The 57,671-nt window shown below is 41.9% G+C and carries 48 protein-coding genes and 2 tRNA genes (1 of these 50 running past the window's edge); 43 read left to right on the forward strand and 7 right to left on the reverse strand.

The window, feature by feature from the left end; translation table 11 throughout:
- Nucleotides 1-657, forward strand: a 657-nt coding sequence (locus AC5GD6_RS02405; protein WP_491846150.1) for a thiamine pyrophosphate-dependent enzyme, incomplete at its 5' end; no start/stop codon positions are given.
- Nucleotides 658-778: 121 nt separating this feature from the next.
- Here AC5GD6_RS02405 and AC5GD6_RS02410 read toward each other — a convergent pair.
- The 3 genes from AC5GD6_RS02410 to AC5GD6_RS02420 form a co-directional block, all read right to left on the reverse strand.
- Complete coding sequence (locus AC5GD6_RS02410; protein ID WP_491846151.1) at nucleotides 779-3,052, reverse strand: HelD family protein; 2,274 nt, start codon at nucleotides 3,050-3,052, stop codon at nucleotides 779-781.
- 77 nt (nucleotides 3,053-3,129) lie between these two features.
- Nucleotides 3,130-3,717, reverse strand: coding sequence for a ribosome biogenesis GTP-binding protein YihA/YsxC (yihA, locus tag AC5GD6_RS02415; RefSeq protein WP_416447442.1), 588 nt, complete (start codon nucleotides 3,715-3,717; stop codon nucleotides 3,130-3,132).
- Between the two features lie 319 nt (nucleotides 3,718-4,036).
- Nucleotides 4,037-6,280, reverse strand: a complete 2,244-nt coding sequence (locus AC5GD6_RS02420; RefSeq protein WP_491846152.1) for a BspA family leucine-rich repeat surface protein — start codon at nucleotides 6,278-6,280, stop codon at nucleotides 4,037-4,039.
- A 392-nt stretch (nucleotides 6,281-6,672) separates the two neighbouring features.
- Between AC5GD6_RS02420 and AC5GD6_RS02425 the strand changes: the two genes are divergently transcribed.
- The 20 genes from AC5GD6_RS02425 (at nucleotide 6,673) to AC5GD6_RS02520 (ending at nucleotide 27,454) form a co-directional block, all read left to right on the forward strand.
- Nucleotides 6,673-6,748: transfer RNA gene (locus AC5GD6_RS02425), tRNA-Ala, on the forward strand.
- Between the two features lie 341 nt (nucleotides 6,749-7,089).
- Nucleotides 7,090-7,854, forward strand: coding sequence for a YebC/PmpR family DNA-binding transcriptional regulator (locus AC5GD6_RS02430; protein WP_006302658.1), 765 nt, complete (start codon nucleotides 7,090-7,092; stop codon nucleotides 7,852-7,854).
- A gap of 166 nt (nucleotides 7,855-8,020) precedes the next feature.
- Nucleotides 8,021-8,953, forward strand: coding sequence for an Asp23/Gls24 family envelope stress response protein (locus AC5GD6_RS02435; RefSeq protein ID WP_491846153.1), 933 nt, complete (start codon nucleotides 8,021-8,023; stop codon nucleotides 8,951-8,953).
- 3 nt (nucleotides 8,954-8,956) lie between these two features.
- Nucleotides 8,957-9,373 (forward strand): DUF2273 domain-containing protein, encoded by a 417-nt coding sequence (locus tag AC5GD6_RS02440; RefSeq protein WP_491846154.1) that lies wholly within the window; start codon nucleotides 8,957-8,959, stop codon nucleotides 9,371-9,373.
- Nucleotides 9,374-9,412: 39 nt separating this feature from the next.
- The gene (locus AC5GD6_RS02445) at nucleotides 9,413-10,153 is read left to right on the forward strand and encodes an Asp23/Gls24 family envelope stress response protein (RefSeq protein WP_311444195.1); all 741 of its coding nucleotides are present in this window, start codon (nucleotides 9,413-9,415) and stop codon (nucleotides 10,151-10,153) included.
- Between the two features lie 131 nt (nucleotides 10,154-10,284).
- Nucleotides 10,285-11,625 (forward strand): MurT ligase domain-containing protein, encoded by a 1,341-nt coding sequence (locus AC5GD6_RS02450; RefSeq protein ID WP_276790588.1) that lies wholly within the window; start codon nucleotides 10,285-10,287, stop codon nucleotides 11,623-11,625.
- Nucleotides 11,626-11,690: 65 nt separating this feature from the next.
- Nucleotides 11,691-12,428: a type 1 glutamine amidotransferase gene (locus AC5GD6_RS02455; protein ID WP_491846155.1), complete on the forward strand. Its 738-nt coding sequence runs from the start codon at nucleotides 11,691-11,693 to the stop codon at nucleotides 12,426-12,428.
- Nucleotides 12,429-12,585: 157 nt separating this feature from the next.
- Nucleotides 12,586-13,506, forward strand: coding sequence for a ribokinase (locus tag AC5GD6_RS02460; protein WP_303870673.1), 921 nt, complete (start codon nucleotides 12,586-12,588; stop codon nucleotides 13,504-13,506).
- Between the two features lie 11 nt (nucleotides 13,507-13,517).
- Nucleotides 13,518-14,663: an acyltransferase gene (locus AC5GD6_RS02465; RefSeq protein ID WP_464359993.1), complete on the forward strand. Its 1,146-nt coding sequence runs from the start codon at nucleotides 13,518-13,520 to the stop codon at nucleotides 14,661-14,663.
- 96 nt (nucleotides 14,664-14,759) lie between these two features.
- Nucleotides 14,760-14,847, forward strand: a tRNA-Leu gene (locus AC5GD6_RS02470).
- 58 nt (nucleotides 14,848-14,905) lie between these two features.
- Entirely contained in the window at nucleotides 14,906-16,309 is a 1,404-nt protein-coding gene (gene tig, locus AC5GD6_RS02475; RefSeq protein WP_061102618.1) for a trigger factor, read from the forward strand.
- Between the two features lie 166 nt (nucleotides 16,310-16,475).
- Nucleotides 16,476-17,090 carry an ATP-dependent Clp protease proteolytic subunit gene (locus tag AC5GD6_RS02480; protein WP_061102619.1) on the forward strand — a complete coding sequence of 205 codons (615 nt, stop codon included), beginning with the start codon at nucleotides 16,476-16,478 and terminating at the stop codon, nucleotides 17,088-17,090.
- A 103-nt stretch (nucleotides 17,091-17,193) separates the two neighbouring features.
- Nucleotides 17,194-18,570, forward strand: a complete 1,377-nt coding sequence (clpX, locus tag AC5GD6_RS02485; RefSeq protein WP_491846156.1) for an ATP-dependent Clp protease ATP-binding subunit ClpX — start codon at nucleotides 17,194-17,196, stop codon at nucleotides 18,568-18,570.
- Between the two features lie 339 nt (nucleotides 18,571-18,909).
- Complete coding sequence (locus AC5GD6_RS02490; RefSeq protein ID WP_491846157.1) at nucleotides 18,910-21,597, forward strand: valine--tRNA ligase; 2,688 nt, start codon at nucleotides 18,910-18,912, stop codon at nucleotides 21,595-21,597.
- A 5-nt stretch (nucleotides 21,598-21,602) separates the two neighbouring features.
- Entirely contained in the window at nucleotides 21,603-22,235 is a 633-nt protein-coding gene (locus AC5GD6_RS02495) for a 5-formyltetrahydrofolate cyclo-ligase (protein WP_416432098.1), read from the forward strand.
- Nucleotides 22,236-22,264: 29 nt separating this feature from the next.
- The gene (locus AC5GD6_RS02500; protein WP_491846158.1) at nucleotides 22,265-23,953 is read left to right on the forward strand and encodes a formate--tetrahydrofolate ligase; all 1,689 of its coding nucleotides are present in this window, start codon (nucleotides 22,265-22,267) and stop codon (nucleotides 23,951-23,953) included.
- A gap of 45 nt (nucleotides 23,954-23,998) precedes the next feature.
- Nucleotides 23,999-24,643: a cyclodeaminase/cyclohydrolase family protein gene (locus AC5GD6_RS02505; RefSeq protein ID WP_416447454.1), complete on the forward strand. Its 645-nt coding sequence runs from the start codon at nucleotides 23,999-24,001 to the stop codon at nucleotides 24,641-24,643.
- Nucleotides 24,644-24,649: 6 nt separating this feature from the next.
- Nucleotides 24,650-25,513 carry a bifunctional 5,10-methylenetetrahydrofolate dehydrogenase/5,10-methenyltetrahydrofolate cyclohydrolase gene (locus tag AC5GD6_RS02510; protein WP_464359997.1) on the forward strand — a complete coding sequence of 288 codons (864 nt, stop codon included), beginning with the start codon at nucleotides 24,650-24,652 and terminating at the stop codon, nucleotides 25,511-25,513.
- A gap of 4 nt (nucleotides 25,514-25,517) precedes the next feature.
- Complete coding sequence (locus AC5GD6_RS02515) at nucleotides 25,518-26,939, forward strand: bifunctional folylpolyglutamate synthase/dihydrofolate synthase (protein WP_464359998.1); 1,422 nt, start codon at nucleotides 25,518-25,520, stop codon at nucleotides 26,937-26,939.
- Between the two features lie 80 nt (nucleotides 26,940-27,019).
- Entirely contained in the window at nucleotides 27,020-27,454 is a 435-nt protein-coding gene (locus AC5GD6_RS02520) for a zinc ribbon domain-containing protein (protein WP_006302679.1), read from the forward strand.
- A 165-nt stretch (nucleotides 27,455-27,619) separates the two neighbouring features.
- On the opposite strand, the gene asnA is transcribed toward AC5GD6_RS02520, so the two are convergent.
- Nucleotides 27,620-28,618 carry an aspartate--ammonia ligase gene (asnA, locus tag AC5GD6_RS02525; RefSeq protein WP_491846159.1) on the reverse strand — a complete coding sequence of 333 codons (999 nt, stop codon included), beginning with the start codon at nucleotides 28,616-28,618 and terminating at the stop codon, nucleotides 27,620-27,622.
- Nucleotides 28,619-29,011: 393 nt separating this feature from the next.
- Between asnA and AC5GD6_RS02530 the strand changes: the two genes are divergently transcribed.
- Nucleotides 29,012-30,328 carry a 4Fe-4S binding protein gene (locus tag AC5GD6_RS02530; protein ID WP_491846160.1) on the forward strand — a complete coding sequence of 439 codons (1,317 nt, stop codon included), beginning with the start codon at nucleotides 29,012-29,014 and terminating at the stop codon, nucleotides 30,326-30,328.
- 170 nt (nucleotides 30,329-30,498) lie between these two features.
- Nucleotides 30,499-31,560: a redox-regulated ATPase YchF gene (gene ychF, locus AC5GD6_RS02535; RefSeq protein WP_061102628.1), complete on the forward strand. Its 1,062-nt coding sequence runs from the start codon at nucleotides 30,499-30,501 to the stop codon at nucleotides 31,558-31,560.
- A gap of 158 nt (nucleotides 31,561-31,718) precedes the next feature.
- Here the strand turns inward: ychF and AC5GD6_RS02540 are convergent, their stop codons facing one another.
- On the reverse strand, nucleotides 31,719-33,380 hold the full coding sequence (locus AC5GD6_RS02540) for an LCP family protein (RefSeq protein ID WP_491846161.1): 1,662 nt from the start codon (nucleotides 33,378-33,380) through the stop codon (nucleotides 31,719-31,721).
- A gap of 506 nt (nucleotides 33,381-33,886) precedes the next feature.
- Between AC5GD6_RS02540 and guaA the strand changes: the two genes are divergently transcribed.
- Entirely contained in the window at nucleotides 33,887-35,476 is a 1,590-nt protein-coding gene (gene guaA, locus AC5GD6_RS02545; RefSeq protein ID WP_491846173.1) for a glutamine-hydrolyzing GMP synthase, read from the forward strand.
- Between the two features lie 205 nt (nucleotides 35,477-35,681).
- Here guaA and abc-f read toward each other — a convergent pair whose 3' ends face one another.
- Both abc-f and AC5GD6_RS02555 read right to left on the reverse strand, forming a co-directional pair.
- Nucleotides 35,682-37,151, reverse strand: a complete 1,470-nt coding sequence (gene abc-f, locus AC5GD6_RS02550; protein WP_005987409.1) for a ribosomal protection-like ABC-F family protein — start codon at nucleotides 37,149-37,151, stop codon at nucleotides 35,682-35,684.
- A gap of 262 nt (nucleotides 37,152-37,413) precedes the next feature.
- Nucleotides 37,414-38,700 carry an MFS transporter gene (locus tag AC5GD6_RS02555; RefSeq protein ID WP_005987410.1) on the reverse strand — a complete coding sequence of 429 codons (1,287 nt, stop codon included), beginning with the start codon at nucleotides 38,698-38,700 and terminating at the stop codon, nucleotides 37,414-37,416.
- A gap of 837 nt (nucleotides 38,701-39,537) precedes the next feature.
- Here AC5GD6_RS02555 and AC5GD6_RS02560 point away from each other — a divergent pair.
- The 19 genes from AC5GD6_RS02560 to casA all read left to right on the forward strand — a co-directional run.
- Nucleotides 39,538-39,705: a hypothetical protein gene (locus AC5GD6_RS02560; RefSeq protein WP_157966984.1), complete on the forward strand. Its 168-nt coding sequence runs from the start codon at nucleotides 39,538-39,540 to the stop codon at nucleotides 39,703-39,705.
- An 807-nt stretch (nucleotides 39,706-40,512) separates the two neighbouring features.
- Complete coding sequence (locus tag AC5GD6_RS02565) at nucleotides 40,513-41,844, forward strand: RNA-binding domain-containing protein (RefSeq protein ID WP_276790621.1); 1,332 nt, start codon at nucleotides 40,513-40,515, stop codon at nucleotides 41,842-41,844.
- 158 nt (nucleotides 41,845-42,002) lie between these two features.
- On the forward strand, nucleotides 42,003-42,620 hold the full coding sequence (locus AC5GD6_RS02570; protein WP_061102439.1) for a hypothetical protein: 618 nt from the start codon (nucleotides 42,003-42,005) through the stop codon (nucleotides 42,618-42,620).
- 607 nt (nucleotides 42,621-43,227) lie between these two features.
- On the forward strand, nucleotides 43,228-43,989 hold the full coding sequence (locus tag AC5GD6_RS02575; protein WP_491846162.1) for a DeoR/GlpR family DNA-binding transcription regulator: 762 nt from the start codon (nucleotides 43,228-43,230) through the stop codon (nucleotides 43,987-43,989).
- Nucleotides 43,990-43,998: 9 nt separating this feature from the next.
- Nucleotides 43,999-44,475 carry a PTS sugar transporter subunit IIA gene (locus tag AC5GD6_RS02580; protein ID WP_491846163.1) on the forward strand — a complete coding sequence of 159 codons (477 nt, stop codon included), beginning with the start codon at nucleotides 43,999-44,001 and terminating at the stop codon, nucleotides 44,473-44,475.
- Nucleotides 44,476-44,646: 171 nt separating this feature from the next.
- Nucleotides 44,647-44,925 carry a PTS sugar transporter subunit IIB gene (locus AC5GD6_RS02585; protein WP_006302689.1) on the forward strand — a complete coding sequence of 93 codons (279 nt, stop codon included), beginning with the start codon at nucleotides 44,647-44,649 and terminating at the stop codon, nucleotides 44,923-44,925.
- 106 nt (nucleotides 44,926-45,031) lie between these two features.
- A complete protein-coding gene (locus AC5GD6_RS02590; RefSeq protein WP_276769817.1) occupies nucleotides 45,032-46,384 on the forward strand; it encodes a PTS galactitol transporter subunit IIC in 1,353 nt (450 codons plus the stop codon).
- Between the two features lie 68 nt (nucleotides 46,385-46,452).
- On the forward strand, nucleotides 46,453-46,704 hold the full coding sequence (locus tag AC5GD6_RS02595; protein WP_416429425.1) for a hypothetical protein: 252 nt from the start codon (nucleotides 46,453-46,455) through the stop codon (nucleotides 46,702-46,704).
- Nucleotides 46,682-47,518 (forward strand): rhamnulose-1-phosphate aldolase, encoded by an 837-nt coding sequence (rhaD, locus tag AC5GD6_RS02600; RefSeq protein ID WP_491846164.1) that lies wholly within the window; start codon nucleotides 46,682-46,684, stop codon nucleotides 47,516-47,518. The genes AC5GD6_RS02595 and rhaD overlap by 23 nt, the downstream gene beginning before the upstream one ends.
- Before the next feature lie 491 nt (nucleotides 47,519-48,009).
- Nucleotides 48,010-48,852 (forward strand): class II fructose-bisphosphate aldolase, encoded by an 843-nt coding sequence (locus tag AC5GD6_RS02605; protein ID WP_491846165.1) that lies wholly within the window; start codon nucleotides 48,010-48,012, stop codon nucleotides 48,850-48,852.
- A 47-nt stretch (nucleotides 48,853-48,899) separates the two neighbouring features.
- Nucleotides 48,900-49,856, forward strand: a complete 957-nt coding sequence (locus AC5GD6_RS02610; RefSeq protein ID WP_491846166.1) for a PfkB family carbohydrate kinase — start codon at nucleotides 48,900-48,902, stop codon at nucleotides 49,854-49,856.
- Between the two features lie 20 nt (nucleotides 49,857-49,876).
- Nucleotides 49,877-50,347, forward strand: a complete 471-nt coding sequence (locus AC5GD6_RS02615; RefSeq protein WP_006302695.1) for a PTS sugar transporter subunit IIA — start codon at nucleotides 49,877-49,879, stop codon at nucleotides 50,345-50,347.
- A 19-nt stretch (nucleotides 50,348-50,366) separates the two neighbouring features.
- Nucleotides 50,367-50,666 (forward strand): PTS sugar transporter subunit IIB, encoded by a 300-nt coding sequence (locus AC5GD6_RS02620; RefSeq protein WP_006302696.1) that lies wholly within the window; start codon nucleotides 50,367-50,369, stop codon nucleotides 50,664-50,666.
- Between the two features lie 43 nt (nucleotides 50,667-50,709).
- A complete protein-coding gene (gene ulaA / locus AC5GD6_RS02625; RefSeq protein WP_006302697.1) occupies nucleotides 50,710-52,020 on the forward strand; it encodes a PTS ascorbate transporter subunit IIC in 1,311 nt (436 codons plus the stop codon).
- A 143-nt stretch (nucleotides 52,021-52,163) separates the two neighbouring features.
- Nucleotides 52,164-52,598: a hypothetical protein gene (locus AC5GD6_RS02630; RefSeq protein ID WP_491846167.1), complete on the forward strand. Its 435-nt coding sequence runs from the start codon at nucleotides 52,164-52,166 to the stop codon at nucleotides 52,596-52,598.
- A 5-nt stretch (nucleotides 52,599-52,603) separates the two neighbouring features.
- Nucleotides 52,604-53,242: an AAA family ATPase gene (locus AC5GD6_RS02635; protein WP_487317580.1), complete on the forward strand. Its 639-nt coding sequence runs from the start codon at nucleotides 52,604-52,606 to the stop codon at nucleotides 53,240-53,242.
- A 189-nt stretch (nucleotides 53,243-53,431) separates the two neighbouring features.
- On the forward strand, nucleotides 53,432-54,181 hold the full coding sequence (locus AC5GD6_RS02640) for a GntR family transcriptional regulator (protein WP_006302700.1): 750 nt from the start codon (nucleotides 53,432-53,434) through the stop codon (nucleotides 54,179-54,181).
- A 239-nt stretch (nucleotides 54,182-54,420) separates the two neighbouring features.
- Entirely contained in the window at nucleotides 54,421-57,213 is a 2,793-nt protein-coding gene (gene cas3, locus AC5GD6_RS02645; RefSeq protein WP_491846168.1) for a CRISPR-associated helicase Cas3', read from the forward strand.
- Nucleotides 57,206-57,671 carry the 5' end (the start) of a type I-E CRISPR-associated protein Cse1/CasA gene (casA, locus tag AC5GD6_RS02650; RefSeq protein WP_491846169.1) on the forward strand. It continues 1,211 nt past the right edge of the window, so 466 of the gene's 1,677 nt are visible here — the first part of the coding sequence; its start codon is at nucleotides 57,206-57,208; its stop codon lies off the right edge, out of view. Before cas3 ends, casA begins: the two co-directional genes overlap by 8 nt.

Raw genomic sequence — 57,671 nt, forward strand, 5'->3', positions numbered from 1 at the left:
AAGAAATCGTTCTGGATCTTTGGTGGCGATGGCTGGGCATACGATATTGGCTTTGGCGGTCTTGACCATGTTCTTGCATCGGGTCACAACATAAACGTTTTTGTCTTTGACACCGAGCTGTACTCCAATACAGGTGGTCAGGCATCTAAAGCATCTAATCTTGGTCAGGTAGCACAATTTGCTGCAAGTGGTAAAAAAGTTTCCAAAAAGCCTTTAGGTGAGCTTGCAATGAACTATGGGTATGTCTATGTTGCTCAAGTTGCAATGGGTGCAAATCCTGCCCAAACACTTAAGGTTGTTGCAGAAGCCGAGGCCTACGATGGTCCATCGTTGATTATTGGATACTCTCCTTGCGAAATGCATTCTATTAAGGGTGGCATGGCTAACTGCCAAAACGAAATGAAACGTGCGGTTGATTGTGGATATTGGAACTTGTTCCGCTTTAATCCTGCGGCTCCTAAGGGTCGTAAGTTTACGTTGGATTCAAGAGAGCCTAAGGGTGGGTATCGAGAGTTCCTTATGAACGAATCTCGTTATGCACGCCTGACGCGCGAGTTCCCCGATCAAGCAGATGAGTTGTTTGAGAAAAACGAAGAGTCTGCAATGCAGCGCTGGGAACATCTTGTTCGCCTGAAGGAACTGTATAAAAACGAGTAACACGCAAAAACTGCCGGTAAACTTTTACCGGCAGTTTGCATATACATTATGATGTTTACGATTTTATACGCACACTAAGCTCGTTCTCTTTGGGAAAAGTATGCGATGCTATATAAAAAACTTACTTGGTTTCCTGGTCATTTTTGCACAAAAGAGGCGTGAGCATTCCCTGTGATACGATATCCACACGATGTGTTGCGCGCGATAGGGCGGTGTATAAGCACCTGCGCGACACGTCTTCTTTTTCCTCTGTATCACAAGGATAGTTGGCGCTTTGTGCGTCAGCTAAAATGACATGATCAAATTCAAGGCCCTTGGCAAGTTTTAAGTTCATGATAACTATGCCATGCTGTGGCAAAATGCTGTTTGCGGTGATGCGTGTAATCGCGTGAGCTCCGTCGTGCAAGCGCTGTGCAAGCCATTTTGCGCCGCGTTCTTCACGGGTAATGATGGCGCATAATTCCTGTGGATCTCGTGCATCTACCAAATTTTGTAAGCTTTCAACATAGGCTTTGGTATCACGTTCATCACAGCTTATAAAATGCGGTTTTTCGCCTTCCATCTGCACCGATACTATGTCGGTACCTTCGCGCGCCGAAAAAATACTCCAAAACAAATCTGTAATTTCTTTACTGGAGCGATAACTTGTTGACAAGAACATGTGTTTGTATGTAATATTAGTGTGTGCTAAGACGCGCTCGATATCGGAAAAGCTACTGCGATTGATAGTAAGCGCTTGTCGCTCGTCACCTGCAAAAATAAAATGCGCACCGTGGAACGTTTGTGTGAGCACATAGAGTTGCGCTGGCGTGTAATCTTGCACCTCATCGATAACTACAAACCGCGCGCCCTTAAACGTACTATCACATAACAGCAGGTGAAGATAATATATTTCAACTGATGTAGGGTGCTCATGGGTAAGATTGTGTTGTGCAATATGAGCAAAATTAAGCCAACTCACACATTCGATTGCCTCATGTGCCTCGTCATACAAATAATGAGCGTAGATACGCGCGTATTTTAAGGTGTCTTCTGCGGTTTGCGGAGCAATGATTGCATTAAAAATCTGCATTTGCTGCTCTACGTCAAGTTCACAAAGCGCGTCTTGAAAATCTTCTGTTTGAGCCAGTGCAGTAATACGTCTGTCAAGTCGCGCATGTAGTTCGTCTTTGACAAGGGCAATACGCTTGCGATTCCATCCGATAGCGCCAAATTTTTCGAGTGCCGATTTAATGCTTGCCACTTTAAGCAGTACGGTGTCGCGGCACTTTATTTCTTGAATATCTTTATCATTAATTTGTATATGCGAAAGCATGTGCTCAAGATCATGCAGGTCTTCGATGGTGGTTGCCACACCGCTTCCATAGGTAGAAAGACCAAGACGTGCTATAAATGATTTCCACGTAAACGTTTGTGGATTCTGTTCTCCTAGCTGAGGTAAAACCATATTAATATATTGAGCAAAAACATCATTGGGCGCAAAAAAGTAAATATCCTTACTGCTGAGTGTATCCTTTTGCTGGTACAGCAGATACGCTATGCGCTGCAGCAACACCGAAGTTTTACCCGATCCTGCAATACCATCAATAAGCAGAGCCTCTACATCTTTGTAGCGAATAATTTTGTTTTGTTCACGCTGAATCGTGGCGGTAATTGCTTGAAGTTTTTCTGAGTGCCGACGAGCAAGTGCTTGCTTCAAAAGAGCGTCCTCAATAGCGATGTCCGAATCAAAATATGCGCGCAAACAATCGCGCACAATATCAAATTGTCGGCGCAAACTAAGTGTCACTTGGCGTTTTTTACCATTAACTTCGTATGTAATCAGCCCATTTTCTTGATTGTAGTAGGTTTGCGCGATGGGACTTCGCCAATCAACAACCAAAGGAATACGGTGCTCATCGGTAATACCAGCGGCTCCAATATACACGCTTTGCGGCGGACGACCAGCGCGCATTTGCAAAACAACTTTGGCAAAATACGGCTGCAACAAAAGGGTGTCAATGCGTTTAAGACGATCCGCGTCAAAATCGTGTTTTTGATTGTAAACGTCTATAACAGCGTTAAGCGTTTCAATTGCAGCATAGGTTTCCATTGCTTCGTCATCTGAGCCAAAGTTTTGGCGAACTTCGCTTGACATTTCTTTAAGATCTTTTTGCGCGCGCTCGTGCGCTTTAGTCATCTGTGTTTCTAAGGTCTTTTTCTCTTGGACGAGTTTGGCATACACGTCGTGCAGATGCTTTTCTTCTGTGCGAAAAACTTCATCTGATCGCGTATCACTGGCGCTATTTTCATGTGTATTCATAGCCTGCGCATCATACGTGCTGTGTTGCATGTTTTGCCCGTTGTCAGCTTTGCCTTCGTTGCCTGCTTTGTCGTCTTTGTTTATTGTTGACATGGTATTCATCGTGTCCTTACTTATAATCTCTTGCGCATCTAGTTTGCATGGTTTGTCTGATTTGCATAACCCGTTTATCAGCTCAGCGCATGTTCTTCGATACAGCGTCTAAGATCTGCCATACCTTCTCCTGTTTCTGCCGAGGTAATGATGGTTTTATCTTGAGGAACTTCTAGTGCCTTGCAGAGCTTTGTTCGAGCAGCTAAAGCCTTAGAGTGTGTAAGCTTGTCTGCTTTGGTAAAAGCCACAACGTAGGGGAGTTCTTCGTGTATAACATAGCTAAGCATGTCTTTATCAAGCTGCTGCGCATCGATTCGTATATCTACCAAACATATGACTAAATTAAAGCTTCGATTATCCTCAAAATAGCCGCTGATCAGGCTTGACCAACGCTCACGTTCTGCTTTTGAAACCTTTGCAAACCCGTATCCGGGCAAATCTACAAAACGAATGCCATCAACATTAAAAAAGTTAATATTTGCCGTTTTACCAGGCTGACTGCTGGTGCGTGCAAGCGCTTTGCGTTTGAGCAATTTATTGATGAGCGACGACTTGCCAACATTTGACCTCCCGCAAAAAATGATTTCGGGCGTTGTGGAGGCAGGTAATTGTTGAGCTGTTCCATATGCCGCTTCAAAATGTGCTTGTTCGTATTGAATTGCCATTGATATTCCTTTATTTTCATTCATTCTTATGGAGCTTAAAAAACATAATATATAAGCTTACCACGTACGGAGCATCAGTATCATCTGAACAAAGTTTTTATATGTCTGCGTGCGCGTTTGGTGTGGCTGGTGCATGCATAAGCTGGTACATGCGTAAGCGTTTTACAAAAGCAATGCGCCGAGTGTGCGCTGTCGGCGTTTCTGATCCATACTACCTGCTTGTGTATAAATAAACCCACTTCGTACCTTTTACAGTTGAAGTGGGTTTAGTATTTAGCTATGCATGAGGCATAGATAAGTCTTGTCTATGAGCGTGAGCTTACCTTTGCTGGTATGCGCGAACTGCGGATGATACGCCAAATGCTCCAAGTACCAGCGATAACAGCACATATCCTGCCCAAGGAGCTGTTCCAAACAGATTGTCACCTGTTGAGGGGAGATCTTTTTGGCCGATTTGCGCGCCTTTGTCAGTATTTGTATTGTCGTTCTTATAATCGGTGTTTCCGTCATTTGTCGGATTGTGAGAGTTATCGTTGTTAGTCGCGTTATGGTTGTCGGTGTCCGTACCAGTCCCTTCAGTTTGTGTACCAGTATCGGTTCCTGTGCCAGTATTATCAGTTTGTGTACCCGTGTCAGTACCAGTTGAAGTATCGGTTTGGGTACCTGAATCGCTTGTAGTAGGGTTATCTGTGCCTGTTCCCTCGTCTTTATTCCATTGTGCTGTAAGTTCAAGATCCCCATTCATTACACTTGCTGCATCTGCCGCATCGGCAAATTTCCATGTAAGATCATATGAGCTGAGCACGGGGTTCTCGGCATTGCTCAGACGAGCTTTCCAACCCGCAAATGTATGACCATCTTTTACTGGGTTTGTGGGCTTTGCAATTGTTGTACCTTCAGGAACTAACCACTCTAGTTTTTGTGTTTCGTGCTTAAACGTGTTTTCAGCACAAGGTTTATATGAATCCACATCTGCAAGTGTTCCACCGTCTAAATTAAAGGTCATTTTCCGTAGGTTGGGAGTAGTAACTATAGTACCAGGCATTACGACATTTTCTCCATCGGCTGTTGCATTTGGAGCATAGATACTTGCTACATTATCATGACCAACAAGTTGCTTTGAAGTCCAAGTAAAGCTACCAAGAGGAGCGCCTTTACGCGTCCATTTTGCTTTACCAAAGTTTGGCTCGGGGAGCGCACAGTCATATTTGAATTCAAATGGTTTACCAACGGTTAATTCTTTAAGAGCTGTATCGCCTGCAAACGTATCTTTCATTGCTTGACGCTCACCATTTGTGGCAAAGTTGTCGCCAAGTTTAAGCGTTTCAAGTGCACGCAGACCCGAGAACATATTATTAAAGTTTTCGCAGTTAGTTGTATCAAAGTTTGATACATCAAGTTCTTTGAGTACAAAATTTCCTGCGTTGGGAGCACTGGGGCTTTCATCCATAACGCCAGAAAACATGCTTTCCATAGTTTTGACCTTGCTGGTGTTAAATTTCTTTGAGAGAATAATTTTCTCAAGACAATTTGAATGCTGGAAAATGCCTGCCATATCGGTAACGTTAGAGGTATCAAAGCTTGATAAGTCAAGTTCTTTTGTAGTGCCACAGTGGAAGAACGTCCATTTCATACATGTGCATTTTGCTGTATTGAACGATGAGAGATCAAAAGTGGGAACTTGGCTGCAATTCGCAAACATTGCTTCCATGTCTGTTGAGTTTTCGCAGGTAACACCTGTAAGTTTAAGTTCTGTCAGCCCGATACAATCCTTAAACATATAATACGTATAGATGGGCGACTTTAATTTATTGGGGAAAAGCGACGCATTAAATGAGGTAAGCGATGTACAATTCATAAACATATATTCCGTGCTTAATGCATTAGTATCATTGAGGTATTTTACACCGCTGGTGTCTTCTGATTTGTCGATCGTCCATGAATTGCTTTGTTTATCGTAAGTAGCACCATAGATGTGCTTAAGGTTGTTACAATCTGCAAAGAGTTTTTGAAAATTTTTCTTGTGATCATTTCCAAACGTATTATTGCTTAAAATAACTTCTTCGAGTTTATGGCAACGACCAAAAAATCTTCCGTAATCTAATAGAACGTCAGCTGGCATATTTGAAACATCGCACTTAAGTGCGGTAAGATCAGCTGTTTTAAGATTTACAGCTCTGCAATAGTTTTCGGTACGTTTGTTTTCATCATTTTTAGCGTCACCAAAAAACTTTTGGAATTCTGTTTGATTGTTATTTGTTACTTTAACAGTAACAGGAGTACCTTGTGCATTTTGTACAAATTTGATGTGTTCAGCTTCGGGAAGATGATAGACGCGCCATCCATAATCAAGCGATGAAGAATTAGAAAAACCACCAGCTTTAAGACGCACTGGGTAACTCTTTTTAGTCATCACACCATCAGTGCCATCTTTAGCGGTAACGGTAATTGTTTTAGTGGTTTCGTCCCATGCCCAATGTGCGTTGCCGTCGTCTCCTTCGTTAGGAATAACTTGGTCTGCGAGTGCTGATTGTGTAAAAAATACCGAAATCGGCAGACTCACAAATGCGCTCAGTGCAATAAAGAGAGCACCTATTATCCACAGGGGGGGGTGATTCTATGTTTCATAGATCTATCCTTTCAACGTTAAAATCTGAAACATTTGTATAAAAAATATAGTAGCGTATTTTTGAAAATAAACTGAATAAATGAGAATTGTTATAGGGAATGTAACAATTTTATTTATTTAATTACGCTGTGTATGTACAAAGTGCTGATTTCATCATAGATTTTGTTTTATTACGACTTATGTTGATTATGGTTCTTTTTGGCATATGCGTACAATTATTGACAGAGTCGTTTGTTCCTGTAAGAATATACACCGTACTAAGCTCCAATGGGGTTTGTGCACATTCAAACGCGCGCAAACATGTTTGTGCTCAGTGTATGCGGCATGGGGATGTAGCTCAGTTGGGAGAGCGCTGCCTCCGCAAGGCAGAGGCCGAGGGTTCGACTCCCTTCATCTCCACCATTTTTTTCTTGCTTTTTACCCTAGTTTACCTGCAGAAATACAAACATTTTAATACGTAAAAATTCATCAATGGCGCTCAGTGTGAAAAAGTGTGAATTACCGTGTTTAACTGGTGTGACAGGTTGTGACCGATACACCAACAAATTCTCATGTGACAAAAAAGTGACAGGTTTTGTAAAGAAACAAAACCTTACGATTGCCATAACCAAATTTCATAAAATCTTGTTTAATAATGAAATCTAGATTGAATACTTTTCATGTTTTCAACTTAGGTCTATTATGTATAAGTACGTCAAACACGTACACACTGATTTCTATGCAATTTATTAAAGGAGACGTGCATGTCTGGACATTCAAAGTGGGCTACCACTAAGCATAAAAAAGCAGCTATCGACGCAAAACGCTCGGCGCTTTTCTCCAAGCACTCGCGTAATATTACCGTTGCTGCAAGAAATGGTGGAGATCCAAATCCTGAGAATAACGCAGCTCTTGCTGCCGCTGTTGCACGTGCTCGTATGGTTTCTATGCCTAATGCTCGTATTCAGGCTGCTATTGATAAAGCGTTTGGTACTGGTGCCGATGCTGTAGTTTATAAAGAAGTCACCTACGAAGGCTATGGTCCTGCAGGTGTTGCACTTTATGTTGAGTGCCTTACCGATAACCTTAATCGTACAGCTGCTGATGTTCGTTCTGCGTTTACTCATGCTGGCGGCAATCTTGGTACCTCAGGTTCTGTTGCATTCCAATTTGAGCGCAAAGGTTCTATCGCAGTAACTAAAGAGGCTTGTTCCGATGAGGACGAGCTTATGATGGCCGTTGCTGAGGCAGGTGGAGAAGATTACAAAGATGAGGGAGAAGAATGGCTCATCTATACCGCTTACGATAAAATGCAATCGGTTGAGGCTTCTCTTAAAGAGCAAGGTATTGAGGTAAAAGGTAGCGAGCTTACTATGGTTGCCAATAACCCCACCGACTTAAACGCTGCTGACGCTAAAAAAGTTGAACGTCTTGTAGATCGCTTGGAAGAATTAGATGACGTTCAGAACGTTTACGCTGCTATGTGTGTCTCCGACGAAGTTTTGGCTGAACTTGAGGCAGAAGAATAGAAGCTTGATCGTTTTATTTCGGCTGCGATTGCTGCATCGAGATTATTTGGTACGTAAAATTATGGTATAAAATCCTACGTGAATATTACTGTTCAGGTAGGATTTTTGTTAAACTATTACAAGTACACGGTGTTCATGCATCAATAAAGAGTGTAAAGGGGCTTGTATGGGAATTTTTAAGCGATTATGCATGCTGATATATGCATTGACAGGCATATTCTTTTTTGGTTCATGGCTTGCTGCCTCTTATGATGTTACATCAACATATACTCTCTATGTGTTTAGACTGTCCTTTGTCCAACAGCTCATGAAAATTGCTCCTTTTATCATAGTTTTTGGCTGTGTCATTATGCTTTTGCGTGCTATTTTTACACGTAACCGTAAAGTGGTCATTATTTCCAAAGCTAAAGACAACAAAATTACCGTATCGCTTCGTGCTATAGAGTCTCAAGCAAAACATGTGATCGAAGAAGACGGACGTTTTTGTGTGGTTCGGCTTTACGTAAAATCAGCTAAATACGGCCATATTCGTGTAAATGCGCGTATTCAGCCCGAAGAAACCGAAGATTTGCTTACGGCATCAGATGAGCTTAAAAGCAAGCTCTATGCAGGACTTTCGGTTATTGTTGGTAATCACATAGATTCTATTAACTTAGAATTTGCTCAAGCAAAGAATTATGTCTCGGTGAGTGATGAGGATCTTGTGGCGCCTGTATCAACCGAACCTTTGTCAAATGTGGCTGATACTGATGTAGATTCCACCGATGTTCCTCATACATTGGACGATGCAGATACTTTTACGGTATCTGCCGATGTGCAGCGTCCTATACATACAAAGCTCCTGCATAAATCATCGGGTATTACCGTTCCTATTTCGCATTACGGAGCCTCTGATACTTCTTCTAATTCAGATGATGTTCCTTCGCAGAATTTTGGTTCAAAAAGTTCACAAGATCAAGTGCATAAAAGCACCATGATAGTATCTCAAAGCACTACGGTTACATCTCATCCTACAACAGGTTTACAGACGTCAAAAGATGAGCGTGCTGCTTCATCTTCGTCGTCTTTAACAACGTCTGTCCAGCGTGAAAGGCAATAAATCATGAAAAAGAATGAAAGTCGTACAACGATTGTTGATGAAACTGCCCACGCCCAAAACGTACACGCCCAAAAAGAAGTGTCTGCACGCGTTGATGTATCTGTAGATAAAGCGCAGGCAAATGACCATACTAATACTTCTACTCAAGACGCTTCAACACATGGTGCACCTACGGTGGAAAACGCAACGTTTAATGAGTTTACGCGCGTATGCGCTGCTTATGTTAAAGGTCGTGAGCATGCATGTATAGGAGCTGCTGTTGGTCTTCTTGTTGCATTGCTTATTTTTTCTATTGGTCTATTTCGTACACTTTTAATAGGTTTTTGCATTGCTTTAGGTATTGCAATTGGTCAATATGTCGACGGAAATCCCAAGATTTTGTCTCTTGTTCAAAAGTTATTCAAAGATAACAGAAATTAAGCTTACACCCTGTTTTACCTGTACGAAAGGACTCATATTATGAAAGATCAAAAATCTGCGTGTCTTGATACAAGTACCCAAGACGTATCGCCTACATTAAACGTTGAGTTTACCGATCATCCTTTGGCTCAAAATTCGGCAGATAAAACGTCTGAAGATACAGTTGATACATTGGGGAATCAAAAGGTCGATACTTTTGTCACTTCACAGGATGTTCTCGATACTCAGAAAAGTGCTGAAGAGGGTACTTCTGGTACGCCTCGTACAAATGAAGCTTATACAAACAACATTCATGCAGCAACACCTGCAGAAACGAGCGAGGTTACCTCCGACGATGGCGCTGAGTTAACCGACGATGTTGAAGATGATACTCAAGATTCGCTGACATTTTCAAATGGTGTTATTGAGAAAATTGTTGCTATTGCAATGCGCGACGTAAAAGACGTTGTAGGCATGAAAGGCAGCTGGTTTAATCGCGTACAAGATGTGTTAGGCGCGTCAGACGCGCGTAAAGGCGTTACCGTTGAAGTCACTCATGATGCATCGGTACGAGTTAATATCTCGGTTCTCATTAAATACGGTGCGTATGCACCACAGGTGTTTGAGGATGTTAAAGAGGCAGTTGTTAGTAAAGTTATGGAAATGACAGGGCTGAGCGTTGCTGGTGTTAATCTTCGTATCGAAGATGTTCTAACACCTGAAGAATACGAGGCTCAAGATATGACAAAAGAGCATGCACTCACGTTAAACAGCGATGAAGAAAAGCATATATCGGCATAAATTGTTGAAGGCGTGAAGCAATATCACATGTGCGTTTCTTTATGCGCGCCTTGCGAATCAGTTTTTAGTTTTAACGCCAGCACAGCAATGTGTGAATATCGTTTTAATGATTATAAAGAGGTTAGTTATACGTGTTACAGACATATTTTGCCGCGTTTTGTGCGCGCAGCGCTCGCACATTGTTACGTCGTGTATTTCATCGAAAAGCATCTCAGCTTCCAGGTAGGGTAGCGCTTGGCATTGATAAAAATTTTCTAGCACATAAAGCACGCCTTTTTGGCAAACATACGGTTGTTGTATGCGGAACTAATGGCAAAACAACTACAACGAATATTATTGCCTCGGCATTTGATTCTTCTTTTCCGCAGGTAGTTTGCAATCGGGCGGGAGCAAATATGCCAGCAGGCATAGCGTCTGCGCTTTTGGACGCCGCCAGCGGTGTTGCTTGCGTATTAGAGTCGGATGAACTTTTTTCTATCAATATTGTTCCTGCAGTTAAACCGAAGTTTCTTGTATTACTTAATTTGTTTCGTGATCAGCTTGACCGCTGTGGCGAAATAGAACGCGTTCAGCAAACTATCGTTCGCGCACTTGAGGCGTCGCCCTCTACAACGCTTGTTGTTTGTGGTGATGATCCTCTTACAGTAGGCGTGGCTCAGTCTGCGCAGCGTCTGCATATTAACGTTGTGTACTTTGGTATCAACCAAGATTTACACCGAGCTGCTGATCGTGTTCCCGAGGCTCGTTTTTGCCAGTTGTGTGGAACAGAGCTTACGTATACCTATCGTAGTTATGCACAACTTGGCGCGTTTAGTTGCCCTAACTGCACCTTTGCGCGTCCGCAGCTGAACTGTTATGCAGACGATATTCAGCTTGAACAAAACAGTGTTAAGTTTTGTGCGCACATCAATCAACATACAGCTCAAATTTCTGCGTCGTTTGGTGGTTTGTATATGGTATACAACCTTCTTGCGGCTTATTATATTGCGCACGAGACAGGTATTTCCGATGAAGCTTTCTTAAACGTGCTTAATGCATATCATCCCCAAAATGGTCGATTACAGCACTTTACCTATCAAGGAATTCCTCTTGTTTTGAATCTTGCAAAAAATCCAACGGGATTTAACCAAAACATTTCCCTGTTGCAAGAAGATCCGCGCCAGAAAGTTATTTATATCTGCATAAATGATAATTTTAACGATGGAAAAGACGTATCGTGGTTGTGGGATGTTGATTTTGAACGGTTCTCCTCCGAGGATAAGCCCGTACTCTTGTGCGGCGGTACGCGTCGCCATGATATGCAAGTTCGTCTTAAATATGCAGGCTTTTCGTCTGAATGCACAACGTCAATAGATGAAGTATTAGCTACTATTTCTAAGCACTATCCTAATAGAGTTCTTTATGTTCTTACTAATTATTCTGCTCTTTGGCCTGTTAAAGCGCGTTTGGAGCAGCTCTGTACTGCGCAGTAGTTTCGCGCGTGCTTCTTGCGCTCTAACTTTAGACGCTCAGTTTTTACGATAGAAAGCGTGTATTTATGCAAACGTTACGTATTGTACATATGTACCCCGAACTACTTAATCTTTATGGAGATTCAGGTAATATGCTGGTGCTTGCACATCGTCTTAAACAGCGTCATATTCCATTTGAGATTGTAGAAGTCCACGTGGGAGATAGCATTACACTTTCGTCTGCAGACATAGTGTTTATTGGCGGTGGATCTGATCGCGAACAAAAAATTGTCTGTTCAGCTTTGCAAACGTTTCGTGATGAGCTTGCCTCATACGTAGAAGATGGCGGCGTTCTAGCTGCGGTGTGCGGTGGTTATCAACTTTTAGGACATTATTATTTGCTTGATGACGAAAAAATCAAAGGACTCTCACTTGTTGATTTATATACCGATCGTGGAACACCGCGCCTTATTGGCAATATTGCAATTAAAAGTTCTATATGTACGCACCCCATAGTTGGATACGAAAATCACGGGGGAAGAACACATCTAGCTGCTGATATTACGCCTTTAGGCGTGGTAGAATACGGGCACGGAAATGATGGTGAAACTGGATACGAAGGCTGCTTATATAAGCATGTTCTAGGAACCTATATTCACGGGCCACTTTTCCCAAAAAATCCCGGTGTTGCCGACTTTCTTTTGCGTACTGCGTGTGCGCGTCGTGGTATTTGCCAAGAGCTTGAGCCGCTAGACGATACGATAGAGCTTCAGGCTAATGACTTTATGTACCAAAGACTTATGAATCACAACGTTCGTGAATAGTTAAAAAATCTGGAATATTTTATACAACTGACGCTACGCAACTATCACTAAGAGATATAATAAGACACTATTAAAAATTCACGTATGCTAAGAACAAGATGTACGTGTTTTTGAGGTGCTAAGCAGAAATGAAATAACAGGGGCAGGTGTAAATTATATGCATAACGTTATTGTTTTTGGAAGTATCAACACCGATATGTCAGTAAGCTGCACTCGTATGCCACAACAAGGCGAAACAGTACTTGGAAGTACCTTTGTACTTACTGGTGGTGGTAAAGGTGCCAATCAGGCAGTTACATCTGCTCGCCTTGGTGCAAAAACGTATATGGTTGGTAAAGTGGGCAGTGATCGCTTAGGATCTATTCGGATTGCTGGATTAGAAGAATATGGCGTGCGTACTTCAAGAATTCGGACCAGCAGCGATGTTGCTACTGGTAGTGCGCTTATATTGCGCTCAAAAGATGACAACCGCATTGTAGTGGATCCTGGCGCGAATATTTGTGTTACGTTTGACGAGGTACAAGATACGCTCGACACGCTTGCAGAACCAGGGGATATTTTCTTAACGCAGTTTGAATGTTTGCCCGAAGTGATAAAAGCTTCTTTGGCATATGCGCGTAAAAAAGGTTTGTTTACCATCTGTAATCCTTCTCCTGCGCTTCCTATAGACGACGATATGTATAAAACTATTGATTTGTTGTGTCTCAATGAGTCTGAGTGTGCAACGCTTTCTGGTATTCAGCCTAACAGTGAAGAAGATCGTCTATCTGCACTTAATTTTTTTGCTCAAAAAGGTGTTAAACAAACAATTCTGACACTTGGAGCTCAAGGTGCTGTTGCAAAAACAGCTGATGAAGTTGTTACGCGCCCTGCATTTGAGGTTAACTGTATTGACACTACAGCGGCAGGTGACGCATTTTTAGGCGCGGTAGCTGCGTGTTTGTCGTATGATAATTCTTTTGATACAACTATGGAAATCGCGATGGCAACTTCTGCACTCTGTGTAACAAAATTAGGCGCGCAAGATGCTATGCCTACGTTTGACGAAGTTCAATCTTTTCTTGCGTCACATAAATAGAACCTACGCGTATGACAAGTTCTTATCGAGAAAAATCAAAGCACAGCCCAGCGTTGCTTACATCGTCCACGCTCGCGCAAACCGCGCGCGCAAACACATTTGAACATGTCCTGTATTTTGACGTGCTGCGTGTGTTGGCTGCGTTTGCCGTGGTAGCTTTGCATTGTATTATTTCAATTGCAAATCTCTCTACACTTTCGTCAAGTACACAAGCACTTATGATAGTTGAATCGGGGGCCGCGGTCGTCCTTTTTCGCTGGGCTGTGCCACTATTTTTTATGATTTCAGGCGCTTTAATGCTGCACCCGCAACGCTGCGTTACTTCAAAAAAAGTTGTTCATCATATTGTGCGCCTTGTAGCTATTTTAGCTACGATTGGTCTGTGCTTTAGCATGATTAAAGTAGCCGCAACGGGGTTTACTTCGCCTGTGGATTTGATCATGCAAGCAATTCTAAAAACTCTTACAGGTCAAAGCTGGGATCATCTTTGGTTTTTGTACAAACTCATAGGTTTATATGCACTTGTTATGCCATTACGTATTGTTTTGCAGGCTACAAGCCCAAAACAACATAAATGGGCACTTATGGTAATGTGGATTACGCTTATGGTATTGCCCAATATTGCTTCAATCACTCACATCGACATTATTTCATATATGCCTTTGAGCTATGAATTGCTCTATTTTGTAGCAGGGTACTATCTGTTTTTTGAAGAAAATGATAATCGAGTACTTTATTATGTTGGCGCACTTGTCTCGGCAGTTGGAATGGTTGTTTTGTTTGTGTATGACTATGATATGTTCTTTATGCCTCAAAGCAGCTTGATGTTTGTGTATAGTGCAGGGATTTGCATTGCCGCTAAGTCACTTGCACAACGCGTTTGCCAACATGCAAACATACAAAGTCTCTGGTGTCAGAGGTTTACCGTGCTCATCCGATTTTTAGCATCATATAGTTTTGGTATCTACGTGCTTCATGTTGTTTGGATTCAAGCTCTTGTTCGTTATGTGGCACTGTTTCAGACAAGTTTTTTTGAGCAAGCAGATATGTTTCAGGTATTAGTATTTCAGCTTATGTTGCTTTTGGTAAGTGTTGTGTGCTCTTGGGTGTGTACTATGCTTTTAAGACGTCTATCGTTTTTTGCAAAGTACCTATAGAATTTTATATTTTTTAAGAAACTCTATGGAAAGATACAATTAATGTCTACCTTAAGGTGTAAGCTTTGGTATCATGCATAAGTTGTATGTTAGTTTGCGAGCGTGGCGGAATTGGCAGACGCGCCAGACTTAGGATCTGGTGAGTATTGTACTCGTGAAGGTTCAAGTCCTTTCGCTCGCACCAACATAGAGAAATAAGTTGTCTGTCACACCATACAGGCATAAGGAATACTGGAGGAACCTTGAATATCACTGCCACTGCTGATAAGACCTCAAATGATAAGGTCAAAATTACTGTAACTGTATCCGCAACCGATGTCGACGCAGCGATTGACGGTGCATATAAAGACATTGCAAAAAAATATGCATTTCAAGGCTTTAGAAGAGGCCGTGCTCCTCGTCCTGTAATTAACGGTATTGTTGGTAAACAAGCTGTGTTTGCGCAGGCAACCGAGGATCTTATTCAAAACGTACAACCGCAAATGCTTGATGAGCTTGATATTGTTGCCATCAGCAAGCCTGATTACGGCGAAGATCCAAAATTGGTAGAAGAGCATAAAGACTTTACGGTAGAGGCTCTTGTGAGCGTTCCTCCTGTGTGCGAGCTTGATACCTATGACGCTCCTTCTATTACCATGCCTCCAGAGCATGCAACTGACGCCGAGATCGATCGTCAAATTGATCAGCTTTTATCGTATAACACAACTTACGAAGAAGATAAGGATGCTAAGCAAGCAACTGAGTCGAGCGTTGTTGTATTAGATGTTAAAAACATCGAAGGTCTTCCAGAGTTTGAGGGTTCAGCGCGTCAATTTGTCCTTGATAGTCCGTATATTCCTCAAGAGTTTGCCCAAGGCGTTACTGGCATGAAGCTTGATGAAAGCAAAGAAATTTCTTGGGTTCGTAAAGAGGACAAAAAAGAAACTCCTGTTAAGGTAAACGTTACGCTTAAAACTCTTAAGCGTGCTGTGAAACCCGAGCTTACCGATGAGTTTGCTAAAAAATCAATGGGATTTGATACCGTTGAGAAGCTTCGTGATGCTATTAAAGAAGAGATCGAAAACGATAAGAAAACTTCCTTGCCTTCTCTTAAAGAAGATCGTGTTGTAGAGGCTATGGGTGAACATCTCAAACTTGATGAGGTTCCTGAAGATTATCAAAAGCAAGTATTTTCTGAGCTTGCCAACGAGTTCTTAAGCCAGCTGCAACGTCAAGGTGCAACACTTGATATGTATCTTGCTTCACGTGGTATCAAGTCTGATGACTTCTTAGCGGATCTTCACGTACAAGCACAAGAGCGTGCTCGTCAGTCTTTGGCACTTAACGCCATTGCCAATAAGCTTAATTTGGAGGCAACCGAAGCTGATGTAGAAGAAGAGTTCAAAAGCGTTGGTAAAGATTATAAAAAGCAGATGGATCAATTCAAGAAAAACGGTCAAATGCCTGCAATTCGTGAATCCATCCGTAGAAGCAAGGCTGTTAAGTGGCTTGTTGAGAATGCAAGCGTAGAAGTTGTTGATGAGGTTGCTCAAGCAAACAAAGATGCAGAAAAAAAGGCAAAAGCACCTAAGAAAACTTCTAAAAAGTCTGCTGATAAAGCATCTTCAAAAGCTGCCGAAAAAAAGACTGCTAAGACTGAAAAGTAAACTACGTAGAGCAACTAAGAATAAAGAGTTTGTTTATGTACATGTAGGTCGTGCTATATTAAAACAAATATAGCGTGAGTATAGCGTAATATTTTGTTCTTATTGGCGTACGCTTTGCGCTTCGGGTCTTCTTCTCGAAGCGCATTTTTCAACCGGAAGGGAATGTATGATTACTCCAACAGCAACACCGCTTATTCCATATGTTGTCGAACAAACGCCTCGCGGTGAGCGTAGCTATGATATATTTTCTCGCCTGTTAAACGACCGTATTGTTTTCTTGGGTGAAGCTATTACTCGTGATTCAGCTAATTTGGTTATTGCACAGCTGCTTCATCTAGAAAGTCAAGACCCTGATAAGGATATCGCGTTGTATATCGATTCACCTGGTGGCGAAGTTTACTCTGGATTGGGTATTTTAGACACCATGAACTTTATTAAACCCGACGTTTCTACTATCTGTGTTGGTATGGCGGCTTCTATGGCATCTGTTTTGCTTGCAGCTGGTGCAAAAGGCAAGCGCATGTGTCTCCCTAATTCTATGGTTATGATTCATCAACCAAGTTCGGGCGCACAAGGGCAGCAGACCGATATTCAAATTGTTGCAGATGAAACTAAGTGGATCCGTAATCACATGAACGAACTTTTGGCCCAATATACAGGTCAAACGGTTGAAAAAATCAACCAAGATACCGAACGTGATAACTACATGCGTGCGCAAGAAGCATGTGATTATGGTTTGGTTGATAAGGTTATTACATCGCGTGCTGAACAAGCAGAATAGGTTTGCACGCGTGAGATCGCGAATAGTTTGTGTGACAACGTAGCAGCAAATATACCTATTAACATTTTGGTCGTATAACATCTAAGGCAGGTAAGGAGTCTGTATGGCATTGCATTCTGGTGAACAAGGTTTCATTTGTTCATTTTGCGGTAAAACTCGTGCTCAAGCCAATAAACTTATTCAAGGACCCGACGGTGTTTTTATATGTGATGAGTGTATTGCCGAGTGCTGCGATATACTTTCAAAAAGTGAGCAGAATTACTCAGATAACCCAAATGCACGGCTGACTCCGCAAGAGGACACTCAAAAGCCTAAAGATCCAGGTCTGAAGCTTAATAATCTTCCCACTCCTCACGAAATTTATGATGAACTGTCTCAATACGTGATGGGGCAAGAGGCGGCAAAACGTGCTATGAGCGTTGCCGTGTACAATCACTATCGTCGCGTTATGACTAACGATGTCTCTATTGATGAAGACATTAATCGCAACGATGATGCTAAACCAGAGGAAGTAGAGCTTGCCAAGAGTAACATTTTGTTGCTTGGTCCAACGGGTACAGGTAAAACCTTACTTGCACAAACCCTTGCGCGTTTTTTGGAAGTTCCTTTTGCAATTGCCGATGCCACAACGCTTACCGAAGCTGGTTATGTTGGCGAAGACGTCGAAAACATTCTGCTTAAGCTCATTACTGCCGCTGATGGTGACGTTGCGCGCGCAGAAGTGGGTATTGTATATATCGACGAGATCGACAAAATTGCTCGTAAAGCAGAAAATCTCTCTATTACGCGCGACGTTTCGGGCGAAGGTGTACAACAAGCGCTTCTTAAAATTTTGGAAGGTACCAATGCAAGCGTTCCTCCACAAGGGGGTAGAAAGCATCCTAGCCAAGAGCTCATTCATATTAACACGCAAAACATTCTCTTTATCTGCGGTGGTGCATTTGTTGGATTAGACAAAATTGTTGCTGATCGTATCGGAGAAAAGGGCATTGGTTTTAATGCGCAGCTTGCGCGTAAGGTTGATGACAACCAAGATGAGCTTATGAGTAAAGTTATGCCTCAAGATTTGCATAAATTTGGTATTATCCCTGAGTTTATTGGTAGAATTCCAGTTATAACCACTACTAAAGAGCTTACGGAAGACGATCTTGTTAAAATTTTGATTGAGCCAAAAAACGCAATTGTTAAACAATACAAGCGTATGTTTGAAATTGAAGGCGTTGAACTTGAATTTAAAGATGAGGCTCTCCGCGAAATTGCATCACTTGCGCTTAAGCGTAATACCGGTGCTCGTGGTCTTCGTGCAATATGTGAAGCAACACTGCAAAATACCATGTTCGATTTGCCTTCTGATCTCTCTATTGTAAAGGTTGTTGTTACTAAAGAGGCAGTAGAAGGAACCGAACAACCATTGCGCATTACCGAAGAAGATCACGAAGAGCGCAAACATGGTCTATTTAAGGCGCTTAAGAAGGAGTAATGTGCAGCATAACGAGCCTGTAATGCGTTTGTAATGCATGTTTGGTATCGCGCGTTTGCAACGCTCATAGCGCGCGCCCATAACGCGCTTCATACTATAGGTGCATATATGCCTCTGGTTTGTCCAGGGGCTTTCTTATAGGTAAGCATTGTGTGATTTAAGTGAACGGATTTTTTAATCCTGGGGTTATGTATCTTTGTTGTGCAAGCAAACATATGTTCGGTTATACTTATTACAAGTTGCTTAAGAAAAGACAAAAGTCTTGCACGCTTTTCTTTTTCTAAACAGGTACAATAAGGTGTTAACTGCTGGTTATCGTGACATAAAGAGGGATGCCCTGTGGAGCAAATGCCAAAAACATACAATCCTTTAGAGGTTGAACCAAAACTTATTGAGCAATGGATCCAAGCTGGATGCTACAAACGCAGCAAAGGTGTTGGTGATTGCACGGTTGTTATTCCACCTCCTAATGTCACAGGTATTCTTCATATGGGTCATGCCATGGACGATACCATTCAAGACACCTATATTAGATACAATCGTATGCGCGGCCGCTCAACACGCTGGATTTTAGGTACCGATCATGCAGGTATTGCTACACAAACCAAGGTAGACAAAAAACTTAAAAGCCAGGGAATTTCTCGTCTGGCTCTTGGACGCGAAAAGTTTTTGGATGCATGCTGGGATTGGACGCGTGAATATGGTGGAACTATTGTTTCACAAATTAAGCGTATGGGTTGCTCTATTGATTTGAGTGATCCCAAGTTTACTATGAGCGATGAGTATGCACATGCAGTGCGCAAGGTTTTTGTTGATTGGTATCATGATAAGCTTATTTACCGTGGTAAACGCATTGTTAATTGGTGTCCTGTGTGTACAACGGCAATTTCTGATGATGAGGCAGAATATCGCGATGAAAAAGGTCACCTGTGGTATATGCGCTATCCACTGGTCGATCCAGTAGGAGATATAACTTATATCACCGTTGCTACCACTCGTCCCGAGACCATGCTAGGCGATACAGGTGTTGCGGTGTCTCCTCAAGATGACGAAAAGGCTTGCCTTGTTGGCAAAAAAGTTTTGCTACCTATTGTTAATCGTGAGATTCCTATTTTTTCGGATTGGCATGTTGATAAAGGATTTGGAACCGGATTTGTAAAGGTTACTCCTGCGCACGATCCAAATGACTATGCTATGGGTCAAACACATAATCTTGAACAAATCAATGTCTTTGATGAGCATGCATGTGTTGTCGACGGCTATGGACAATTTTCGGGCATGGATAGAAACGAAGTGCGCAAGGCAATTGTTTCGTGGTTTGAAGATCATGGTTTGCTTGATCATATAGAAGATCTTAACCACTCGGTTATGCATTGTTACCGCTGTGATACAGCGCTTGAGCCCTGGCTTTCCCAGCAATGGTTTGTTGCGGTTGATAAGCTCAAAACACCTGCTAAAGAAGCTGTTACTTCGCAAGAGATTCAATTTCATCCAAGTAGGTGGACGCAAACATATCTTACCTGGATGGACAACCTTAAAGATTGGTGCATCTCTCGACAACTCTGGTGGGGTCACCGTATTCCCGTATTTACCTGTGCTGATTGTGGATGGGAAGATGCATGTTTAGAAGATGTGACTGTATGCCCGCAGTGTTCGTCCTCGCATGTCTCACAAGATGAAAACGTATTGGATACCTGGTTTTCTTCTCAGTTGTGGACATTTGCAACACAAGGGTGGCCTTTTTCATCTGACGAGCTTAAAGCACATCATCCTACCAAAGTGTTGGTTACCGCACGCGATATTATTGCATTATGGGTCGCGCGCATGATTATGAGTTCGCTCTACTTTACACATGAAATTCCTTTTAAAGATGTGTACATTTATGCAACGATCTTGGCAAAAGACGGTAGTCGTATGTCAAAAAGTAAGGGCAATGGCGTTAACCCTATGGATCTTATCGACAAGTATGGTGCCGACGCTATGCGCTACAATCTTTTAACGCTTATTACTACTAACCAAGATGTTAAATTTGATGCCGTTATCGATAAAAAGACCAAGCAGCTTAAAGAAAGTCCGCGTACCGATCAAGCTCGTTCGTTTATCACCAAGATTTGGAATGCTTCGCGTTTTGTGCACATGAATTTGCAAGACTATGTTCCAGGTAAACCGTGCGCTCAAACAATGGAAGACGCATGGATGTTAAGCCGTCTTGCAGCTGTTGTTAAACAGACTACCGAACAGCTCGAAACCTATGCCTTTGGAGACTATGCCCGTGATATTCAGTCGTTTTTCTGGAATGAGGTGTGTGACTGGTATATTGAGCTCTGTAAGGGTCGTTTGCTCAATGGTACTGCCGACGAAAAATTACAAGTTCAGCGCAATCTCGTATTTGTTCTTGATACGGCACTTAGACTTCTACATCCCGTTATTCCGTTTGTAACCGAGGAAATTTGGGATATGTTGCCGGTGTCTGGTATAGACGATCATCGTGCTGCATTTCTTATGCTTGCTTCCTGGCCAGATGCCAAAGATTACGAACAGTTTGTTAATACTAAAGCAGAAGCAAACTTTGAACTAGCAAAGATGCTTATTTCTACCGTGCGCTCTATTCGTGCTCGTTATCGTTTATCTCCAAAAGAAGAACTTGCACTTACCGTTAAGACAAGTGAAGCTAAGGCACAGGTTATTGACGCCCAAAAAGAGTTTATTATTCATGTTGGTCGCTTAAAATCGCTTGATCTTGTCTCAAACTTTACGCGTCCAAAAACTTGTGTTGCAACAGCCGAAGGTGACGTAGAAATTTTTGTTGAGCTGGGCGGTTTAGTTGACTTACGCGCCGAAGCTACGCGCCTTTCAAAAGAGCTTGAAAAGCTTAACTCAGAGCGCAGCAAAATACAGGAGCTTCTCAGCCAAGAGGCCTTTATTTCAAAGGCTGCTCAGGCGGTTATTGATAAGAAGAAAGCCCATGTAGAAGAGCTTAATGCTACGATAGAGAGTTTATCCGCGCAACTTCAGCAGTTGGGGTAGTATCTATGGATTCATTCGTATGTGCAAAACGGCAAGCGCGCATGTATTATAAGGATGTGCGCTGTGCCCTTGGTGCGCAAACGCGCTATGAATCCGATTTACAGATTATCTCAAATTTTGTTCAAAGCTCTATCTATCATAAAGCTCAAAGCGTGTGTTTGTATTATTCATTCGCCGAAGAAATCGATACCCATACGCTTGCTGCTCGCGTGCTTGTAGACCAAAAACAGCTCATACTGCCTCGTGTTAATAAGGCTTGCCACAACCTTGATTTTTATCGAGTGCAAGACTTATCAACGCTTTGCAAAGGTCCGTTTGGTATTCTTGAGCCATCGTGTGAGTTTTCGAACTTTATAGATATAACGCACGTTGCAACTTATGATAAGTCTATGGTTGTAGTTGTACCTGGCCTTGTTTTTGACAAGTTTGGGTATCGTTTAGGATACGGTGCGGGTTATTATGATCGCATCTTAGACAAACTTTCGTGCGTAGCATATGTTTCTACGGTTGGATTATGCCGAGCTCAAACGCTGGTAGACGATCTCCATGCGCTTCATTTAGTTGAAGCGCATGATAGGCCGGTTGACGTTGTTATAACGCAAACGTCAATGTATGATACGACGATTAAGTTGGCGTAATAACTGTATAGTCGGTAGAAAGAGGGTTTATGTCTCAATTTTTGTCAGATATAGAAATTGCTCAAGCCACACATCTTCAACCGATTGAGGTGATAGCTCAAAAGTTAAATATTCCTAAGGCATCACTTGAGCATTATGGTAATTTTAAAGCTAAAGTTGATGTATTTTCAGACTATTTTGCCAAGAAGCACGTGCAATCTTCTTCTAAGTTGGTGCTGGTAAGTGCCCTTAATCCAACTCCTTTTGGCGAAGGCAAAACAACGATTTCTATTGGTTTGGCAGATGCGCTTGCGAGCCAAAATACACGAGTTGCACTCTGTTTGCGTGAGCCTTCCCTAGGACCTGTTTTTGGTATCAAAGGCGGCGCTGCAGGCGGTGGCTATGCACAAGTTGGTCCTATGGAAGATATTAATCTTCACTTTACGGGCGATTTTCATGCAATCGAAAGTGCCAATAATCTTTGTGCTGCTTTATTGGATAATCATGTTAAGCAGGGTAATAAGCTCGGCATTGATCCACGTCGTATTGTGTGGAAGCGTTGCATGGATATGAACGATCGCCAGCTCAGGCATATTGTCGATGGTCTGGGCGGCTGTGCAAGTGGTGTGCCTCGCGAAGATGGATTTGATATCTGTGCCGCGTCAGAAGTTATGGCGGTGTTGTGTCTTGCGTCAGATATTGCCGATCTTAAAAAGCGTTTAGGCGCTATGTTGGTTGCTTATACCTATGATAATAAACCCGTCTATGCAAAAGACATTCATGCAGTTGGAGCTATGTGTGCTTTGCTGCGCGATGTGCTAAAGCCAAACTTAGTTCAAACTCTTGAAGGAACTCCTGCATTTGTTCACGGAGGTCCGTTTGCAAATATCGCGCATGGTGCTAATACCGTTATAGCAACGCGTACTGCTCTCAAATGTGCTGATGTGGTTATTACCGAGGCTGGCTTTGGTGCCGATTTAGGTGCAGAAAAATTTATTGATATTGTTTGTCCGCAATTGCAGAAAAACCCCGATTGTGTTGTTTTAACTGCAACCATGCGTGCATTAAAATATCATGGCGGTGTTGCTGCAACCGATGTTTCTAAGCCCAATATTGACGCAGTTAAGCAAGGATTTGAGCACCTTCGCATTCATATCCAAAACATACGGCAAATAGCTGGTTTACCCTGCGTTGTAGCTCTTAATGCTTTTGCAAACGATGATCCACACGAAATTCAGCTTGTAAGCGATCTGTGTCAAGAACTTGGTGTGTGCGCAGTACCTACATACGTATGGGCACAAGGCTCTCAAGGTGGCCTTGAACTTGCTCGTGCGGTAACGCGTGCTCTTTCAGAGGCACAATCTAAGACGCCACAAATCTATGATGCAACTGATTCTATTCAAACTAAGGTCGAAAAAATTGCTACAAAGTGGTACCATGCGCGCAATGTTGTATGGTCGGATAAAAGTCGCAGGCAACTTCGTGAGCTTTCTGCGCTTGGTTTAGATACTGCACGTGTTTGTATTGCTAAAACGCAGTATTCTTTAAGCGATGACCCACATAAGTTGGATTGCAGCAATGACTATGATTTACATGTTCGTGAATTGCATGTATCTGCTGGTGCTGGCTTTGTTGTTATTATGTGCGGCTCAGTTGTAACCATGCCAGGTTTGGGGAAAGTACCTGCGGCTGAGGCAATTGATGTCTTGGACGATGGAACAATTGTTGGGATTTTTTAACGGATGTATTTTAAGAATTTATAGCCTATACGTGTAAAGGAACCTATGCAAACGAACTCTTCGTGTCTGCGCTTTGACTCACAAGCTACTCTTGACGAATTTACCGCCGCACTGGCTGCCAAGACTTCGGCACCCGGAGGCGGTAGTGCCGCAGCTCTTGTTGGTGCGGTAGGTGTTTCGCTTGCTTCAATGGCAGCACATTTTACGATTTCAAAGCCTCAGTTTATGGCGCATGAAAAGGCACTCAATGAGCTCCTTGAAGAGGTTTCGTCTGTGCGAGTTGCACTGTTATCGTTGGTAGACGAGGACGCAAAAGGATTAGCTCATCTTATGAGCGTCTATAAGATTCCTAAAGATAACCCACAACGTTCGGATCTGCTTCAACAAGCATTACAAGGTGCGTATAAAGCACCCCTTGCTATGATGGAGCAAATTTGTTCTGCCATTGATATTTTAGACAAGATGAGTTCTATGTGTGCGCCTATGCTGCTTTCCGATGTTGGAAGCGGAGCACTTATTTGCCGAGCAGCACTTGAGGCTGCCAGTTATAACGTATTAGTTAACATCAGATTGTTACATGATAAACAAGAAGCGCAGGCAGTTGATACTCGATGTAGTTATATGCTTACCCATTTTGTTGCACAAGCCGAGGCATGCGCCGAACGTATTCGTCGGTATATGAAAGGATAGTATACTATGGTTCAACTTCTTAAAGGAGCTGCTGTTGCAGCTTCTTTGTGCGAAGATTTGCTTTCAAGGATTAATAAACTTGCGCAGGCGCACATTACGCCTACACTTGCTGTTATAAGAGTAGGCGAGGATGCAGGTGCGCTCTCCTACGAGCGCGCGGCGAAAAAGCGCGCTGATAAGCTTGGCTGCAAGCTAAAGGTATACGCCTTTGATGAGGATGTTTCGCAGCAGCAGCTCATAGCACAGATCACAAAAATTAATGAGGATTCCTCGATTCATGGATGTTTACTGTTTCGTCCTTTGCCAAAGACGTTGGATGAACGCTTAATTTGCAATACACTTTTACCTCAAAAAGATGTTGACGGCATTACACAAGGTTCGCTTTACGGTGTTTTTGCTGGTCAAAAGGTGGGTTTTGCTCCTTGTACTGCACAGGCTTGTATGGCGTTGCTTGATTATTATGGTATTGACATCTGCGGTAAAAATGTGTGCGTTATTGGTCGTTCGTTAGTTATTGGTCGTCCTGTTTCTATGCTGGCACAGCATAGAAATGCAACGGTGACGATGTGTCACTCAAAAACTAAAGATCTTACCAAGCATTTGCACGCAGCTGATATTATTATTGCCGCCCTTGGTCATGCTCGTTTTGTGACGTCCGATATGGTTTTAGAGCACCAGACGCTCATTGATGTAGGTATAAATTGGGACGCGTCGGCCCAAAAGCTCGTGGGTGATGTTGATTTTGAGCATGTTGAGCCAAAAGTTTGTGCTATAACTCCGGTACCTGGTGGTATTGGCTCTATTACCACAACTATTCTTATGCAGCATGTGGTTGAGGCTGCAGAGATACAACAAGTTTTGAAAGCGTGATTCCATGTACGTTCCACCTTTTTCATGCCCCGCAAAATCGTATACACAAGCTTTACAAGAGCTTACTTCAGCTTTACGATTTGGCATTGTTCCTATGCTTGAGTCGGTAAGCGATATGCTCTGTATGTTGGGTAATCCCGACCATGCCTATAAGAGCATACAAATAGCTGGTACCAATGGGAAAACATCTACAGCTCGTTATACCGCATCAATTTTAAAAGCGCATGGTTTGTGCACGGGATTATACACATCACCGGGTCTTACTTCGTATACCGATCGAATTGAAATAGACGGAGTGCCTATTTCAGAGTCTGATTTTGCTTGTTCACTTTCTTATTCTTTTGAGGCGGCATATCGCGTAAATGCGCAGCGTAAAGCTTGCGGATTAGAGCTTTACAGCATTACCGAATTTGATCTGTTAACCGTTGCAGCTTGTTTTGCATATGCGCGTGCTGGGGTAGACGTTGTTGTTTTTGAATGTGGCATGGGCGGCCGTTGGGATGCTACATCTGCAGTTTCATCCATTCAAACGGTAGGTATAACCGGTATTGGGCTTGACCATATGAAAATTTTGGGTGATACACTCGAAAAAATTGCTGCCGAAAAAGCAGCAATCATCAAGCCTTCTCGCTCGTGTGTATTAGGTGTGGGAACCGCCGCGCCTTCAACGGTTCAAGATGTTTTCCTCAAACAATGTAGCTCTGCAGGTGTTGATCCTATTCTTCTTGAAGCTAACCACAAACAAGACGCAACAGGCGAAATAAATAGCGGAGACATTCGCCACCGTGATGGCTATACCTATGCGCATTTTAGTGTCGATAAACACCTTGGCGATTTGCATGATGTTATGGAGTTAAGCGTTACCTCGACACGACAGACCTATACTCATCTAAGAGCTTCTAAACCTGTGTATCAAGCGGCAAATATTGCTTGTGCAACGCTTTTGGCTGAGTCGTTTCTTAATCGGCCCCTTGACCTCAAGCTCCTTCAACAAGCAGTGTATACATGTCCTACACCAGGCCGTTTTCAAATTGTGCGCGATAAACCACTTGCGTTGATTGATGCATGTCACAATCCACAATCTGTTGATACCTTTCTTGCTAATATGGAGCAGGTATTACCTGATAGAGCAACACGTCCTGTTTTATTATGCGCCATATTAGCAGATAAAGATGTTACAGGCATTGTTGAGCGCCTTGCCAGCGCGTTTCCTTGTGTGATATGCACACAAACAAATTCGCCTCGTGCGCTTGAGGCTAAAAAATTAGCGGAAATATTTGCAAAAAAGCTGCAATATATGCCACAATGGTACTCATGTGTTAACGATGCAATGAATGCGCTTTTAGATCGTGATTTTATTGCATGTGGATCTATTACGCTTGCTGGAGAAGTGGCGGCTTATATGCAACGAAAAACTTGTGTATAGTAAATAGTTGCCGTCTACAGAAAGCAAGACCGCTATACTAAGGTGTATTGCATATACCTACGACAAAGGAGTACAGGCCAATGTCAGATTTGCTCGATCAAATTCTTACGCCTGAAGTACGTATGGTACTTTACTTAATTGTAATGTGCATCGTAATGGTTTATATATTGTCAATTGTTTACGTAACACGCGATGCTCAGCGTCGTGGTGCCGAGCCGTGGTGGGTATGGTCCCTTGTTGCGGTTGTACCTATTGTTGGATTATTAACGTATGTTATTTTGCGTCCTAGCTCGTACCTTATTGATAGGGAAGAACAAGACTTAGATATAGCATTGCGCGAACATCAGCTTTCGCATTACGGTATTTGCCCTAAGTGCGGAGCTCCTATTGATCGTGATTTTGTGGTATGTCCACTTTGCAATACGCAAGTCAGAAACGTATGTCCTACCTGTCATCGTCCTCTTAATGCCGACTGGAAAGTTTGTCCGTATTGCAGAACGCGAATTCAGTCGTAGCAGACATCCATTTCTTGTTGTACGTGCTTAATCGTTTTCACCGTTTTGAGCGCTTAATCTTTAAGATCTTAAGCAAAACGCTGAACTGCATAAGTCATTTAAGGCATAAATAAGCCCATGTTGTGCGCGCACAGCATGGGCTTTATAAGTAACTGCACCTAAAAACTAGAGAATGGTTAGATTTTCATGTGCAAACTTTTGAACATCTGCTTCATCCCAAACGCTGCATTGAACCTCGCCGATATGGTGCTTTTCTAGGAAATACATACACAGACGCGACTGTCCAATTCCTCCACCAATGGTGTAAGGAAGCTCTTTATTCATGAGTGCCTGATGGAAGGGCAGTTTTAATCTATCTTCAGCGTTACATATAGCAAGCTGCTTTTTAAGCGCATCCTCATCTACGCGAACGCCCATGCTTGAAAGTTCAATAGCATCATTGCGCACAGGATCCCAAAAAATGATGTCGCCATTCATTGACCAATCATCATAGTCGGGACTACGAAGATCATGCGGTTTACCCGATTTAAGCGCTCCTCCGATACCAATAATAAAAATAGCTTTGTATTTACGAGCATATTCGCGCTCACGTTCACGCGGAGACAACGCCGGCATCTCGTCTTCCATTTCTTGCGTAGTTACAAACGTGATTTCGTCGGGCAACTTCTTTGAAAGAATATAGGGATAAACGCTGTTAATATAGGTTTCTGTACGTTTGAAGACCTCAAAAATTTCGCGTACACATGCTTTCAGGTAATCGGTGGAGCGGTCAGATTTTTTAATGATCTTTTCCCAGTCCCATTGATCAACGTAGGCAGAATGAAGCTCATCAAGTTCTTCATCAGGACGTATAGCATTCATATCTGCATAAAGACCTTCATACACACCAAAATTGTAACGCTTGAGCGCCCAGCGTTTCCATTTTGCAAGCGATTGTACAATTTCGCAGTCTAAATGGTGATGACGAATAGAAAAGCTGATTGCTTTTTCTACACCGTTAAGATTGTCGTTAAGTCCTGTTTGCGGACGAACAAAGAGCGGCGCTGACACACGCGCAAGATTAAGCGAATTGCCCAATTCTCTTTCAAAATAATCTTTAAGACTCTTAATTGCGATTTGCGTCTCTTTTAAATCAAAAGCCGACGCGTTGCTGTTGTTCCGCATATTCACTCCTTTGCGAATCCGTGTGTGCAAGCTGGTATAGGTTATGCCATATTGAGCTTTCGTTTTATTTTGCTATACCTTTGCTACATCAAAAGAAAACGAAACTAATATAACGCGGCGCATTCAGTGCAACACAATTTATATCTATCATAAGATTACTTGATTCTCGTGCAATTTCGTTAAAAAACAAGACTTGTAACCAACTTGGAATAAAACTTTGCGGTAGTATAAGCGTATGACAAAACAGCTCGTTTTATGACCCGTTCTAAAATTGGTGGTTTTTACCGCGCATACGTGGCATTTTATGAGATTTTGTTACAAGGGAGAGGAATTTGTGCGTTCGCATTGGCGTCTTGCGCTTGTAACGCACAGTAATGAATAGGGGATATATCGGTGAGTACTAAGCGTGATATGCTCGATGATATCATCGATATAAAACAGGATCTTTCTGCATTATCGCAGCCTTTAGGCCAGATTACGCAGGTATTAACAGGCGATAAGAATTCTGCGCGTGTCTTTGATCCGCGTGATTACAAAGAAAAACCGCGTGCAAATGCGCTTTCTTGTTTGAATGTTGGTGCCTATAACGCGTATCGTGCCGAAGGTGTTGGAGCACATACTACCTGTGCTTGTCATGCGTGTATGGATGTTTGCCCCGTTGATGCCATTGATATTAAAGGTTCAACCGTAAAGATTGCAGATACGTGTCGTGCCTGTGGTTTGTGTATTTCTGCGTGCCCTACCGAAGCATTTATTGTTTCTCGCTTTATGGCAAAATCTCTGTATGATCGTATTGCAAAAGTTGCTTCGATGTATGAAGTGTGCTATATCACCTGCACACGAGCACTTGGAAAGCTGCCTCGTCCTAACGAAATTCTTTTGCCCTGCCTAGGTGTAGTTCCGCGCGAAGTATGGATAGCGTTGTTGCAAGAGTATTCCAATATTAGCGTGTATTTGCCCGTAGGCGTGTGTGATAAGTGTAAAACAACTACGGGCGAGCTTGCGTATACCGATGAAATTGGAGCAGCCGAGGAGTTTATTGGCAAAGAAGTTGGCATAGAAGTAGATAAGCATAACCTTAATCACGACATGTCACGTGCATTTTTACGCCAAGAATTTTTACGTGATGTTGGCCGAGCAGGTCAAACCTTGCTTGCTGCACAAAATCCTGTATATGCAGGCGTTCAGGCCGTAACGCGCAAAATTCAAAAGCATTCCAACGAGCTTTTTGAACTGCAATGTACACTTGAGAAAGCGCTGGGAGATACAACTACATCGTATAACCATCGTCTTCTTACCCAAAAGCGTAAGTTGCTCCTCTCTGTTATCCAAAAAAATCCGCAGCTAGCTGCTCATTATAAAGAACAAAATTTGATACCAGTTTGCGATATGAGCGCTTGCACCGTGTGTTCGGCATGTACGCGTGTTTGTCCTGTTAATGCATGCAATTTAGATGAGCATGGGCGTTTTTCGGTGCAGACTGCCTATTGTGTAAACTGCTCGGCTTGTGCGCTTGTTTGTCCCGAGCAATGCATTGTCATGAAGCAAGGAGACACGCATGAGCTTATTGTGCGTGATGAAGAAGCAATTCGTCTGCAAAAAGAGGCGCTTGAACGTAAAGAGCGCGTGGCAAAGATAAAAGAGCGCACCCGTAAGCAGGTTGAGCGTGGTTTGCGCGTCTTGGAACGTTTGGGCGAGGATAACTCGTAAGCCTTGCATAAATCCTGCTTTTTTTCTTGGACCTCGTGAAACATGTGTTTACCATCGTCGCAATAAAAACACGCTCAGAAGATTTAAGCAATGTTGTAAGATAGCTTATGTGAGAAGATTTTTTGGCACATGTTTATGCAGTGTTGCCTTCTTTTTCAGGAGTTGATTGTGTGTCTTTATCAATTGGAATTGTAGGATTACCAAATGTTGGTAAGTCTACTTTATTTACTGCGCTTACCAAACAGACTGGTTTAGCTGCAAACTATCCCTTTGCTACCATCGACCCCAATGTGGGCATTGTGCAGGTACCCGATACGCGTCTTAATCAACTTGCTCAAATTGTACATCCTGCACAAATTGTTCCTGCTACGGTTGAGTTTGTTGATATTGCAGGTTTGGTACGTGGTGCAAATAACGGTGAGGGGTTAGGCAATCAGTTTTTAGCAAATATTCGTCAATGTGACGCTATTTGTGAGGTTGTTCGTTACTTTAGCGACCCTGATGTTATCCATGTAGATGGCAAGGTTGATCCCGAAAGTGATGTTGATACTATCCAAACCGAGCTTGTGTTAGCAGATTTAGGTACGCTTGAACGTGCTATTCCTAAGCTCGAAAAAGAAGCAAAGCGCGATAAAGATCAAAAGAGCCGCCTTGATATTGCCGTGCGTTTGCAGGCATGGCTTAACGACGGTAAACGCGCGGCTGATATGGACATGACTCCAGATGAAAAAGCTGATGCGCATGACCTATTCTTGCTTACTATGAAGCCACTGCTTTATGTAGCAAATTGCGATGAAGATCAGTTGCAGGATAAGCCTGTAATCCATGGAATGCCTGCGTTGCCTATATGTGCTCAGGTTGAGGCAGAGCTTTCTGAGCTTGATGACGCAGAAGCCGCCGAATATTTGCAATCGTTAGGTTTGCAACATTCGGGATTAGAGATTTTAGCACAGGCAGCATACCGTTTATTGGGGCTGCAAAGCTTCTTTACGGCAGGTCCTAAAGAAGTTCGTGCTTGGACGGTTAAAATTGGAGCAAAAGCCCCTCAAGCTGCAGGCGTTATTCATAGTGATTTTGAGCGTGGGTTCATTAAAGCCGAGACCATCTCGTTTGATGATTATATTGAGCTTGGCGGCGAGAGTGGCGCGCGCGATGCTGGAAAGCTTCGCATGGAAGGCAAAGACTACGTTGTGCAAGATGGCGACGTGATGGTCTTTCGTTTTAACGTGTAAGGTAATCCGATAATTGGTATATGAATTGAGCCGTACACAGTACGGCTCAATTTTTTATGCAGGAGTATATGCTTATGTGCACGTTTGCTTTGCACAGCTCATACTCAAATATATGCGCCCTTTGGAATATACGCGCACCTTGAGCTAGCGCTTGCGTGCTAGAGTAAATCCTTTCCGATTAAGACTACACAATCGGTTCCCGAGTCAAATTGTCCTTTGTTCAATTGTGGCTTAGTTGCAATTCCTAGTGTTTTCGCAACACCTTTTGCCTTTGCTTCATTACCTTGTGTGTAGTAAACAACGCTGTTTTGAAGAACTTTTCTAGAATTACCTGGCTGTGCACTAAAACCCTTATTGGCAAGTGTTGAGGCTTTCTGCTTTGCTACGCCTTGTTTACCCGATGCGTTAAGAACAGCCACACTACCTTCAAATGATGTATCTTCTTGTGAATTTTCAGAAGTATTTCCTGTTTGATCGCCATCTGATGAGCTGCTGATACCAACCGAACCTGCTATACCCTTCGAAGTATTTTCTTTTTCGGAATCAAAAGGAGGTAGTCCCGTGTCAACACGTTTAATCATTTCTTGCCACTTTTTGGTTTCGCAGATTTCGTACCAAGTCCTATTGATATATTTAGAGATTGTTGGGCAAAGTCCCGAGTAAATGTCATTATTAATATCCATGCCTACAAACTTAGTGCTCAATGCAATAATATCAGTGACATTCATATCTGTCGTAACGAATTTTGCCATAGTGGTAATACTTGAAGCAATGCCTGCAGGTCCTGATGACAGAACTTTTTTCATAACATTTCCAATAAGCATGCGCTGATTTGCTGCTCTAAAGGTATCGCCATCGCCGTATTTATCATAGGCATGGCGTGACCTTCCCAATAATGCTGCGGTATGCCCGTCGAGGTGTTGCGGTCCTGCTGGTAAGTCTATCTTGGTATAATTCGGATCTTTTACGGGGACTGGTAAATCTACATCAACACCGCCAATAGAATCTACAACTTGAGCAAAGCCATCCATGTCAACTTCTGCGTAATGAGAAATCTTAACGCCAGAGAACTTTTCTACAACCTGCACTGCATAGGCGGCACCGCCTACCGAATACGCTGCATTGATTTTTTGTTTGCCATGTTTTCCAAGGTCAACATAGGTATCACGTGGGATAGAAACCATCGTTATTTTTTTGTTTTTAGGATCAACACGCGTCAAAATAATGGTATCAGTGCGATATGCGCTATCCGAGGGGCCGTAAGTAGAACCTTCTGCACGGTCCTCATCTTTGTCGACGCCTAAAAGCAAGGTATAAAAAGGCTCATCGTTTGAGGTGTCGGTTAGTGTTGCCAATAAATCTTTTCCTACACGACCTGTAATTTGGCCGTTAATCATGTAGAGATACCCAACAACTGCAGCAAGCGCTACACCAACGGTTACCAAAAACCCTAGGCATGAAAAACCAATAGTTCGTAAGATTTTCTTTTTTGTGGTTGCAATACGCTTTTTAGCGTAATAGCTTACGGCACTATTACGGCTGTGTATCTCTGTAGGATTTGGCGGTGTTTGCGATGTGGCATGATCGGCAAAATGTTCATGGTGCGAAAGCTGTGTTCCCAAGCGTTTTTTACGAAGCGTTTGGGGCTGTGCTTGTGAATCATTATCTGCCGAGATAAAGCTTTGAGCTGCTTTGTCACGATTAGAAGCGCTGTTATACGCCTTTTGCGCATGGCGAGAACCCGAAGCGTATCGAGATGTTGAGAGTGCTTTTAGTTGCGCACGTGTCATCTGTTGGTGCTTTTTATTATGGAGCGGCACTTTAATCCTCCAAGAATATTCGCAAGTATGGTACAACTTATAACTTCACTTGTGTTTGTGTGCATGTTTTCACGAGCACGTATACATATCTGTTTGAGTTAGGTTTACGCAGAACTCAAACAAGTAAGATAGCTAACCACAAGCAACTTATAAGTTGACAATGTATAGTGACTTACATGTTATATATCGACCTACAAGTATATCAGAAGATAATCTTACCTTTTGTGTGCATGTGTTGCATCTTTAATAGTTGCAAGAGTCTAAAAACTCATAGGCTCGTTATAATAGGAACATGAAATATCAATAACAGTGTAACTAACTTTTTTACAAAAAAATCCGTTGCACATGTTGCAGGTATTTATATTGCTTGTATGCGTTGTAAATCGCGCATGCAAGGTTTTAATGATACATATAAGCTTGATGGTAATTATCCTAGTCTTGTGCAGGATATGTATGTGGTGTGATTACAGGAGGAATGGATGCAACAGACAACTTGTTCATCACTTATGCAAGGTCTTAGACCAAAGCAATTTGTTGCAGTATTTGATTTTGGTGCGCAGTATGGCCAACTTATTGCACGTCGCGTGCGTGATCTACACGTATACTCAGAAATTGTGCCGTGCGACATTTCTGCTGAAGAGCTTGCGTCTATGCATCCATCAGCAATTATTCTATCGGGAGGTCCAGCATCAGTATATGCCAAGGATGCTCCATCTATGGATCCTCATGTGTTTGAATTGGGTATTCCTGTGTTTGGATTTTGCTATGGTCAACAGATTATGGCAGCCACGCTGGGTGGTGCGGTTGGACATACCGAAAAAGGGGAGTATGGTCCAGCCGAGCTTAAGCGCGAGGGATCTTCGCTTGTGTTTGGCGATACGCCTGACCATCAAAAAGTTTGGATGAGCCACCGCGACAGCGTTTCCCGTGTTCCACAAGGCTTTAGTGTTACGTCTTCTACTGATACATGCCCCATTGCGTCTATGGAATGCGCTGCTCAAAAGCTGTATGCAACGCAGTTTCATCCTGAAGTTCGTCATACGCAGTATGGTCAGAATCTTCTGTCCAATTTCTTGTTTAAGGTGTGCAATCTTGAGCCATCATGGACCATGGATAACATTGTCGAAGAAAAAATTGCACAGATTCGTGCGCGTGTAGGTGACAAAAAAGTTATTCTTGCTCTTTCAGGCGGTGTGGATTCTTCTGTGGTTGCTGCTCTTGTTCATCGTGCAATTGGAAAGCAGCTAACCTGTGTTTTTGTGAATCATGGCCTGTTGCGTAAAGGTGAGCCCGAGCTGGTGGAAGAAGTTTTTCGTAAACAGTTTGACGTTGATTTAGTGCATGTACATGCCGAAGAACGTTATGCAAAATTGCTTGAAGGCGTAAGTGAGCCCGAGGAAAAACGCAAGCGTATTGGAACAGAATTTTGGAAAGTCTTTTTTGAGCAAGCTCAAAACATTGGCGATGTACAGTTCTTAGCACAAGGCACTATTTATCCTGATATTATCGAGTCGGGTGCTCGTAAAACAGGTGGTAAGGCCTCTACTATTAAGAGCCATCATAATCTAATTCCATTTCCTGAAGGCATTCATTTTGACTTAATTGAACCGCTTGATCATTTCTTTAAGGATGAGGTGCGCGAACTTGGTTTGGCGCTTGGTTTGCCCGAGAAAATGGTGTATCGCCAGCCGTTCCCCGGTCCAGGGCTTGCTATTAGAATTATCGGAAGTGTAACCTTAGAAAAGCTTGAGCAGTTGCGTTCTGCCGATGCCATTGTTCGCGAAGAGCTGGATGCGTATAACGAGCAATTATATAAACAAACTGGTGAGCGTAATTCGCAGCATGCTTGCTGGCAGTATTTTGCCGTGTTGCCCGATATTAAAAGTGTAGGTGTTATGGGTGATGAGCGTACGTATCAGCGGCCTGTGATTTTGCGCGCAGTTGAAAGTAGCGATGCCATGACAGCAGATTGGGCAAAGCTGCCCTACGATGTTCTATCGCATATCTCATCTCGTATCGTGGACGAAGTTGCGGGTATTAACCGCGTTGTGTACGACATTACGCCTAAGCCGCCTGCGACCATTGAGTGGGAGTAGGCCGATAGGGTTCTGACCTGCGATTTTGAGTGCCGCACTGTGCCGCTGAGTTTCGTTTCGTACGAGAGTCATGACAAAGCCACCAGCGACGGAGATGAGTAAAAGCGATTAAAGAGCCTCCGTTCCCTGCGTTGGGACGGAGGCTCTTTCTTTGCCGTTTTACTCCCTTGTCTCCGTTCGGGGATTATTTCTTGCTCATTTAGGGCTATTCGCGCTGAAAGATTTTGACTAGCTTGGTGTCCTTTATTTCGTAGACAATGTCTGCGACGTTCTCGACCAGCCTCTTATCGTGGGAGACGAACACTATCGTTCCGGCATAGGCGCTCATCATCTGCTCGAGGGCTTCGGCGCTCTTGATGTCCAGGTAATTTCCAGGCTCGTCCATGAGCAAGATGTTGTATCTGCCCAGCAGCATCTTCGCGAGTAGCAGCTTGATGACTTCGCCTCCCGAGAGAACGCCAACGTCCTTTGTCAGGTCGCGCGGTCCGATTCCCATAGAGGCGAGGATGCCTCGAATTTCGGTCATGCTGTACTCGCAACCATCCTGCATGAACGAGATCGCAGACTGACGGGCGTCGAACTTGTAGCCTGTTTGCTCGAAGTAACCGATCTCTGCCTTGGGAGAGATGTTGATACCGTCGGCGCGTCGAGCGATTGCCTTCAGCAGGCTGGTCTTTCCTGTACCGTTGCCACCGGTGATGGCCACTTTGGCACCGAGCGGTATCTCGAATTTCGCGTGGTCATAGAGCATGCAGTTGCCGAAGCTCAAGCTGAAATCGTCTGCCGAGATGGGAAATTTACTATGCAGTTCCAGGGCCTTGCTCTGGCGGAACCGCACGGCGCGAATGCTATCTGGGGCCTCAATCCCTTCGAGCGCTTCGAGGCGCTTCTCCATGTCCTTAGCCGCCTGGTACATCCTCTTCTGTTTGGTGCCGGTTGCTTTCTGATGCCCCAATCGACCTGCATACTCGTTGCTTTTTTTCGCAGCCTTCCGCTTGGCGTCGACCTGCCGTGCTTTTTTCCGTTGTTTTTCGATGGCGGCTTCGAGGCGATCGCGCTCGCGCATCGCCTCTTCGTATCGAGTCGCCTGAGCTTTGCGCTCTTCTTCTTTCTGTCGCAGATAGTCGGAGTAGTCACCCCAGAATTCGGAAATACCGCCGTCTTTGAGCTCCCAGATCTTGTCTACCACCTGGTCGAGAAAATGACGGTCATGGCTCACGATGAGCAGAGCCCCATCAAATGCCTTGAGTTGTCCGACGAGAAGGCGGATGCCGTCTTGGTCGAGGTGGCTCGTAGGCTCGTCGGCGAAGATCGCGCTTGCATGCTGGGAGAGTGCAGAGGCAATCTTGGCGCGTGTTTCCTCCCCGCCGCTCATCGTCTCCTGCGCCACTCCGGCGACGTTGAGACGGGAGAGCATCTCACCACTGTCCTGAGCCGCATCAAGGTCGAGTTCATCGAGTTGGCCGATGAGGGCAATGCTGCCGAAGCGCCTGACGTCGGCGTCCGCAATGGTAAGATTGCCGCTCAGAATTTTAAGCAGGCTGGTTTTGCCTGCGCCATTGTCTCCCACCAAGCCGATGCGATCGTAGGAGTAGATTTCCAACTCTTCGATATCTAGGATATCGCGGCCGGCATATTCCAAAAAGATGTCTTTAGCTTTGACTATGAGTTCCATAGGTTGAACCGCCTTTTGTGTATTAGCGTTTTACTGGAAGCGCAGCCATGCCAAAAAAGATTGCTCACGTCGATTTTTCGCCTTTGCCCAATTGCCGGCGCGAGCGTTTTGACCTTGCGCAAGCCGGCAAATCCGAAAATGATAGTTGGCGACGAATAAGGAGCGCGATGCGGAATGTCGGTGCAATACCTCGTCGTCGCAAGGGCTTGAAGGCTGACGCTTGAACCGATGGCTGCTGCCTCTTTTTTTTCGAATACTTGGGCTATTGAATCTGCCCGGTATCTCTTTTCCCCGCGTTTCGGACGCTCGGAGCAAGCAGCATAGCCATCGCAAGCAGTACCATGGTCGCTCCAGAGCCGACGAACCATAACGGAGCTCCAAGCAGATCCGCAAAAACGGAGGGGGCTGCGAGGCCCATGGGCATGGCCCACGCCATGATGGTTCCGTAGAGGCCGAAAACGCGGCCTAGGTACTCAGGAGGTATCTGCTCCTGCATAAGGGCAGTCTGGGTTCCCGCGTACAACGGGGAGCATGCGCCCATAAGAAAGCTCACCGGCAGGAAAGCAGCGAACAATGACGGGCCGAGCGATCCGGATACGATTGCGGCAATGCCGAAGCCGGCAATCGCGGCGACCATGGTGAACGACCTATTGCGGAACCCTCCCGTGGCCGCCAAAATGCCGGACCCAGCCAGCATGCCTGCAGAAAAAAGGATTTCCACCAAAGCGGCATCCCCCGTGCTACCGCCAAAATGCCCCAAGGTCATTATTGGGAACAATGCCGCGAGCGGAGAGAACGCGAAAGCGAAGACGAACCCGCACCAAAGAAGGGCGAACAGCCCCCTGTACTCCCTAATCAGCTTGTAGCCGTCCGAAATCTCAGAGAAGAGCTCTCGAACCTTATTGGAAAAGGACAAGCTGCGGTCGGCTTCATCGAGGCCCCCTGCGTCTATCTGTGCGGCGAGGACGGCTAAAGAAGCGAAAAGCGCTCCCAGCACGTCGAGGACAATCATAGCGGTAATGCCCGCCACGGGATAAATCACTGCTGCAAGCGCGGCGCCAAGAATGTATCCGCCGGACTGAATCGCCTGAGTCACCCCCGATAGGCGAACGAGATGCTCTGGCGGGGCGAGATGGGGCGTGAGAGATTGGGAGGCTGGCGTGTAGAACGAAGTACCAACTGCACGGAGAAACAGGGCGATGAGAATTAGCCATGCAGGTAAGCTGCCGGCCAACGAGGCAATCGCCAAGGCGGCACCCACCGCGGCAATGAAGAGGTCGGCGCCGATGAGGACACGTTTCAAAGGCAGTCTGTCGACAACGGCGCCCGCAAGGATTCCGAACAAAGCAATCGGCAGAAAGCCTGCCAGCGATGCTAAGGAGAGGAGAGAAGACGACCCTGTCGTGAGGGCGAGATGCCAAATAAGACCCATTTGGAGAATCGAACTCGTCAATGTCGAAACGAGCTCCCCGCCCCATACGAAACAAAGCTTGAATTGCCATGAATGGCACAGCAGAACAGACCTGCCCCGAGAGGTTTCAAATATCATGGTTATGTCCAATCGTGAAATGGCGTGCAGAAAAACAGCGCGACGCCACAACAGCGCCGCTTTCTAGGCGCTCATCCACGTGCGGAAAAGACCAACCACGACACCCCTCCTTTGTTAATTCGGTCTGGCAAACCATGTAATATTAACAAGGCTTGAGTTTGCCTGTCAAGAATCGAGCATCGGTAAGGGCAATCCTCTCTGGCCATTCGATTCCTTTTGTATCTTTGGTTGCATAGGTGACCCGCCAGGGCTATTACGCGTGGAAGAGGCGCCTGCCGAGCTGGCCGATGAGGCGCTGAAGATGGCCCTGGTCAGGCGAAACGATCCCAAGGGATGCGTACATCATTCGGATAGTAAGAATGTTGCCAGCAGGTTTTGCGGCAACCGCAAAGGAGCCGTATCCTGCAGCTGGAATCACGTTGCAGCATCCTGACCCGCATTCCGATTGGCGGACGGCCCGCTTCGGCATCCTGACCAGCACAGCGATCGAGCCTTGTCATTCCTTGGATATGCCGGTTGCTCGGGGCGGTCCCGACGGAGGCCCTCGCCTCCCCGGTCCGTGACCCAAGAAGGGCAAGCATGCTGATCTGCATGGCTGGTTCCTCCTTTATGTAGACGACCATGCAAAGAAGGGACAACCGAGGAGGCAGGTTACTGATGCGGGCTCCCGCACGCCCATGACTACCCGACGGGCTGTTTTTCATCTCCGATGCCCGCATTGCAGCATGAACGAATGTGCCTCGACATCTCTGCTGGCATGGTACGACTGGGATCGCACCTCGACGCATCCTTGCGCATACTGCCTTCCAAGTTTCGAAACCGGGAAGGAAAGTGTATGTGAGCGACGATATCGGCGCCGATTCGACGCTCGAGAGGGAGATTGCGCCGATTCTATCCATCGGGGATGCATTCCCGAAGATTCTCATCACTCGCACGAGGCATGAGCCCCATACCCGGGAGGGCGTGCTCGTGCTGAATTTCGCGAGGTGGCTGCTTGGCGGGTAGGGTTCTGAACGTCGCATTGGGATATCGCGCGACAGGGCACGCAGGGCTGTTTGTGCCCGCACGGGAAACGCCGTCGCCATGCGGGCGGCCTGTCGTGTCCGATTAGCCTTTTGCTAAACAGGCTTACGCCAACTCATGGGCAAGCCACCTGAGACTATTCACTTTGCTTATCGTTGACAAAGACCTGTGGCCTGCGGTTTTGTGAACGGCTCGTAAGCCACCCGCGTCGACTCACTTACTGTTGAAGCTGGTGGTTTGCAGGCTCAAAGGCGGTTGAGTTTCAAAACGGGCGTTTTTCGGCGATATCGAGCCTCCAAAGGCGGCTCTCCGTGCCCCTTGGGACAAAAATAAAAACTCAATACTCTGAGTTTGAAAATGGTTTTTGAAGTTGTCCCAGCTTTTGTCCCCGAAGCCGATGAAACGCGACGTCGCGTCATTCAGCGGCACTCACTTCGAGATGCCGCCGAAAACTGGGTGCAACTGGAGTGACGAGACGGCAAAACTATAACCACCGAGTGGGAATAGGAGCAAGATTTCCTAAAATGGCTTAATTACAAGCTATATAGAGAATGAAAAATGGCTACTGGTACTCAAATGTACTGGAAGTAAAAAAGAATAAACTAAATAATAGTTCCAAGTGGTTTACAGTTGGAAAAAATTAGACCGTAGTTTCAAACTGCGGTCTTTTTGCGTGTGTATATTTTATATAACTTAGCAAACAAATAAATAATGCGACAATAAAATGTCGGTTTGAATTCAAATATTGTCGCAAATATAATATAATAATTATATTAGAGGAGGTCTGCAATGAACCCATATATTGAATCAGAAACACTAGAACTTAAAGAAAAATATACGGATACAATTACAAAGGAAATAGTATCTTTCCTTAATGGTGCGGGAGGATCAATTATTATTGGAGTAAAAGATAATGGTACTGTAGTTGGTGTAGACAAAGTTGATGAGGTTCTTAGAAAAATATCCGATATTATAACAACTCAAATAGAACCGAACCCACAAGATGAAATTAGCTCAGAACTCAAATTTGATGATGGGAAAACCCTTATAATAACTCATATAAATAAAGGACGTCATCATATTTATTGTCAAAAGAAATATGGATTTTCTTCTACTGGATGTACAATGCGAATCGGGACAACCTGTAAAGAGATGACATCGGAACAGATAAAAATTCGATATGAGAAAAAATTTATAGATAATGAATACATGCTTAAGAAAAAATCAAATTCATCAGATTTATCGTTTAGGGAACTTAAGATATATTATTCAGAAAAAAATTATCATTTGGAAGATAAATCTTTTGAAACGAATTTAAATTTAAGGAATAAATCCGGAGAATATAATTTATTAGCAGAACTATTATCCGATAAAAACAATATTCCATTTATTTTTGTAAAATTTCAAGGACAGAGTAAAGCTTCTATATCTGAAAGAAGCGATTATGGTTATGGATGCATATTAACGACTTATGGAAAAATAAAAAATAGATTGCAGGCTGAAAATATATGTATTTCTGATACTACAGTAAGACCAAGAAAAGATACCTATTTATTTGATTTTGACTGTGTAAATGAGGCAATCCTAAATGCTTTAGTTCATAACGATTGGACAATCACTGAGCCACAGATTTCAATGTTTAATGATAGACTTGATATACTATCACATGGTGGACTTCCTAATGGAATGACAAAAGACCAATTTTTTGATGGAATAAGCAAGCCTAGAAACGCAACATTGATGAGGATATTTCTAAATATGGGACTAACTGAACACACCGGACATGGGATTCCTACGATTGTAGAAAAATATGGGAAAGATGTTTTTGAAATTGAAAGCAACTATATTAGATGCACCATACCTTTTGAGCAAGAAGTAATTGACCAAATAGACAACAAAAATGTCGGTTTAAATGTCGGTTTGAATGTCGCTTTGAACAAGACTGAAAAGAAAGTAATAGAACTTTTGATAGAAAATCCAAGTGTAGCATCAGTTGAACTTGCAGAAATAATAGGTGTAACAAAAAGGACTATCGAAAGAACATTTAAATCTTTGCAAGAAAAAAAGATGATAGAAAGAATTGGATCAAAGAGAGATGGAAATTGGATTGTGGTGAGATAAAATGTGATCTCAGATTTTAGGTATAGAAATACATACACGATTTAAATCAAACAAAAATGCAAACGTTAGCCAACTTGAGAAACAACTAAATGATTATGTAAGAGAATTGTTCGAATAAATCACTGCGGATAATTTTGCTGGTTAAAGGGAGTGTTAAATTGGAAGGAAACAAAAAACCATTTGCCGAAAGGTATCCGAAATTAAACATCTTATTGGGACTTGTTTTGTTTGCTGGAATAGTTGTTATTGCAATATGGTTAATAAAATTCTTTTATAATTTTGTTATAGATGGGATTATAAAGTTGACCGCTGTTGCATCCAAATTAGATGCAGTCGTAATTGTTGCTCTAATCACAGGTCTTGTGTCCATTGTTGGTAGGATTATTAATTCGATTATTGCAAAAATAATAGATTATCGCAAAAGTAGGCAAGAATATTTAACTCAAAAAAGAGAAAAACCCTATGGTGAATTTGTTGAAATGATTTACAGGGTTCAGAAAAACGCAAAAAGCTCTGGGACTTATTCCGAGAAACAGATGTTGGAAGATTTATCAAAATTTTCAAAACAAATTACATTATGGGGTTCGTCTAGAGTTATTAATAAATGGATTCAATTTCGAGAAAATGGTTCTGATCCAGAAAAAGCTAAAGATAACTTATTCCTTATGGAAGAAATTATGAACGATATGCGTAAGGATTTAGGACTCAGAAAGGTGAAGAAAGGAAACCTATTAGGCTTTTTCGTTAATGATATAAAGTCTGCTATGAAAAAGTAGCAATATTATATTCACTTGATTTTTATGTATCAAATGTTTACAATACCGTTGCTGTTGTGATAACAAAATGACAACAGAAGTTTGAAGAGTCCATATTTTATAGATATTTCAGATAACCAAAATAACTCCTGCCAAATTGTCTATAGATAATTGTTTAAGAGGTGGTTTTCGGGAGCGAATGGGAATAATCGCATAAAATAGCTCCTTGTATTCAAGCGATGCGAGAAGCTAAAAAGAATAAATTGAGCAGTAGTTCCAAGTGGTTATATTTAACAAAGAATAAGACCGTAGCGTTTAGCTGCGGTCTTATCTTGTTTTACACATAATTTAGTGAATATTTACACATAATTTAGTGAATATTCGTATCGCATTCAAAATTTGATTCAATAACGAGCTGCAATTCCGCTTACCGAAATTACAAAATTCTTCTTGACATTTCATGTAAGGAAATCGATTATTAAAGTAACGAAAGGAAAAAGAAAGGCATAGATAAAAAATAAAAGGAATTATAAGATTCCAAAATTAAAAGTTAGTTATACAAAAGAGCTACTTAATCTAACTACGTGCTATTTTGCGATGATGAAGTTCAACGGAGGACCACAGTATAATGAATTCAAATGGATACAATACCGAAACCTATCAAAGGCTAACGCTTATTAGACAAAAACTTTTAGAGCGCGGAAGTATTTCAACACAGGAAATTTCATCTATGTTCAACGTATCCGTGCAAACTGCGCGTAAATACTTACGTGACCTTGAAGCAGCTCACCAAATTAAGCGTCTTCATGGGGGAGTGGTTACATCTTCTTCATTTTTTGAACGCCTGCGCATTGATATAGATAATAAAAAGAGGTTATGCAAAGCCGCGGCTCAACTTATTGAGTCTCACGACACCATTTATATTGACGGTGGCTCTAGCTATTACTATTTAACTGATTACATTCCTTCAACCTATAACATTTCTGTGTTTACCTGTAGCTTACCTATTGCGCTTCATATTAAGGAAACCACTAATTATAAAGTCTATGTTTTAGGTGGCAAGGTTAATGACATAACGTTTGAAACACATTCTATTGATACGGTGCGCGAAGCACAAAATTATTTTGTTGATAAGGCATTTCTTGGCATCAGCGGTTTTACAGAAAAGGAGGGCTTTACAGAAAATAATGCCTATGCACTTGCTCTTAAACAGCAATTTATGAAGAATGCCAAGCAATCCATTGTTGTAGCAGGTGCTAAAAAAGAAGGTAAGGTTGCACTTAAAAAAGCTTTTGGATTTGATGAGATCGACGTATTTATAACAAATAAAGAGGTACATATGCATCTCGACGAATCTATTGCTAAGCAACTTAATATACTACTCGTGTAAGGAATGATTATGATACGTGAAATGATACATCAAGACATTATTTTTCCGGAAAGAGAGGTGAAGAATCAAGGGGAATTTTTCCATTTTGTCTCGCGCGACTTATATGAAAAGGGTTATGTTCACTCCTCTTTTGAAAAAGCAATTACCACACGTGAGAAAAAATATCCTACAGGTTTGCAATTAGATAATATTGCTATTGCAATACCTCACACAGATTGTGAACATATTATACAGGCGTTTTTATGTGTCAATCGTATTATAACCCCTGCATCATATCCAATAACCTTTATGCAAATGGGAACAGACGACGTAAAAGTGTTTCCTGAGTATGTTTTAGTTCTCGGCATTACTCAGCCAAAAGAGCAAGTGACTCTTTTATCTGAGATTATGGAGCTTTTCTCCCAAGAAACGTTTGTACAAAAGCTTCGCTGTGCTACTACGACTTCAGATATCTATAGCGCTTTTATAGAAGGCGGTGGTAAGTAACAACATTTCATCACGTTATAACAAATGATGAGACAAGGACACAATCAAATACGTGATGATTGTTGTTGTGGTTTGTGTAGCAGAAGTAGTTTAAATCGTAACACAGCATAAAGCATGAATGTGATGCTGTTGAGTGATGATTAGTTATAGGACGTAGAAAAGGAGTTTGAAATGAAACGTTTAATTGTTGCTTGTGGTTCTGGAGTTGCCACTTCGCAAACGGTTGCCTCTAAATTGACCAAACTTTTAGATGAAAAGAATGTTAAAGCAGAAGTCGAGGCAGTGGACATGAAGTCTCTTGAACATCATCTTAAAACTGCTGATGGGTATGTTTCCATCGTAAAACCTCCCAAAGATTACGGCGTGCCAGTATTTAATGGTATTGCATTTTTAACGGGAGTTGGAATGTCTCAAGAGTTAGACAAAATTATTAAATTTATCAATGAATAGCGCAACAGGGTTATATGTGTGACTAAGTTTGCCCACCGCGTCAATATATAACCCCGTTAAACGACTAACCTTAGACTAGCACAAATATGTGCTCAGGAGGTATCTCATGGAACTTTTGAAAACAATTATTAATTATATTCTTAATTTAGGAGCTCCAGTTTTCGTACCATTTTTAATGCTTATTATCGGTTTGTGTATGAAAATGAAATTTAAGGACGCGTTTTCTGCTGCATTGACACTTGGAGTTGCATTTACTGGTATGAATATCCTTATTGGATTTATGATGACTTCAATGGGAGGTGCAGCTACAGCTCTTGCACAAAATACGGGTATTAATTTGCCGGCAGTAGATATTGGTTGGCCTGGTATGGCTTCTATTAGTTGGGCATGGCCTTATGCATTTTTGCTGTTCCCTTTGCAAATTTGCATCAACATTTTAATGCTTATTACAAACCAAACAAAAACGTTAAATGTTGATATGTGGAATGTTTGGAATAAGATTTTTACCGCTGTTCTTGTTTCATATTTTACCAACAATATTTTGTTCGGATTTGTAGCAGCTGCTATAGCAATATTCCTTGAACTGAAAATAGGCGATGCTTTTGCTCCTGAAGTTGAGCGTCTGACAGGGATCCCTGGTGTTACGGTTCCACACTTTATCGCACTTATATCGATTATTTTATTCCCTTTGGATGAGTTGCTCAAAAAGATACCTGCACTGAATAAAAAATTTGACGCAGAAATGCTACGTGAAAAAATTGGTATTTTTGGCGAAAACTCTGTAATGGGCGCGATTATCGGTTTGGTTTTGGGTGCTGCTGCAGGATATGGTGTTGCTGGATCGCTTACGCTTGCTGTACAGGCTGCGTGCGCTCTAACGCTGTTCCCTATGGTGTCAAAACTCTTTAGTGCTGCGTTATCACCTATTTCTGATGCCGTATCAGAATTCATGCGTGCACGTTTTGGTGATCGTGAGGTTTACATTGGTCTTGACTGGCCTATTCTTGGAGGGTGTAGTGAGTTGTGGGTATCGGTTATCTGCACAATTCCTGTTTTGCTTGTTGCGTCTGTAGTATTACCTGGTAATCTGGTTCTTCCTTTTGCAGGAATTATTAATCTATCCTTTGTTGTTGGTAGTTTACTTTTAACGGGTGGTAACCTTGCTCGTATGATTATACATGGTATTATTTCTGCACCATTATTCTTATATGCAGCTACGTACTTTGCTCCTTATATTACGCGACTTGCAAATGAAACCGGCGCTATTAAAGACTATGCAGGTAATATGGTATCTTGGTCAACATTTGAAGGTCCAGATTTTAGATATCTTATCACTCATGTAATGCAGGGCGATATTATTTCCATTGTCTTGTTTGTTTGTTGGCTGGGTCTGTTCTTCTTACTTTTGAAGAACCGTGCAGCTTATAACAAAAAACTTGCTGAAGAATCTGCTCAATAATAATGATGGACTATAGACATATTAATAATGCACATCATTCTCATAAAAGTGTTGGAGAGGGTATTGTTATGGAAAATGATGAGAGCCTTTCTTTACTTATTCAAAAATGTATGTGGATCTGTCTCATTTTAGTGGCAGCAGGTTTGTTTGTATTTAGTCTGTTTACTCAAAATGTGATTTATGGAGCAGTCTCGTTGGTACTAGCGCTTATTTGTGAAAAATGCGGTTACAAGGCATTATTCGCAGCGTTTGATTTAAAAATTGAGAGAAAAAAAGAATTATGGAGGAAGAGAAAATATGGTATGCAGTCAAGAAAATAAGCTCATAAGAGATTTTGGCGATATCGCTTATGCAATGTGGGAGCAGGGATGGGATGAATATAACGGAGGTAATATCAGCTACCTGCTTGATAACGACGAACTTGAAACATTTAAAGAAACGCTTGTGGGTTTTCGTGAAAACTTTAACACAGCTGATGAACAATTACGCTGTTTTGATGTAAGTAATGTTCCAACAGCCATGATAGGAAAGTGTTTACTTATCAGTGCTTCTGGGTCTCATTTTAGAGTATTAAAACGCAATGTACAACGTGATGCTGGTATTATTAGAATTACAAAATCTGGTTACAGCATCCTTTGGGGTTTTGAATTGGGGCATAAGCCTACAAGTGAAATCCATGTTCATATTTTGGCTCATCATGCACGTTTGCAAGTAGATCCGCAACATCGTGTTGTTTGTCATAACCATGCTACAGATGTTGTTGCATATTCATTAACAGTAGAGCCAGATGACAAGAGCTTCACCTTGCCACTTTGGCAAGTGTTAACAGAAAGTGTAGTGGTATTTCCTGATGGTGTTGGATCATTTCAGTGGGAAGTTCCAGGAACAACACCTTTGGGTTTACAAACAGCTGAAAAATTAAAGAAATGTCGAATTGTTGCGTGGACAAATCATGGTGTACTTTCGACAGGAAAAAGTTTTCAAGATTGTTTTGGTTTAATCGAAACTGTTAACAAAGCTGCACATATTGCGCTTATGACTCATGGTCAACGTGCTCATCAGCTTGATTGCGAAAAAGTAAAGCGCGTGTGCAAACAGATGGGCGTGCAGCCTCGAGAAGGTCTTTTAGACTAAGCTAAGTTGTTTGGTTTAAGTTTTGTGTGCCACATGGTATTGTCTTTGGTTTTTGTGCTTGGTATACCGTTATGATTGTCCAAGTTTAAGATTGTTCTAGACTGTTCAAGACTGTCAAGACTGTTCAAGACTGTAAGGATAGTCCAATATCGAACGATTTGCCGTAGACAGTATTGTGTGGCACTTTTTTGAGTGCACTCGAAATAGTTTTCGCAGCATATTCTTCTTTTATTATTAAACGTCTATGCCTCGCTTAAGCTTTCTATGGCAATAGTCGTATAAATAAATTTATTTTTCTAATTTAATTTCTGCCATAGGCTTTAATGGGCTATGCCGTTTACTCATGTTAATCTACCGTTTGCCGGTTATATTTCCATCTCTGAGTTGTCAACAAATATGAATGTTATTATTTCATTAAATGTACGGACAATAACACAACCATACAAAACAGTAAGTAAACTGCGAGAATGACTGTGAAAACGGGAGGTAACATGTATACAACGTTAAAGCCAGTGCTTAAAAAGGCAATTCAAATGAATATGGCTATTGGAGCTTTTAACGCCCATAATCTTGAAATGACTCAGGCAATTGTTAAGGCTGCATGCGCGGAGGGAGTACCAGTAATTATTCAGACCTCAGAGGGCACAGCAAAATTTGTAGGTATGAAAAGTTTTGTAGCTGTTTGTAAAAGCTTATCTGTTGAATATGGTATTGATGTTGTGCTTCATCTTGATCATGCACGTAATTGGGACAATATTAAAGAAGCTATTGATGCTGGTTATTCATCTATTATGTATGATGGTTCACACCTACCTTTTAAAGAAAATGTCCTTGCCACACAACATGTTGTTGAATATGCGCATACAGCTGGAGCATCAGTTGAAGGAGAATTAGGAACTATTGGTGGTACTGAAGACGGAATTGCAGTAGATCCCGATGCAGTTGAATTTACCAAGCCTGCGGATGCGGTGAAATTTGTTGAACTAACGGATGTGGATGCACTAGCCGTCGGTATAGGCACCAACCACGGCCAGTATAAATCTAAAACTAAATTAAGATTTGATGTTCTTCAAGCAATCCATGAATCCGTAAATATTCCTCTTGTTGTGCATGGTGGAACGGGTGTGTCAGATGAAGACATTCATAAGGTAATTAATGGTGGTATTCGTAAGTTTAATGTTGGTACTGAGTTGCTTGTAAATTGGAACAAAATTTCTGCTGATTTATATTCGACAAATAAAGAAAATACATCAACACGAAATAATGTTATTCCCGCACTTGAAGCAATACAAAAAATTGTACAAGGTAAGATCGAGCTATTTAAAAATCTTTAAGCATAATAGCTTTGTTGATGAATAGATTAATTGAGGGGGTGTTGTAGTTGAGTATATTTTGTATAGGTCAAGCATGCTATGACATAACTGGATCTATTTCTACACAAGAAATTGTAACTGATTCAAAGTATAGATTTGAAGAATATACTGCTTGTTGTGGAGGACCGGCGCTGAACGCTGCTTGTGTAGTGGGAAAATGGGGAGCATCGTCTTATCTAGTTGCTAGACTTGGACATGATATGTATGCCGAAGAGATTCGTAAATCACTTAAAGTGTTTAATGTTAATGAACAGTATATGATTAAGGATCCTCTTGCTACGACACCGTTTAGTTTTATCGTTTCTCATGGATTAACAGGATGTCGAACCATATTTAATTTTCCGACAAAACAATCTGATGTTGAGATAACAGTACCTTATTTTGCAGAGGATGCTGTTAGCACTCAAAAGAGCAATGATATAGTTCCTACCACATTACTTACGGATGGACATGATATCGCTGCTGCAAAAAAATATAAGAAGGCATATGGCACAATACCATTTATATGCGATGCGGGTACGCTTCGTGCTGAAACCTTAGAATCTGCTCAATTATCAACGTATCTCATTTCTTCACAGCATTTTGCAAGTCAATATCTAGGTTATGACTTTTCTCTTAGCAGCGCTTGTTTATATGAGAGTATGCAGAAACTTCAGCAAATTAATTCGAGTGCTTTTGTAGCTGTAACATTAGGCGCTAATGGGCTTTTAACACTTATTAAGGACACGTTGTTTCACATATCGGTACCTAAGGTAGAAGTTGTAGATACAACTGGTGCAGGAGACATATTTCATGGAGCTTTTACGTATGCTATTGAAATGAGATATGAGGTAGAGAATGCATTGCGGCTTGCAACTGCAGCAGCAGCATTGTCAGTGGGGAAAATTGGAAGTCAAGTATCGATACCGGATCTTTTAGCTGCACAGAAATTAATGGCAGATATATTTTTAAAGCGTATTGATTAGAAAACGATGAGAGTGTGGATATGTGTAAATCTAACAAGGATAATGTTGCGACATTAGATCAGTTGCTTCAAAAGAAAAACGTTCAACTTATAAATAAGGTAGCAAACTGGCAAGAAGCAGTGCGTATTTCACTTAAACCATTAGAGAAAGGAGGATTTGTTGATGAATGTTATGCGGAAAATATCATTAAGGACGTATACGAACTGGGGCCTTATTTTGTTTTAACAGATAAAATCGCACTGATTCATGGTAGACCCGAAAAAGGTGCAATAAAACAGCAGCTTGCAATTACGGTTCTTAAGAAGCCAGTTTTTTTCCTTGATTCAACCAGTCCGGTACGAATTTTATTTGCCCTGGCTGCAGAAAATGCTGATTCACATATTGAAGCAATAAAATTGCTTGCAACGTTTTGTATGGATGAATCGAATGTAGATAAGTTATTAGAGCTAGAAAACGTTGACGATATCTATAAACATTTGATGGAAGTTTAACTTGGGTTAGGAGGTGGACATGATTAAGATTATCGCAGTATGTGGTAATGGGCTTGGAAGTAGTTTAGTGTGTCAAATGGCTATTGATTCTGCACTAAAGGCAATTGGTGTTCAAGCCAAAGTGACACATACAGATACAACAGCAATTTCTTCTATGGCGGCAGATGCAGATATTATTGTATCGGGTGCAAATTTTAAGAAACTAATGGAAAAGAAAAACTTAACTGTGCCTATTGTATATCTTAACAAGCTGGTAGATAAGCAAGAAATTACTGATAAATTAAGACCCATATTAGTCGAAATGGGTGTTTTAGAGTAGGTTAACTCTGTAGATATATCAAAGAAGGAAAGAGGGTTGTGTTATGTTTATTCTTGAGTGGATAATTAATAATATCCTTACACAAGCTGCCATTATTATTGCATTGATTGCTTGTTTAGGACTTGCACTACAGAAAAAACCCTTAAGTGATGTTCTTGCAGGAACCATGAAGACTATGTTTGGTTTTATGATACTTGGTGCTGGTTCTTCTATCCTACAAGGGTCGCTTAAATATTTTGGTGCAGTATTTAATGCGGCATTTGACCTTGGTTCTGCTGGTGGTGCTGTTGTAGCTTCAATAGAAGGTATTAACGGTCAGGCAATGACTGATTTAGGTCTCGGTTCAGAAATTGCTATTACTCTTGCTGGTATTTTTATCGTTAATATTATACTTGCACGTGTCACTAAATTTAAATATATTTTCCTTACAGGACAAGCACTTTTATGGGAATCAACCCTTGCCGTTGTATTTTCATGGTTTTTAAATCTTCGTGGAGTTCCATTAATTGTTCTTGCATCTGTTGTAGGAGGCTGCTTTGCAACGTTTATGCCAGCTATTGCACAACCTGTTATGCGTAAAATAACTGGCAGTGATGACATTGCTCTTGGCCATTTTTGTACCATTGGTTATATGGTGACTGCAGGTGTTGCTAAATTGGTAGGTGATGACTCCAAATCTGCTGAAGATATTAAACTGCCAGAGAGTTTAGACTTCCTGAACGATACGTATCTTGCTGTATTTACCGTAATGTTACCTTTCTTTCTTATTACATCAATTGTTGCTGGTCCTGAAGCTTGCAATGCTGCGTGTAAAGCACTTGGCTTGGGTATCAATGTAAATTATTTAGTTCAATCATTTCTTCAATGTGCAACTTTTGTAATTGGGCTTTATGTTTTGATGATGGGTGTTCGCCAATTATTGGATAACATCGTACCGGCATTCCAGGGTATTTCTATGAAGCTTGTTCCGGATTCAAAGCCTGCTCTTGATTGTCCTGTTCTATTCCCATATGCACCAAATTCTGTCATTCTAGGTTTTGTTTTTACTACGATTGGTTCACTTATTGGTATGGCTCTTTCCCCGCTTACGGGTTATCTTGTAATTCCTGGCGTTATGTCTAACTTCTTTGCGGGTGGTACTGCAGGTATTTTTGGCAATGCTATGGGTGGTCGTCGCGGTCTTATTATCGGTTGTATAGTACATGGTATTTTCATAATGATTATTCCAGCGTTGCTTACACCAATGTTGGCTCAAATAGGATTCGTAAATCTTACTTGTACAGATGTCGATACCGTCTTTACTGGATTTTTCCTATATGCAGTTAAGGGTCTTCTTGCAATGTTTGGTGCCTAAACTTTTTGTTAATGTTGCCATATTTATCCCCACATAAATATGACTAGGTATCAATTTGCCCTTTCTTTCTGGGGAGGAGTAATACTTTGCTCCTCCCTTGTTACAAGTTCATTTTAAATTTAAATGATTTGTCGGTGATAATAATGTTTGGTTTTTTAAAAATAAAAAAAGATGTAGATGATCATAAAAGAGCTTCACAGGTAAACAGTACACAAAGTAATGAAAATGTTCAAAATCATTGCCAAGATATTGATCAAGAAATTTTGTCTATCAATGCTGAATTACGTTGTTTGGAAGAAAAACATGATGAGGGCTCAATAAATAAAACAGTCATGTTATTGAATAAAAAAGCTGATTTATTTGAGAAATTAGACAAGTTAGATGAAGCAATAAGTATCTATGAGACAACCATGAAAATGACCAATAAAATGGGGGTATCATATAAAAGGCTTACAATTTTATACAACAAAAAAAGGAATTTAGCCATTGCATCAGGTAATGATGAAGAGATGCGTCACTATTTTGATAAGCAGCAAGCCTTAATGCAGCTTTCAAAAGATATGCTACGTGGTAAGTAGGCAGTATGTCTAGAACATTGATATTACTTGCTGGTTATCCAGCAACAGGAAAATCTACGCTGTGCAAGAAATTACAAAAAATATATGAAAATGCAGCGGTTATAGCACCTGATGATATAAAAGAGGAATATTGGGATAGAATCGGCTTCAACAACGCTCAGGAAAAAGCAACGCTTGAAATAGCCGTTTGGAAAACATATTATGATCGTCTTATAAGATATATGGAAAGTGAGCAGTTGATAATAACGGACTACCCATTCAGTAATAAACAAAAGCCAACTTTAAAGTTACTTTGTAAATTATATGAATACCAGTGTATAACAGTTCGTTTTGTTGGTGATCTTAAGGAGATTTATAAGCGTTCGCTTGCTAGAGATCTTGACCAAAAACGGCATTTAGGTCATTTAATGAATCATTATCATAAAGGCGATTATCTTGAAAATAGATTGAATGCCGATGTTCTTGTTAGTTACGATTTGCTTAGATACCGTTGTCGTTCAAAAGGGTACGATGTCTTTTGTTTGGGTACATTGTTAGAGGTTGATGCTACATATGTCGAAAAAATTAATTATGAAGAAATGATTATTGCTCTCAATAATTTTATTTCACAGCAAAATAAAAATCAAAGAAGTTGGTTCAAATAATATAAATGTTATTAGTTCCCTTCTTTGTTTCATTGTTGGCTTTACATACAATAATTATAGTGAGTTTAGTGCGATTGTCTGCGCTTTTGTGGGCTATATGCATTCAGTTATGCTAACATACAAAAATGTATGTTTCTAGCACCTTAGGTTATTTGGCTTTCTGAACGCTTGTTGTCAATAGGAGTGGTTATGATGGATTCCTTATTTGGAACAGTACTGGACAATACTAGCCACGAACAACTATATTACCAACTTTATAATATTCTATTTCAAAATATTGTTGAGGGTGTATATAAAGTTGGTGATTTATTGCCATCAGAGCCAACATTGGTTGATTACTATGGAATTAGCCGTGCTACAGTTCGAAAATCTATGGAATTATTAGTTACAAATGGATTAGTTGAACGTCGGCGTGGGGTTGGCTCTGTCGTTATTTCAAATCAACCTTCTTCGGCGCTTAATAAGGTTGCTAGCTATTTAAAACGTACTGTTACTGATGATGGTAAACCCTTTAAAAAAGTAATATCTGCTCATGATATTAAAGCTGACGATAAATTAGCAAAAATTTTATGTGTTGCGACTGATATAGAATTATTTGAATTAAAAAGAGTACGTTATGGAGGCAATACGTCCTTTTATTTAGAGACGGTATATGTTGTACATTCTTATTTGCCTGATATACACAAAAGAGATTTTTCAAAAGAATCCTTAAGGTCGTATTATTTTGACATTATGCATAAACGTTGGGTGCGCGCTACACAACACATTTGTGCTGAAGTTGCAAGCGCTAATGTAGCGAAACAATTGCAAATTGAACCTGGGTCTCCAATATTAACGATCTATCGTGTAACATATGATCAAAATAATATTCCGAGAGAATATATGATTAAACAGTATCGTGCAGATAAATATTATCTTGTAATGAATCTTGAAAATTAAAGCACCTGTTTATTCTAGATACTGTTAGTAAGAAACACACTTATATCCTTTTAGCTCGATCATTATGAGCTTGAAATATCATCATGCGCATAAGCGATTCCACACGGGAACACGTCACGCCATCAATTTTACTCTCGCCTTGCTTGTCAATCCAACAAACACATATTTTGTCCAGGCACCCATGTATACTAGAGAACGTAACATCTTATATAACGTATAGCGGCTTTGGAAGGACCGTTATGACTGAGATTAACGCAGCTCTTTGGGGCAAAAAAGCAGAATATGATGGTGCTATGCTCTGGCTTCCACTAGCACAGCATTTGGTAGACACCGCCAATGTAATTGGATTGCTTTGGGAGCATTGGCTCAGTTCGAGTCAGCGAGCTACGCTCACCGCTTCGATATCGAATCCCGCATGTGTAAAAAATTTGGCTCAATTTGTAGCGTCTGTTCATGATATTGGTAAGGCTACACCAGTCTTTCAGTTTAGAGAAGCAATTGCTGGTTCAAAAGAACTAGATATAGAACTCAAAAATAAGCTCATTACTGCCGGTTTTAAAGGAGCTGACAATTTTATAAGCTCTACCAAAGATTGGAGCACAAGCCATCACACCATTACAGGACAAGCAATACTTGAAAAGTACGGAGTACCTCACGGAATATGTGCTATTGTAGGCGCACACCATGGGAAACCTCTGGATAGTTCTCGAGTATACTTAGATGATCTTGCCGCCTATCCCGATCACTTTTATCAAACAGAAGGTATAAGTGAGGTTGCTCAGTTATGGAAAAATACACAAGAACAGATTCTTGCATGGGCACTCGATAAAAATGATTTTCAATGTGTTGCGGATCTTCCAGAAATAAGTGAGCCAGCTCAAATGGTTCTCTGTGGCCTCATTATTATGGCAGACTGGATTGCAAGCAATGAGCACTTTTTTCCTCTTATATCAATTGAAGAAAGCGGTATTACTAATCAGAAAGAGCGCCTCGAAAGAGGCTGGAGCGCATGGATTGACCATGGAACAAAAGACTTGTGGGAACCATCATTATGCGCTGCCAATGCAAACCAGCAATATAATAAGCGTTTTGGGTTTACCCCTAATGGTATTCAGCAAACAATATATGAAGTTATTCGTACCTGCAACAGCCCTGGAATAGTTATTCTTGAAGCGCCAATGGGATCTGGAAAAACAGAAGCGGCGCTCATTGCTGCTGAACAATTAGCTCAGCAAACAGGAAAAAGCGGATTATTTTTTGGGCTTCCCACACAAGCAACTTCAAATGGCATGTTTTCCCGCGTACACCAATGGCTTAAAGGTGTTATTGGTGATTTCAATAGCGCACTTGGACTTAGATTAGTGCATGGAAAAGCAGCGCTTAATGAAAACTTTGCACACATTGCTAAAACTTGTAATAGTCTGAATAACGGTGATGTGAATTCTGCAGTAATTCTAAATGACTGGTTTTCTGGAAGAAAGACAGCCTTACTAGATGACTTTGTTGTGGGAACTGTTGATCAGTTTTTATTGGCTGGACTTAAACAGAAACACCTCATGCTCAGGCACTTGGGGCTTAGTAAAAAAGTGGTAATTATTGATGAAGTGCATGCATACGATACATACATGAATAAGTATCTTGAAGAGGCAATCATGTGGATGGCAGCGTATGGTGTTCCAGTGCTCTTGCTTTCCGCAACATTACCTTATGAACGAAGAGACACACTATTACGAGCCTATGTAAAGGGGCTTGGTCTAAAGTGGAAAACTCAGTGCGATAAAACTGAATACGATTCCCATTCTGAAACATATCCGCTGCTTACTTATAATGATGGAGCGCATATTAAACAGAGAGCCATATGCGAGCGCAACGGACTGCATTCCTTACAAATTGAAGTGCACAAACTTATTGACGATTCAAAACATACCATCTTACTAGCTACATTGAAAGAGCTATTGCAAAGTGGCGGAGTTGCGGGAATCATCGTTAATACAGTGCGACGCGCTCAAGAAATCTATAATGCATGTCAAGAAGAGTTTGGTCATGATGAGCTTATGCTTATTCACTCCCAGTTTATTGCCACCGACCGCATAAGAAAAGAAAAAAGGATTAGCGAAGCAATTGGAAAAGGCGCAACGCGGCCATATAAAGCCATTATTATAGGAACTCAGGTTCTAGAACAGTCACTAGATATCGATTTTGATGTATTGATTACCGATTTAGCGCCCATGGACTTAATTTTACAACGGGCAGGTAGACTGCATAGACATGTGATAGAAAGGCCTGCACGTGTAACAACTCCACACCTGTATATACTTGCCACATCAGAGGAGTTTAGGTTTGATAAGGGCGCAATCGCAGTGTATGGCGCTTATCTTCTCATGAGAACACAGCATTTCTTACCTCAAGTAATACACATACCAGATGATATCTGTCATCTGGTGCAAGAAGTATATGGAGATTCAGATATTGCGCTACCTGATGATCTCAAAGATTTATATGTACAAGCAAAAGACCAGTATATGAACGAAAGTAATGCCAATAAGCTTAACGCTTGTAATTATCGCATTGATAAACCTCATATGGGCATTGGTAAAAAAACCATTATGGGACTACTGTCTAATAGCGTTACCGAAAACTCAGAAGAAGCAGGGATTGCACAAGTTCGTAATTCTAGAGAGTCGATTGAAATAATAGCCCTGAAAAAAATTGGCTCTGGTTACGGTACATTTTCTGATGGTAATGATATTAAAGAACAAATCGACATACCTTACATTGCCATGAAGATAGCTCGTGAAACCATTAGCCTACCAGCTCAGTTTACGAGAACAGCAAAAGCTACAGAACATTGCATTCGAGAGCTAGAAGCCTATCGGCAAACTCACCTGGCTGAATGGAAGAATCAGCCATGGTTGCACGACTCGTTAGCTCTCATTTTTGATGACAACGCTTCCTGTACTTTTTGTGGCTATACATTAAAATATAATCAAGAACTAGGTATTCTCTGCCAAAAGGAGCCTCACGATGCATGAGTTCAATCTTTTAGAAGAGCCGTGGATTTCGGTAATTGTAGACGATTTGGGACATACAAAACTGGTCTCACTGATGGATGTCTTTCAATCCGCGCATGAATATAAAGCATTTGCAGGCGATATGAAGGCGCAAGATTTTTCCATTTTGCGCTTACTACTTGCAGTCCTCCACACAGTATTTGCGCGCTACGACACTAAAGGCTATGCACGCACCTTCGATCCAGATGAAGATGAAGCAGAAGATTTTGATGAAGAGAGCATCGAAATATGGAAAGAAGTATGGCAAGCTCGCCGTTTTCCAAATATAGTATGTGATTATCTGAACAGTTGGCATAACAGGTTTTATCTTTTTGATGACGAGTACCCGTTTATGCAGGTACTAGCAGAAGATATTAGTAGTGATAAGCTCGGCGGAAAGAAACCTAGCGAAATTTCGGGGAAAAATATTAATCGTTTAA

It is taken from the genome of Fannyhessea sp. (assembly GCF_986145555.1).

What these genes read in the sequence shown, in the direction of transcription:
- AC5GD6_RS02515 (WP_464359998.1), top strand. Translation starts at nt 25,518, where the DNA reads ATGTACGTTCCACCTTTTTCATGCCCCGCAAAATCGTATACACAAGCT.
- AC5GD6_RS02495 (WP_416432098.1), top strand. Translation starts at nt 21,603, where the DNA reads ATGGATTCATTCGTATGTGCAAAACGGCAAGCGCGCATGTATTATAAG.
- AC5GD6_RS02505 (WP_416447454.1), top strand. Translation starts at nt 23,999, where the DNA reads ATGCAAACGAACTCTTCGTGTCTGCGCTTTGACTCACAAGCTACTCTT.
- AC5GD6_RS02440 (WP_491846154.1), top strand. Translation starts at nt 8,957, where the DNA reads ATGAAAAAGAATGAAAGTCGTACAACGATTGTTGATGAAACTGCCCAC.
- AC5GD6_RS02435 (WP_491846153.1), top strand. Translation starts at nt 8,021, where the DNA reads ATGGGAATTTTTAAGCGATTATGCATGCTGATATATGCATTGACAGGC.
- clpX (WP_491846156.1), top strand. Translation starts at nt 17,194, where the DNA reads ATGGCATTGCATTCTGGTGAACAAGGTTTCATTTGTTCATTTTGCGGT.
- AC5GD6_RS02595 (WP_416429425.1), top strand. Translation starts at nt 46,453, where the DNA reads ATGGAAAATGATGAGAGCCTTTCTTTACTTATTCAAAAATGTATGTGG.
- AC5GD6_RS02465 (WP_464359993.1), top strand. Translation starts at nt 13,518, where the DNA reads ATGACAAGTTCTTATCGAGAAAAATCAAAGCACAGCCCAGCGTTGCTT.
- AC5GD6_RS02520 (WP_006302679.1), top strand. Translation starts at nt 27,020, where the DNA reads ATGTCAGATTTGCTCGATCAAATTCTTACGCCTGAAGTACGTATGGTA.
- AC5GD6_RS02555 (WP_005987410.1), bottom strand. Translation starts at nt 38,700, where the DNA reads ATGATATTTGAAACCTCTCGGGGCAGGTCTGTTCTGCTGTGCCATTCA.
- asnA (WP_491846159.1), bottom strand. Translation starts at nt 28,618, where the DNA reads ATGCGGAACAACAGCAACGCGTCGGCTTTTGATTTAAAAGAGACGCAA.
- AC5GD6_RS02640 (WP_006302700.1), top strand. Translation starts at nt 53,432, where the DNA reads ATGATGGATTCCTTATTTGGAACAGTACTGGACAATACTAGCCACGAA.
- AC5GD6_RS02500 (WP_491846158.1), top strand. Translation starts at nt 22,265, where the DNA reads ATGTCTCAATTTTTGTCAGATATAGAAATTGCTCAAGCCACACATCTT.
- cas3 (WP_491846168.1), top strand. Translation starts at nt 54,421, where the DNA reads ATGACTGAGATTAACGCAGCTCTTTGGGGCAAAAAAGCAGAATATGAT.
- rhaD (WP_491846164.1), top strand. Translation starts at nt 46,682, where the DNA reads ATGGTATGCAGTCAAGAAAATAAGCTCATAAGAGATTTTGGCGATATC.
- AC5GD6_RS02635 (WP_487317580.1), top strand. Translation starts at nt 52,604, where the DNA reads ATGTCTAGAACATTGATATTACTTGCTGGTTATCCAGCAACAGGAAAA.
- AC5GD6_RS02585 (WP_006302689.1), top strand. Translation starts at nt 44,647, where the DNA reads ATGAAACGTTTAATTGTTGCTTGTGGTTCTGGAGTTGCCACTTCGCAA.
- AC5GD6_RS02615 (WP_006302695.1), top strand. Translation starts at nt 49,877, where the DNA reads ATGTGTAAATCTAACAAGGATAATGTTGCGACATTAGATCAGTTGCTT.
- AC5GD6_RS02480 (WP_061102619.1), top strand. Translation starts at nt 16,476, where the DNA reads ATGATTACTCCAACAGCAACACCGCTTATTCCATATGTTGTCGAACAA.
- AC5GD6_RS02580 (WP_491846163.1), top strand. Translation starts at nt 43,999, where the DNA reads ATGATACGTGAAATGATACATCAAGACATTATTTTTCCGGAAAGAGAG.
- AC5GD6_RS02445 (WP_311444195.1), top strand. Translation starts at nt 9,413, where the DNA reads ATGAAAGATCAAAAATCTGCGTGTCTTGATACAAGTACCCAAGACGTA.
- AC5GD6_RS02630 (WP_491846167.1), top strand. Translation starts at nt 52,164, where the DNA reads ATGTTTGGTTTTTTAAAAATAAAAAAAGATGTAGATGATCATAAAAGA.
- ulaA (WP_006302697.1), top strand. Translation starts at nt 50,710, where the DNA reads ATGTTTATTCTTGAGTGGATAATTAATAATATCCTTACACAAGCTGCC.
- yihA (WP_416447442.1), bottom strand. Translation starts at nt 3,717, where the DNA reads ATGGCAATTCAATACGAACAAGCACATTTTGAAGCGGCATATGGAACA.
- AC5GD6_RS02430 (WP_006302658.1), top strand. Translation starts at nt 7,090, where the DNA reads ATGTCTGGACATTCAAAGTGGGCTACCACTAAGCATAAAAAAGCAGCT.
- AC5GD6_RS02455 (WP_491846155.1), top strand. Translation starts at nt 11,691, where the DNA reads ATGCAAACGTTACGTATTGTACATATGTACCCCGAACTACTTAATCTT.
- AC5GD6_RS02590 (WP_276769817.1), top strand. Translation starts at nt 45,032, where the DNA reads ATGGAACTTTTGAAAACAATTATTAATTATATTCTTAATTTAGGAGCT.
- AC5GD6_RS02565 (WP_276790621.1), top strand. Translation starts at nt 40,513, where the DNA reads ATGAACCCATATATTGAATCAGAAACACTAGAACTTAAAGAAAAATAT.
- AC5GD6_RS02410 (WP_491846151.1), bottom strand. Translation starts at nt 3,052, where the DNA reads ATGTCAACAATAAACAAAGACGACAAAGCAGGCAACGAAGGCAAAGCT.
- AC5GD6_RS02460 (WP_303870673.1), top strand. Translation starts at nt 12,586, where the DNA reads ATGCATAACGTTATTGTTTTTGGAAGTATCAACACCGATATGTCAGTA.
- guaA (WP_491846173.1), top strand. Translation starts at nt 33,887, where the DNA reads ATGCAAGGTCTTAGACCAAAGCAATTTGTTGCAGTATTTGATTTTGGT.
- abc-f (WP_005987409.1), bottom strand. Translation starts at nt 37,151, where the DNA reads ATGGAACTCATAGTCAAAGCTAAAGACATCTTTTTGGAATATGCCGGC.
- AC5GD6_RS02575 (WP_491846162.1), top strand. Translation starts at nt 43,228, where the DNA reads ATGAATTCAAATGGATACAATACCGAAACCTATCAAAGGCTAACGCTT.
- AC5GD6_RS02620 (WP_006302696.1), top strand. Translation starts at nt 50,367, where the DNA reads ATGATTAAGATTATCGCAGTATGTGGTAATGGGCTTGGAAGTAGTTTA.
- AC5GD6_RS02605 (WP_491846165.1), top strand. Translation starts at nt 48,010, where the DNA reads ATGTATACAACGTTAAAGCCAGTGCTTAAAAAGGCAATTCAAATGAAT.
- AC5GD6_RS02510 (WP_464359997.1), top strand. Translation starts at nt 24,650, where the DNA reads ATGGTTCAACTTCTTAAAGGAGCTGCTGTTGCAGCTTCTTTGTGCGAA.